We start from the raw sequence: 57671 nt of genomic DNA, 5'->3' as shown, positions 1-57671 counted from the left end.
CGGCGGCGAGGAGCGGGGTGCCGTCGGGGGCGGCGAAGTCGGTGCCGGTGTGGAAGGAGTCCTGTCCGGTGATGGGATGCGCCCGCGGCCCGTACTCGCTGGTGAGCACCCAGGTGCCCTCCGGGACCGGGAATACCACCCGCGACGACTCCGGCCCGGCTGCCTGTGCGACCGGAACGACTCCGTCGTCACTCGCCTCGCTGGCGCCGGCTGTCGTGGTGGTGAGGGTGGCAAGGATGTTCTCGGCGACCGGCTCGTAGTTGCGGTACCGGTCCGGGTAGGCGGACACTTCGACGGCTTGGGCGGCCTCGCCCTTGTCCATCTGTTCCCAGCCGGGGATGTCCAACAGGCCCCGCGGGCTCGGGTGGTTGGGTCCGGTGGGGCCGCCGAAGAACGCCTGCGCCTGGTAGACGGGGTCCATCAGCTCGGCGACGGTGCCCCAGCCGGACTGGGGCCGCATCTGGAACAGGCCCAACGAGTCGTGGTCGGAGCCGTCGCCGTCGTTGGGGTAGTTCGCGCTCTCGGGGTAGGCGGAGGTGTTGGAGAGCATCCGCAGGGTGGATTCGGTGAGCGCGGCCATCAACGCGATGACGAGGCCGTCGCGGGTCACTCCGTCGATGCCGGAGCCGGTCTCGATGATCGTGGCGGCGTGGGTGAGCTGTTGCCGGTTGAGGGTGAACGTCTCGCCGTTGGCGGTGGTGACTTCCAGCTCGTCAGGGACGTCTCCGACCGTGACCCCTCCGTTGACGGTGCAGGTGACGGTCGCGGTGGCGGCGGGGTTCATCAGCACCCCGACCGACAGCAACGCCAGGGCGGGTCCGAAGAACACCAGGAACAGCGCGGCGACCGTGACCTTCTTCAACACGAGCGATCACCCCGTTATCGCAGGGGGTTGTCGAGCTGGGACAGCCGCAGCAGATGGCAGGTGTCGTACGTCGGGGCGCAGACGATGAAGACGGTGAACGCCACCGGATGCTCGGAGGTCACCTGCTCGTTGTTCCAGACGCCTTCGCGGTGGCGGGTGCCCTCGATCGTGTAGGCGGTGGTGCCTTCGGCGAGCTGGCTGGGTTGGGCCTGTTCCACCGCCGTGTCCCACGCCTCGGGGACGAAGGCGTCCTCGATGGTCAGGTGCTGGGCGGTGGCGTACTGGCGCAGCTCCAGCCAGGCTTCCCGCGAGGGGAGGTAGGCGGCGACATCGGAGGCGAGGCCGGCCTGCTCTGCGCCGGAGGGGTCACCCACAGCGAGGACCACCGAGCTGTAGTCCAGCGGCATCAAGCCCGAGGCGGTGTCCCACGCGAACAACGCCGTGGCGACGTTGCGGGCAAAGGTCTCCGGGTCGTCCGACGCCTCGACCTCCGGCAGGGCTGGGAGGGACGGGGTTCCGGTTGGGGCCGGGTCGCCAGGAGAGGTGACCACCGGTCCCGGCCGCGTGCCGCCGTCATGGTCAGGGTCGCGATCGCTCGTGGGGGGTCCGGTCAGGAGGCCGTAGACGCCGACCCCGGCCAGCACCACGATCACCACCAGTGCAGCGACCAGGGCGATGAACCGGCGACGGGAACGAGCATCGGACGAGGCCAAGGGAGTCTTCATACCCGACAGGTGCGCGCACCCTTTCCCTCGCGCTCAGCGCGACGGAGTCAGAGGGCGCGCAGGTGCCCTCGCGCCGATGGGGCGTCGTCGGCTGCTCGGCGGTCGCGTGCGGCGCGCAGTTCCTCGGCGAACCGGCTCGTGCCTTCGGCGGTGTTCAGGAAGGACTCGATCTGCTCGTCGCTCAGTTCGGCGGCGAGCTGGTCTGGGTCGTAGTGGGTCCACCACTCGGTCAGCTCGCCCCAGGTGTGGATGAAGGCCCGCACCGGATACCGCACCGGCTGCCCATCGGCGCCGATCAGCGGCACCGGACGTGGCGCCGGCTGCTTGCCTTTCTGCTTCTTGGCGGCGGTGGCGCGGGCGACGGCCTCGTCGGCCATCTGGTGCAGGTCGGCCTCCCGCTCGCTTTGAGCGGTGATCGCGGCGTCGCGGACGGCTTGGAAGATGGGGTGTACGGGGGCGCCGGCCTCGATCTGCTCCAGTCCCGCGGCGGCTTGCGCGCGCAGGGGTTCGGGTTGGGCGGGGTCGGCGGCGATTCGTTCGAGGTAGCCGATCCGCTCGAAGGTCTTGTAGGAGGCGCCACCTCCGATCATGGCGGCGGCCTGCTCGCGGGTCTTTCCGAGTTGCCCGGTTGACGGTGGTGGACATTGTCCACCACCGTTGCTCCCGGGTTGATGCTCGCTGGTGAACCGGGTCGCGGCCTGCCGGCGGGCGGCGTCTTGGGCCATCTCCTGTTTCAGTTCCCGGTACAGGCCGGCGGCTTCGAGCTGGGTCAGCGGCTTGTGCAGCATGTTGTCGTCCTGTTCGCCCAGCAACTGCCCGAGACGATCTGACAGGGCCGAGCGGACCCAGACGCTGACGGTGCGCCAGCGGAGCTGCTTGATCGCCGCCAACCGCCGCGCCCCGCATACCAGCACTCCGTCGATGGTGACCGTCAGCGGTTGCAGCAGGCCCTCGCGTTCGATGGAGGCGGCCAGGGCGTCGACGTCGCCCAGGTCGGCGCGGTGCCGTGTCCCGACGATGATGGAGTCCACCACCCGGTCGAGCTGGACTCCGCCGGCCTGCACCTCACTCACACCCCATCACCCCCGCCACGATCACGGTCGCGGTCATGGTGGGTGGGGGCGGCCAGGGACAGGGAGAGCACCAGGTCGTCGTCGCGCAGCAGCACCGGCAGCGTCTCGCCGATCAGCAGCCGCAGCAGCACCCCTTTGCCCGCATTCGTCGCGGTGTAGGCGGGGTGCGGGTTGCCCAGCAGCGCCCGCAGCAGCACGGTCCAGGATCGGCCGGGCAGGTCCAGTAGGACGCGGGCGTGCCGGTCCCGCCGCAGCCCCTCATACGCGGACTGCCGGGTGCCGGCTCGCATCAGCGCCCCGCACACGTGCTCCACCGAGGCCCGTGCCGTCTCCAGTGCCCAGCCCAGCAGGCACAGCAAGGCGATGGCATCCTCGCTCGCCGATTCGGCGGACATGCACGCCCGATCCGACCCCGAACCGCCGCCAGAACTGCCGCTGTCCGAGTCGGCGGCGGTCTCGCTGTCTCCAGGGGCGCGATCGTGGATGTGGAAGGCGGGATGGTAGTCGGTCAGCGGGTTGTCCCGGTCGCCGAACCGCTCCGGGTCGTGGAACGCCGACACGTGCGGACGCCTTGCTTGGTGGACCGAGCAGAGCAGTCCCTGGGCGCGTTCCTCGAAGATGCAGGTGATCCGCACCCCGTGCGTGACCATCGCCCACGGATCATCCGCGCGCCGGGTGGAGGCGTACTGCATCGCATCGAACGCGGCCGATGCTGCCTCCCACGGATCGAGACCGTGCTTGCGCGCCAGCGGGGTGTACTTCTCCGCCGTATAGGCCATCAGCTCCCGTGCGGCCGGATCGGACGCCCACGCGCTCTCGCCTGCCTCGTGCAGCCGGGTCAGCAGGGTCCGCAGACCCTCACCCGTGGTGAAGTCCTCGGCCCGCTCCCTGTGGTCGTCGTCGTGGTGTGTCGTGGTGGTCATGGCCGGTCACCTGTTCATCCCGACACCGGAGCGCACCGGCCCCGTGGGGCTGGTGGTGTTGTGGCCGAAGGCGGACAGCGGCGGCAATCGGCGCGCCCGGTCGGCGAGGTCGTGCATCCGGTTCGCGAGCGGGGCGCGGGCGCGGCGGGCCAGTTCGGCCTCGAAGTCGATACCCCGCCCCGACAGCGTCGCCCCATGCCGAGCGATCAGATCGGTGGGCCGCACCCACTCCACCCCCCGCGCCCGCCTCTCGTGTCCGGGCGTGCCCTGATCACCGTCACGGCGAACCTGGGCGGCTTCCACCGCATCCGGCGTGCCGGTCTCGTCATCCGACTCCCGCTCGCCTTCGGGCTCGGGGGTCGGCCGTCGCCGCTCGTGCTGTTCGTGTGGGTTCCCGTTCATCGGGTCGCCTCCTCACCATCGTTGCTGTCAGGAAGGTGCGCACTGGCGAACCAGCGCCCGACCGTGGACGGGTGCACGCCGAGTTCGCGGGCGATGCGCTTGTTCGACCAGCTCCGCCGGCGCAGCTCGGCCGCCCGGTCTTTCCGGTTCAGGGCGGCGGTCGCAGGCGTGTCAGGCGCGTTCGTGCGCGTGCCGTGTGCGGACTGCTCGGTGTCGTGTGGTGCTGTTAGCTCCTGCGGCGATGACCGGCCCAGAGCATCCAGGACCGCGGGGTCGGGCGCCGCGAGAACGGCGTCTGCGTCATCAGTGCTGGCGGTGCTCGGTGTGGGGCGGGTGAGGATGACGGTCAGGTGGGTGATCGCCAGCAGCACCACCGGCGGCACCGCCGCCACCGACGCGGCGAGCACGCCGGGCACGTCGGCATCGGCGGCGACCACGGCGTGGATCGCGTTGGCGGTCACCGATACCGCGGCGCCGCCGATCAGCAGCGCCCACGGATACCAGGCGGTCTTCTGGCCTGCGAGGGCGACGACGGCGACGGTGGCGACGACGATGATGCCGTCCACGATCAGCGGCCACGCCCACGCCTGCCCTGCACCGACACCGCTTCGGGCTGCGAGGTCTGCCAGCGCGGTGAAAGACAGCCAGAACGCGCCGGTGGCGATGAACACCGTCCCGGACACCGCCGTCACCACCGCCCAGCGGCGACTCGTCGCCCTGCTCGTGACCGTGCTGATGGTGATTGGGCTGGTCATCACAGCCCTCGCACCCTCGACGGCCCGGTTGACGGACGGGCGGGGTCACGGCTGAACCAGCCGTCCGCGGCCACCGGCGGCTCACCTCGCACCAGCGAAGACGATGGGCCGCGTCGGGCTGGTTCGCCGCGGACGGTGCGGTAGGCGGACCGGACCGTGGCGGTGATCTCTCGTGGCCCGAAGTCCGACTTCGCTGCCGCCAGCACGGCATCGAGGGCATCGGTGAGCGGGACGCCGCCCTCGGCGAGACGGCAGGACGCCCAGAACAGCTTCAAGTTCCGGTCGGTCTCCTGCCGGTCCAGCCATAACGCCAACCGCTGCGCATCCTTCCGCCCCACCGGCTGCCAGGTCTCGGTCCGTGGGCGAGGTGCGGGGCGGGGGTCAAGGAAATCCCGCAGCGCGTCGGAGTCCAACAGGCCGGCGGGGCCAGTGTTGATCGCCTCGACCCGGTATCCGACTGTGGTGCCCTCGATGGAGCGAAGCGAGGGTGGGACGATGATGTAGCCGCCGTCGCCGCGGAAGTCGATCCCAGCGCGCCCGGCCTGCCACGACCGCTGCTCCGTGTCGGGCGTCGCCGGGTAGTAGGCGTGCATCCCGCCCGTGGGAGTGCGCACCAACAGCTCCCACCCGTCCACCAGCCCGGCACGGGCGGCGCGGTCGAACCCGGCATGGCCGTCCACCGGGCCGTGGACATCCACATCGACCACGACCGCGCCCGAGGCGGCGCCGGTCGGGACACCGATGTTCGCTCCCGGCGACTGCCGCCACCACGCCTCGATCTGATCCAGGTTCGTGGTGGCGTCGTAGAAGCCGTGTCCGGTGGCCGGCCGCTTCCCATACGACACACAGGGGAAGACCGGCACCCCCGCGGACGCGAACTCCCGTGCGGCCGCCGACAACGGCCACGCCCCGCTCATCCGCAGCAGCAGGACCGAGGAGACCGCACCGTGCTCGGCCATCACAGCCCCCGTCCCTCGAGCGCCGGCACCGGGACGGGGCGTACACCTGGCTCAGGCAACGACGACGCCTGCCGCGACGGCGCTGGCTCCGGTGCCGGTCGTACGTGCGCGGGTGTCTCGCGGTGGGTCACGTCCCGGTCCAAACCGGGCGGGGTGCCGTCACCGACCTGCGCGGTGTCGAGCTGGTCCAGGATCGCCCGGGCGGTCTTGCGGACCCGCTCCCCGGTGGCCTTGACGACTTCCACCGGCTCTTTCCCGTCGACGCGGGCTGCCCAGGTCGACACGTACGGGATCGTGTAACCGGACGTGTCCATCCCGTGAGCGGCACCGACCATCAGCGCGACGGACTCGGCTTCCACCTCACCGATGCCGCGATGCTGCCGCGCCTCGTCCTGATCGGGGCCGTGGAGCAGGACGTGGCCCAGCTCGTGGGCGAGGGTCTTGACCTGCGCTGCGGGGTCCATGTTCTCCCGCACCGCCACGGTGTTCGCGGTGTAGTCCGTCATGCCGTTGGCGCCGTGGATCATCCCCTCGTGCGGCACCCGCAGCACCGTGAACCCGCGCTCCTCGACCTGCGCTGCGAGGCCGTCCCACAACTCGGCGGGCGCTTCGCCTTCCAGCAGCCGCGGCGACGGTGGTTCGGGGATCGGGTCGCCGGTGGTCTGGCTCGCGTCCCACACGTAGGCCGGTCGGACGCCCACCATCTTGGAGCGCACCACCTCACCTGGCCGAGGCTTCTCGCCCTTCCCGAGGCGACGCCAGGAGTCCGCATCCGCCGGGTTCGCCGACGCGAACCGACCCGTCACCGGAGCGAGAATCTGGTAGCCGGGCTGCCCCTTCTCCACCTGCCGTCCCAACGCCTGCCACTGCTTGTAGCCGGCCACATACGACGGGAACGGCTCAGGCACCCGGCCCGCCTCATAGGCGGCCGCGTGCTGTGCCCAGATAAGGAGACTGTTTGAAAAGCTCCGTGTTCGGAACCGGGCCGCGAACGCCAACGCGCGTGCCCAATCCGGGCCGGACACGAGCTGTTCGACCGCGCCGGTCAGCTTCTCGTGCAGCTCGTCGAGCTTCGCTTCCCGCGCCCGGCGGGTCTCCTGCCTCGTTGCCATCTGCTCCGGCCTCCTCCCGGCGTAGACCGCGCGCCCAGGAGAGGGCGGCGGTGCACCAACGAGGTGCGCCGGGAGGATCAGGAGGACGAGACGGACGACGAAACGAGGTCGCGACCACCAGGCTCCGGGATGAACCCGACGAGTCCCATCCGGTCTACTCGCGCCAGAAGAAAGCCGGGTGCGAGGGGTCGGATGCGCGCATAATCGTCCGAGTTCATGCGCGAATCGTCCGAGTCAGCGGGCGCTCGGTTTCCGCTTGCGCAGCGCCCGGTACTGGCGAGGCGTGAGGCCGACGCTGCGGCGGAACTGCCGGGCTGCATATGTAGGATCGCTCCAGCCTGCCTCAGCGGCGATGAGGGTGATGGGCGCGTCCGTCGTGTGCAACAGGTGAGCCATACGCTCGGCGCGCACCATCGTCAGGTACGCGATCGGGGATTTACCGAATGCCGCTACGAAGACCCGACTGAACTGCGAGGGAGAGAGGTGGACAGCGCGCGCGAGGTCCGGGACGGTCCAGCGCCGTTCTGGCGTGTCGCGCAACAGCTCTGCCGCGTGCCGCGCTTCAATGCGCAGCGGGAGGAAGGCGCGATGACGGGGAAGGGTCGGATAGGTGGTCACTCGTTGTGTCGAGGTGACACGCTCCCCGGTTACCGTCATATAAGGGACGACTACGTCGAGAACTGCAAAGAGCAGTGACTGCGCTCGGTAGAACCTGGCAGGGTCGAGCCCGTCGATGCTCAATGCCGCGAACTCGTCCAGCCAGGGCATCAGTAATCCTGCTCGTGCCTCGCCGATCCGGAGTATCTGCGCGGGCTCGGCGTAGCGAGTCTCGACAAACCGTTGCGCATCGAGCCTGTCCGTGAACTGGGCGGCATGCTGCCAGAACACCTGATCGATCAGATAGTCACGGTCGAGGTAGAGCGTTGTGGTCGTGACCTTCCCCTCCGGTTCGGCTCCGCAGAGGGTGTTCGCCGCGAGCACAACGACATCGCCGACATTTACGTGCCCGGTGCCGAACTCACTGAACAGGATTGCCGACCCGGAGCGGACGACGATCAGTTTCACGCAGTCGTAGGCGATAGGGGATGTCGGGCCGTGTGCGGTATGCGTGCGAGCAGCAACCGGGCTGTACTTAGTCTCTGCTTCTCGTATCTGCGGTACCGGCGTGGGGAGGGCCTTCATCATCACGCGACGCCGAGATACTCAAGTCCGCATGGGCTGGTTCTTCTTGGGTCGGCGGAAGGATGCGAACTGGTCTGAGTCGGACAAGGCTGGCGATCCAAGCAACGAGAACGCAGATCGACGCCGTGACGATGAAGTGGATCAGTCCAGCGCTGAGGCTGTCGGTGCTGTGCTCTTGGATGGCGTAGGCAGACAGTTCCCTGGTCGACCACAGCGGTAGCAGTTTCGCCAATGACCCGTCCGGGTCCACGAGGAGCTGGAGGGCCATGATGGAGAGCAAGGCAAGTGCGCCTTCGAGTTCTCGGGTGATGACAAGGCTGACGAGCGTGCCCAGCGGCACGCCGATCAGGACGGTCGTCACCAGCAGCAGTGCGATTCCGCCGGGGCGAGGCAAATCGTCCTGAGTCAGGGCAACGAGACAGAAATAGGCTGCGGCGACCACCACGCCCACTGTGACGAGCGCGAGTTGTCTGCCGAAGAACAGCGCCGTGGGTGAGGCTCCGATCACGCTGAGCCGCCGGTCCAGGCGGCGGGAGCCGACGTGGCTGAAAAGCGACAGGGTGGCCACAGCCCACCCGACGCCGATAGCAAGGAAGCGGATCGCCTGCCAATGCACGTCGATGCGCACCAGGTAGAAGACCAGCGGTAAGAGGAAGACGAACAGCAGAGCTACCCGACGGCGGCTCATCTCCCGCAAAGCGGTCGAAGTGACAGTGAGTAGCATCAGGAATCCTCGACTGGATGCAGTTCGAGCACATGGTCAACCCGGTCGAGATCGTGGAGCAAGTGCGTGACGACCAGCACTCCCGCACCGCCATCTCGCCAGCGGAAGACTTGATCCCAGAAGTCGACGTAGGAGTCCTGGTCGAAGCCTTGGTAGGGCTCATCGAGCAGGATGAGGTCTGGGCGGTTCAGCTCACTGAGGACGACGTTAAGTTTCTGCTGCGTCCCGCCGGAGAGATGGGACGCGATGAGATCCTTACGAGGCCGCCAGCCGAGTTGCGACGCCAGATGCGTACCGACTGACACGGACTTCTTCGAGTTCATCTGGTAGACCGAGCCGAAGAGTCGGAAGTGCTCTGCTGGAGTCAACAGAGCAGCCACGCCATCGTGCTGCGGGGCGTATCCAATCCGTGGGGTGCGCTCGACCGTCCCAGATGACGCCCGGGCGAGGCCGGCGCAGATATTGAGCAAGGTCGACTTACCCGAGCCGTTGGCGCCCACGATCGCCGCGACCTCTCCTGCGCGTAGACTGAGGTCCACCTCACGCAGAACCTGATGGCGTCGATAACTCTTACTCACCCGGCGTAAGCGAAGTACGACCACTCCGCGATCGCGTGGCAACGGAGCGGCGATCGCGGTAGCCCGACGCACCGTCTGGGCGAGCCTATCGGCATAGGCCACCGCAGGCCCGTACATCGAGTCCGGGTCGAGACCAGCCGTTTCCGCCTCAGCCACCGCGTCACTGGCCAACTCACTTGCCTCGGCGGTTTCGATACCAGCCTCGGTCAAGTGCTTGAGCAGTTCGGCTTCCCAGTGCGTCGCTGTCATCGCAACCTTCCAGCCTGGCCGTTTGGTGCACAGCTCGACGTCTCCACAACCGTGCTCATCGCTGCGCGGAACTGCTGCCACGCCTCTTGCCGTTCGCGCATGGTCGCGTAGCCCAAGTCGGTGAGTTCGTAGTACTTCCGCGGCGGACCAGACGCCGACGCTTCTCGCTCCGTTCGCACCAGCGCCTGTTTCTCCAGACGGAGGAGTGCCGGATACAAGGTCCCACCAGGCACTTCGTCGAACCCCGCCTCCGCGAGCCGTTCCGCCAGCCCTCGACCGTAATCCCGACCATGGGCAAGCAGGCACACGTCCAAGAACCCGTGGAGCCAGTGCTGGCGCATGTTTCCGCTCACGATCAGTAGGCTAGCTGACTACCGGTAGAAAGTCTACCTACTGACCTAGTGGGCCGCTCTGGCTACGGTGAGAGTTGTTGAATCAAGCACCACTTGCGCGCGCGCCGGTGTCATGCGCCGCGACATACACGACTCGCTCATGCCGAGACTGTGGCTGTTCCCCCGAAGCGGGTCGCCTGGACCTACATCTGGCGGCTGCTGCCACGACCGTCTCGGTTTCCGTGCTCTGGGGTAACGGGATTGATGTGCCCGAGCACTGCCCGGCGTGCGGTGCCCTGACTTACGTCGAACCGTGCCCGCTCTCGGTGCTTACGCAGCGTCCAACTTGCCGACAGCCGCGACGCATCGGAACCGACCGCGGTGGAAGTGACCGCCGCAGTGGTGCTGTGCACACGGAAGTGCTCAGGCAGACCTCCGCATCGCCTTCGCGGACGTGCATCGCCACCGACTTGTCCACCTCAGCGGCGTCGAGACATCTGATCCAGCCAGTCGCGCCGAGGCGACGATAGGACGAGACTGCTGTCCGCACCCACGTTCAAGGTCGAGCCTCCGTCGAACAAGCCGGCCAGAACTCGTCCGAGATCGGCTCGTAGCCTTGGCCCACTCAGCTCGATCGAGCTACCTCATTGAGCTACCACGCGTCTTGCAGGTCGAGGTAGAAGGTCGCGAATCGCTCATGTCGGACTTACGAGCGGAGGCCGTAGCTCGCGATCAGATCCGGTCGTTGCGACAACTGCGTTTCGAGGCGGCTATCTGCCCAAAGCTCGATGAACGGCAGTTTCCCATCGACGTTGTGCTTCTCGACAATCGCCACCGCGTCGGTGGTGAAGCGACCGCTCGTCGCGATCACCAAAGTCCGAACGACCGGCGGCTCCCAGAGCGACAGCGCCGCCAGGGTATTCGTGATGTCGGTAGGTGCGACGGATTTCGACGTCCAGTGCTTGGCCTGCACGATGACCCGCTCGGTTCGCGTCGTCCCGCCGTCGTCCCTTATGACGCGTTCAGCGGACAGATCGCGGCCCCGATCGGGCGCGCGCGTCTTCATCAACCACTCGACGTTCTGGTAGCTGGGAAAGCCCCGTAGAAGGTCAAACAGCAGTCGCTCGAAGCCGTCGTCATCAAGGGCACTCCAATCGAGGCCGATGCTTGCGCCACCTGCGGGTTTCGCGGAAGCAGCTACGCCGAGGTCAACCGCTGGCACCGGCAAAGGGTCGGACTCGGAGAGGCTCGCGGCCTCAATGTCAGCCCGGACAGACGGCCAATCCATCTCGGCGATGTCGTGCCAATCGTGCCCCTGACTGAAACGGAGGTGCCGGTGAAGATCGCCCCATCGTCCCTTTCGGTCAGTGGTGTCGGCGAGCAACCGCTCGATCTCGCTGATCGACTCCTCCACCGCTTTCGTTCTGAGATCGTCCACGCGATCGGATGAGTCCCGCGCAACGGAATCAGTGATCTGACCAAGCGTCGCGTTGATCGTCGACACGAGATCGTCGAGGCGCTCGTGAATCGCCCGGCGACGCGCTTGAGCGAGTTTGAATCTGTACTCGTCGAGCTGTTGGCCCGGCTTCTCCAACTCGTTCATGAGAGCGAAAGCAGGCTCGCTGATCTCGAAGTAGTCGATGAAGGATTGCCCCGCCTCGTCAATGTCGGGCAGCTCCTCGGTGACTGTGAACCCGTCGATCGGAGGCAGCCCCGCCAACAGTGGCGTCCATGCCCGACGCAGATCCTCATACTCCCGATTCGTACCCCGCTGAGGACTCGACGGGATCATCGGCTCCGCACGGTCCCAGATCGCTTGGAGCTTGGCAAGGTTCGCCGAGGCGCGATCCATCACCGGTAGCAACTCGTCGAGATTCACCCCACCAGTCTCCCAGCACCCGGATGCCGGAGATGCACGTCAGCATCGACGTGGCGAACTGACGGAGCCAAGCAGTGGATGCCGGATGCCGCGGCCGGCCGCACCAGCGGCGGGCATTTCCGGGGCGGAGGTCACGGGCGTCTGCTGCTCACCTGACTGCCGAAAGGCGGTGGTCCGGTGACGGTTTCGATGCGGGTGATGAGCGCCGGCGACGGCTACAAGTACCTGCTGCGCACGGTGGCTGCCGCTGATGGGGACCGCTCACTGTCGACGCCGTTGACGAGGTACTACGCCGAGGCTGGCACCCCACCCGGGCAATGGCTCGGCTCTGGGGTCGCCTCACTCGGCAATGGGCAACTCGCGGTCGGGGATCGGGTGTCGGAGGCCCAGCTCCAGCTCGTGATGGGAATGGGCCGTGATCCGATCACCGGCGACCCGCTCGGCCTCGCGTTCCCGGCCTACAAGTCAGTCCCGGAGCGGATCGAGGCCCGGATCGCCGACCTCGACCCATCGCTGAGTCCGGGCGCGAAAGGCGAGGCGGTCGCTCGGATCGAGAGCGAGGAGGCCGAGCGTGGGAAGCGTCGTGGGGTGGCGGGGTTCGACTTCACGTTCTCGATCCCGAAGTCCGCCTCGGCGTTGTGGGCGGTGGCCGACGCAGGCACCCAGGCGTTGATCGGGGAGGCGCATCACGCGGCGGTTGCGGAGGTGGTTGCGTTCATGGAGCGAGAGGTTGCGGCCACCCGCACCGGTGCAACCGCGGGCGACGGTGCCGTTGCGCAGGTCGATGTCGCCGGGCTGGTAGCGACGGCGTTCGATCACTTCGACTCCCGCGCGGGCGATCCCCACCTCCACACCCATGTCGTGATCAGCAACAAGGTGCAGACCGTGCTTGATGGGAAGTGGCGGAGCTTGGATGGGCGGCCGATGCACGCCGCGGTGGTCGCGCTGTCGGAGCTGCACGAGGCGGTGTTCGCCGACCACATGACCCGCAGCTTCGGCGTCGAATGGGAGGCCCGCGACATGGGCCGGGACCGCAACCCCGCCTGGGCGATCAGCACCGTGCCGGAGGAGCTGGTGGCCGAGTTCTCCACCCGTGCCCGGCACATCGAGGTGGAGAAGGACCTGCTGATCGCCGAGTACGTCGCCCGGCACGGCCGCCAGCCCTCGACGGCGACGATCATCAAACTCCGCGCCCAAGCCACCCTGTCCACCCGGCCGGAGAAGGAGGTGCGGTCGCTGGCAGACCTCACCGCCGAGTGGCGCGCCCGCGCCGGCGGGGTGCTCGGAAAGGACGCGACGGCCTGGGCGCGCGAGGTGACTGACAACGACCAGCCGTTGCTGTTGCGCGCTGACGACGTGCCGTTGGAAGTGGTCGCTGATCTCGGCCAGAGCGTGGTGGCGGTGGTGGGTGAGAAGCGCTCGACGTGGCGGCGGTGGAACCTGATGGCCGAGGCTTCCCGGCAGACGATGGGTTGGCGCTTCGCGTCCATGCAGGACCGGGAGGCGATCGTCGCGATGGTCGCTGACGCAGCCGAAGCCGTGTCGTTGCGGCTGACGCCGCCGGACCTGGCGACCAGCCCGGCCGTGTTCCGCCGCGTGGACGGCACCTCGGTGTTCCGGCCGAAGCACTCGACCGTGTTCTCCTCCGAGGAACTCCTCGCCAGCGAGGACCGGCTGCTCGACCGCACCCGCACCATGACCGCCCCGACCGTTCCGGTGGCGACTGTCGAGAAGATCACCACCAAGCCCGACCACCAGGGACGGATGCTCGGTGCCGACCAGGCGGACGCGCTGACACGCATCGCGGTCTCCGGGCGGATGCTCGACGTGCTGGTCGGTCCGGCCGGCGCCGGGAAGACCACAGCGATGTTCGGGTTGCGGCAAGCCTGGGAGACCGAGCACGGCACAGGGTCCGTGGTCGGGCTGGCAGCGTCCGCGGTCGCCGCCCAGGTGCTCGCCGACGATCTCGGGGTCGCCACGGAGAACACGGCGAAGTGGTGGACCAACCACCTCACCCACGGCACCACGTTCGAGGCGGGGCAGCTCGTCATCATCGACGAGGCCTCCCTGGCCGGCACCCTCTCGCTGGACCGCATCACCCACCTGGCCGAGCAGGCGAGCGCGAAGGTGCTGCTGGTCGGCGATATCGCGCAGCTCCAGTCCGTCGACGCCGGCGGCGCCTTCGGCCTCCTCGTGGGCGACCGTGATGACGCCCCCGAGCTGGTCGACGTGCACCGGTTCAGCCACGAGTGGGAGAAGACCGCCTCCCTCAGCCTGCGGCACGGCCGGACCGAGGTGATCGACACCTACCTCGAACACGACCGCATCCACGAGGGCAACGCCGAGGCAATGACCGAAGCCGCCTACACCGCCTGGCGCGCCGATCGCCAAACCGGTCTCGCGTCGGTGCTGATCGCCGAGGCACGCGAGGACGTCACCGCCCTGAACACCCGTGCCCGCGCGGACCTGATCCTCGACGGCACCCTCACACCGGGCCGCGAGGTCGCCCTGACCGATGGCACCACGGCCGGGGCGGGGGACACGGTCATCACCCGCCGCAACGACCGGCGCCTGCGCAACGGACGGGACTGGGTCCGCAACGGCGACACCTGGACCATCACCAAGGTCCGCGACGACGGCTCTGTCACGATCCGCCCGACCGGGCGTCGGTTCGGCGGCTCGATCGTGCTGCCAGCCAACTATGTGGCCGAGCACCTCGACCTCGGCTACGCGATCACCGCCCACCGTGCGCAAGGCGTCACCGTCGATACCGCCCACGTCCTGGTCGAGCCGACGAGCACGCGGGAGAACTTCTACGTCGCGATGACCCGCGGCAAGCACACCAACCGCGCCTACGTGATCCTCGACCGGCCCGACGAGCACGCCCACCCGCATCCCAGCGACAACCCCGACGCCACCGGCCGGTCAGTCCTCTACGGGGTGTTCCAGCACGTCGGTGCGGAGCTGTCCGCACACGAGACCATCACCGCCGAACAGGAGCAGTGGGGCTCGATCGCCCAGCTCGCCGCCGAGTACGAGACCATCGCCGCAGCAGCCCAACACGACCGCTGGGCCACCCTCATCCGCGGCTCCGGCCTGACTGCCGAGCAAGCCGATGCTGTGGTGGAGTCCGAGGCGTTCGGGGCGCTCACCGCCGAGCTGCGGAGGGCGGAGGCCAACCACCACGACCTGGACCGGTTGTTCCCGCGCCTGGTCGCCGCGCGCGACCTCGCCGATGCTGACGACCTCGCGTCGGTCCTGCACCACCGGCTCGCCCGCGCCACCGCTCGCCCGGCCGGGTCCGGGCGCACCCGCAAGAGCCCCAGGCTGATCGCGGGGCTCATCCCGCATGCCCAGGGCGAGATGAGCGACGACATGCGCCACGCCCTCGATGAGCGGCGCGAGCTGATCGAGCACCGAGCCGATGCCGTCCTCGACACCGCTCTCGACCAGGGCGCCGCCTGGACCGCACCCCTTGGGACACCGCCGCGGACGGCGGCACAGCGGCGGGCATGGCGCCAGCAGGGCAGGACGGTCGCGGCCTACCGCGACCGATATGGCATCACTGACGACACACCCTTGGGTGCCCCGGCGGCGTCGACCGCGCAGAAGGTCGACGCCGCCCGCGCGAAGACCGCCCTCGACCACGTCAGCCGAATCATCAACAACTCGGATGAGCCCACAACGCATCGCACGCAGGAGCGGGACCCACTCAGTCTCTAATCACACGAACCTGGAGCGCTCTCATCACACGAACCTGGAGCGGACTGAGCCGATCCGCAAGACCCGCACCGCGCAAGTCCGTTCTCTGAGGACCCGTCTCGATCACAGGCCCGTCACGGTGCCGTCGATCGAGATGGGTGCTGGGTCGGGTTCGTTCACGTAGACCTGCGGCGGGGTCCAGGTGGCCCGTAGACGTCGCGCGCCCTGATGGGAGGGGCCGAGCGCGAAGGAGTCGATCATGGACGCGGCCTGGTCTGTGATCAGGCGTTCAGTGAACAGCAGTCGCGCCACTGGACGCAGGACGCTGTCGTCCAGGCCCAGTCCCCGAAGTGGTGCCAGAGGATCGATCGGCCGTGCCATCCACCCCATCTGCTGGCCGAGCAGCGAGGTGCCGAAGAGCCCGTCGGACAGCGCCCGCTGGCTGACCTCGTCAGCCGATATTCCGTTGATGGATGCGCGCATGTTCGAGCCCCGCTGCTCCTGGGTGACCAACGTCAGCCGCTCCTCATGACCGATCGTCGAGACGGTCCTGGTGGACAGCTCCACGATCTGCACTGGCAGCGCGGTATGAGGGGAGGCGAACGGGACACCGCCGGCACGGTTGTCCCGAAGCCGCACCAGCTCGGCATGGACCGCGTCGCTGCGCACCGCCGCGGTGAGCGAGATCGTCTTCCCGTCGTTGGTGATCTCGCGCGCACGAAACAGAGTCCGGCCCACCCGCACCCACGGCGCCAGCTCCTCCGCCGCCAGCTCCTCCAGACGACGTCGCACCCGCCGACCGAGGTCTTCCGGGTCACTCCACGGGCTCGTCGTGTACAGGTTGCGGGCACCCTGGATCAGATCGCGCTGCGCACCGTCCATCTCCCCGCCGGTCTCGCCGTGCACGAACAGGCACAGCCGCAGTCCGTTGCGCTCGGCCTCCAAGAACTCCGCATGCGTGGCTGAGTACCCGTCGGGCATCCGCACGCCGTAACGCGAACCCCACATGCCCACGTAGACCTCGGAGCTGCGAACGCCGGAGAGGTAGGCCTGCTCGGCCGAGATGTCCTGCGCTCCGAGATCCTCGAACATCACCGCCGTCGCCCCGACCGACTCGATCGCTGCCCGTACCGCGGCCCGCTCGTCGGGCATGTCGGTGATCAGGCTGGATACGAACACCCGCCGCCCGCTCGCCCACGCCCGCACATCCTCCCCGGCGGCAGCCAGGGAGGCCGAGCGCTGGTCGATCAGCAACGACGCATCATCCATGCCTCAAGTCCACCACGGACACGCCCAGACGCGGAGCGCACACGCGAGCTGCACACCCCAGCGAGGGCGGGCGCCCGGTCACCTTCGCCTCTTCCGGGTGTCTGCGCGGCGTCGTAAAGTAGTTCCTGAGGCGGCCTCTTATGCGGCGCTGTCGCTCCTTACGACGGTATGACCTTCCCGGGGACGGGCGGTCCTTTCAGGTTCTTGTCGCCGAACCTTTGAAGAGGTCTGTCCATGCTCCGACTCATCTGGGCTCTCAGCGTCCACACCCGCTACTTCCTGCGCCGCTACATGCCCACCAACATCCTGCTCGACGCCATCCGGACCCGCCGTGGACTGCGCTGGGGCCTGCCGGCGATGCTGCTGGCCATCCCGTACCTGTACGCCGCGGACCTCTGCATGCAGCTCATCGAGGGCGGCGGTCCCGGCTGGCTGCACCTGCTCGTGCTGCTGTTCATCTACAACGCGATGAAGTTCGCCATCATGGGACCGGTCAGCCTCGTCCTCCTGCTCCGTGCACGCCTCCGCGAGCACGCCGCACGCCGCCGCGAGCAGCGTGCCGACCACCGGCCCATGGTCGCCGCGTAGGGGGTGCGTGATGGGCACGTACGTGAAGAAGACCGCCCGGCGCCGCTACGACGAACGACAGTTCACCCTCCGCGCAGCGCACCGTGACCCGCCCGACCTGCACAAGCTCTGCGAAGCCCCGATCCGGCTCACCCTGCAGGAGGTCGGCCAGTCACGGGCACACCGCCGCGCCGAGGAGGCCCCCGAGACCTACCGGAGCCCAGTACGGCCGGACTCAGCACGGGAGAATGACTGAGCCCCGGCGACATGACCGAGGTCAGAGGTCCACCGGGGCTTTCTGTCATCCATGCTACGCGATACTGAGGGGATCATGCCAGCCGAATCCACCAACGACGACGTTGGAGAGTGGGTCGAGCGCTGGCTGAGCTCACCACGGTTCGCCGTTTACCTCAACGCCGCAGGAAACGACCGGGATGCTGCTCTGGCACTCTACGAGCGGAACGCACGTCTCGGCTCCGCGCTCAGCCACGACCTCGCCCACCTGGAAGTCGGACTGCGCAACGCCTACGACGGCGCACTGACCGAACATCTGGAACTGCCACGACACTGGACAGCATGCGGGGACCAAGTCTTCGCCCCGGTCCTGCGCACCCGTAAGCGCGGGAGCAGCGGCAAGGTCACGGTGGACATCAACGCCAGGCCGCGCGCCAGCTTGGAGCGCGCGATCCGCGAGGCCGGTGGACGCAAGGCCCCACCAGGGAAGGTGATCGCCCAACTCACCTTCGGCTTCTGGCGCTACCTGACATCAGCAGCTCACGAGGTCACCTTGTGGCGCCCGGCACTGCACCATGCCTACCCTGCCGGCACCAGCCGTTCTGACGTCGACGCCCGCATCGGACGACTCCACGAGCTTCGCAATCGCGTCGCTCATCATGAGCCCTTGCTCGGGCTCGATACACCGAGTCTCCACGTAGACCTTCTGGAGATCGCGACCCTGCTCTCCCCACAGCTCGGAAGCTACGTCGCAGAAAACTCAACAGTCCCAGGCCTACTGACCGCCCGAGAGTGAACCGCCGGGTCGCGTCCGTCCGCACCCACCCGACCCGGATGAGCGGCGTAGTTCCAGGGCATAGGCACGGACGGGTGAGATCATGAGGCATGACGATCGAGAGCGACATCATCGCGTGGGCGTTGGACCGCCCTGGCTGGCAGCAAGACGTGCTGGTCGCTCTCGCGAACGGTGAAACATACGGACCGGCCCAGATCACGGCCGTTGTCGATGAGGTTCTGGAGGACACCAACAGCGCGCCGAGCCAGGAGGCCAAGAGCATTCAGGTGAAGTCCGCGGTGGTCGAGCAGGTAGACCTTTTGGCGGTCGCCGACCTTCGCGGAGTGAACGCTCTCGTGGACGGACAGCGCCTCAACTTCGCCACAACCGGCATCACAGTCATCTATGGCGACAACGGCAGCGGCAAGTCTGGATATGCACGCTTGATCAAAGCGATGGTCAAGGCCCGCCACCGCGCCGACATCCTCCCCAACGTGTTCCACGATTCACCGGACGAGCCCTCCGGGGCACTGCATTACCGCGTCGGAGGCCAGGACCAAACGCTGACATTCCCTTCAGCGCCGCCGCCGGAACTGCTGAAGATGAGCTTCTACGACGAGCACTGTGGCGATGAGTACCTCACCAAAGAATCGACGATCTCGTACCGCCCCTCGGCATTGACTCTCCTCGACGGTCTCATCCGGGTGTGCGACGAGGCTCGGAGCGACATCGCCGCACGGATCAAGAGCAATGAGGTCAAGGCACTCGACCTGGACTTGCCCCCAACAACAACGGCGGGAGCCTTCCTGGCTACCCTGACCGCCGCTACCACCGAGACGCAGATCGAAGCCGCGACCACCCTGGCGGCAGGTACCAACGAGCGACTGGCCGACGTGCTGCAGGAGCAGGCGAGGCTCGCGGCGACAGACCCGCAGAAGGAACGGTCTCGACTCACGACGCTCGCGAACCAAGTCAAGACCCTGGGCGACGATCTGGCCCGCTTGCTCGAAGCCTTGGGAGCGGAGAAGACAGATGCGCGCCACGAACTTCGATCCATAGCTGCTAATGCGCGGGCGGCAGCATCGATCGCGGCCGCCTCCTCGTTCGATGATGAGCCACTGCCAGGGGTGGGTTCGGAGACCTGGCGCCTGCTGTGGAGCGCAGCACGTAACTACTCAGTCGCCGAGGCGTATCACGCCCACCAATTCCCCGTCACAGGGGAAGGGGCGGTCTGCGTCCTGTGCCAGCAGGTGCTCGACGATGAAGCCAAGACTCGCCTTCGCCGCTTTGACCAGTACATGACCGACACCACCGAACGCGACGCCCTTACCGCCGAGCAGAACTTCGCCGCGACTCTCAGCGAGCTGCGAACGCTGGACTTCGCGACACCTGCCCGGACCGCCGCTCTCACTGCCTTGGAGGCGCACGACGCTCAGCTCGGTGGCACAGCCACGGCGCTGCTCACCAAGCTTGAGGATCAACGCGATGCCGTCGTGCAGCACTTGACCAGTGAAGACCCCGCTCCGACGGCACTCGCCGCAATGGATACCCCCAGCAAGCTAGCCGCGCTTGCTTCGCAGCTCCAGGAACGCGCCTCTGCTACAGACGTGACGCAGTTCCAAACTGCGGTGACCGACCTGAGAACCGAAAAGGCCGAGTTGCAAGCACGTGTCCGACTCTCGGAGGCGGCAGACAAGGTCAAAGCCGAGGTCCAGCGCTTGCGCCAGTTGAGCGCGTTGAAGGTGGCACGCACCGCTGCGGACACCAACAGCATCACCCAGAAGGCCTCGGCGCTGACTCGCGAGTACGCCACCGATCGCATCCTGGATCGCTTCACCCGAGAAACCGAACGCCTGCGACTTCAGAAGGTGACATTGCAGGATCTTGGCGGACGTAAAGGACAGTTGAACCAAAAGCCTGGCCTGCTCGGGGCCGCCAAGAGCGTGGCTGCGCACACCGTGCTCAGTGAGGGCGAGCAGACCGCTCTCGGACTTGCCGGGTTCTTCACCGAGGCAGTCTTCGATCAGTCGAAGTCCGCACTCATCTTTGATGACCCAGTCACGTCGCTGGACCACGTTCGACGAGACAAAGTCGCCGAGCGACTGGCGCAACTCGCTCAAGACCGGCAGGTCGTTGTATTCACTCACGATGTCGCGTTCACCGGCGATCTTGCCGCGGCAGCAGAGCGAGAAGGCGTTGCTCTCACTGAGCGCGCTGTGGAGCGGCGCGGGGCCGAGCCCGGCATCTGCATCGAGAGCTTCCCCTGGAAAGCAAAAGACTTCGGCTCACGCGTCACCCACCTCACCAGCGAACTCGCGAGGCTCAAGAAGGAGCGCTCGGGGCTCGTTCAAGACCAGTGGGAAGAACGCGTGGCGACATGGGCGGGGTACCTCTCCGAGACATGGGAACGCAGCGTCACGACCGAGGTCATGAACCAAGTGTTCGACCGCGGAAGCTCACAAGTACGGATGATGAAGTTCCGCCTGCTGGCAGAGATCACCGACGCGGACAACCAAGACGTGCAGGACGGCTATGGCGCTACGTCACTCTGGGGAAGACGCCATGACAAGTCCGCCGAGACCAACTACGTCGCACCGGAACCCGCAGACCTCGAACGCGAACTGACACGCCTGACCGACTGGCAGAAGCGCGTCCGAAAGTACCTGTCGAAGTGATAACCCCGTGGTGAGCGAAAGTTTCCGCTCACGGACTGAGCAAGGAGCGGCCGCATGTCATCGACGGAGTACCCCTTCCCGGTTGCAGTGTCGCAACTGGGCGAGCAAGACTCGCGTGAGTCTCAAAACGCCCGCGCCGTCCAGTGGCTTCTGGAACAGCGTGGCGGTTCCATCGTTGTCGTAACGCCGCAGAAGCAGTTCGACAGCGACATCCTCAGGCGCGTTGCTGCCCGTCCAGGAGTCACACACCTCACCTGGCGCGGCTTGTTTACGGGCTCGCTCGCGAATCACCGTGTGCTCTATGCCTGGCCGGACCGGAAGCACCTCAACGATCTTTGGGGCGCCGACGCAGATGCGCTTGTCGTCATCGAGTGGGGGCGGGCCGAGACTGCGACGTGGATCGAGGACGCGAACCCAGTGCGACTTCTGCCCGGTCAGACCGTGCAGCCCGCACCTCAGCCGGCACCCGTGGAAGCGGCCGAGCCGTTGCCGAACGGCGTCGGGGAGATCTTGGAGCACATCGCCGCTTGGGCAGCTGGATACGACTCGGGTCTTAAGTGGAACGAAGAAGACAAGCTCAAGGCGGACATGATGAACTGCCCGGAACGATGGGCCCCCATCACCGTTGAGCAAGTTCGAGCCAAGTGCCGTGAGCTGAAGATGCGGCCCAACGATATCGAGACGATCACGGGCTTCCTGGAACGCAGGAAGCAAGGACGCCGCTTCAACGTGAGAAGCACCTATCGGGACTTCAGATTCGCGCAGTAGACGCGCCTCGACCCGTCATCACCGACGCAAAGACAGAATCTCATGGCAGATCAAGACGCTCACTTCCGCGTCATGGATGAGGCACTGAAACATCCAGATGGCCGAGCCAAGGGCGGAGAGCCCTGCGTCATCTGTGGCAAGCCGGTGCCGGCGAGCGCCCACTGGGTGCAACGAGACCGACATGTGTGCTCCGGACGGTGCAACAACCTCCTGCGTCGCCGCTACGGTCGGGGAAGCGCGAGCATCAACGCCGAACGAGTGGCGGCGGCGGTCGAAGCCACCGGGCCGCGACCGAATCCACGCACCAGCGGCCCTCGTGTCTTCCGCACCCTCCCGGATGCACGCTCGCTTGAATTGCCTATCGAGTGGGAAGGGTACGGGCCGCATCCAGGTGATGTGGTCGAGCGCTACGGCATCTTGACCCAGTACCTCGTCCAGGACATGCCCGACGGCTACTTCACCTCGCGCATCGTTGTAGCCGTTGCCGAGAGCGGTGACATGTTCGTAGCAGGGGCGACTGATGATGGCTACTACTCATCCCTGGTGATCGGACCGCACGGTCCAGGAGGCGGACGCCTTGAGGGTCAGCTATTCAGCCACACCTTCGACATCAACGGCGTCCTGTGTCAATGGCGCCGCGAGCGGATCACGGATCTACAGCCCGACGGTGCGGACTACTTCTTCTGGGAGTGCTACGCCGCCGTCCCCGTTGACGCACCGGCCTACCCCGAGCCGATGCACTCGCCGCGCTACCGAGCGGAGATGGATCGTCGCCGCCGAGTTAGCAGCAATTCGGCAAAGCACGAGCGACGGGCCCGTTCAGAAGCCACCATCGAGCGGTTTGATCCAGCGGAGGTGTACGAACGAGACGCTTGGACTTGCGGCATCTGTGGAGGGAAGGTCGATCCACAAGTGCTACACCCCGATGCCATGAGCGCGAGCTTGGACCACGTCGTTCCCCTGTCGAGGGGTGGGGACCACACTCGCAGCAACTCGGTCCTCGCGCACCTGATCTGCAACATCCGAAAGGCAGCAAGTTGAGAGTGCGCCGACGTCGGCGTGACGCAGACAACCGAAGTGGACCAATCAAGTGACCAACAGCCTGCAAACGCTGCAAAACGAGATGCCCAGAGCAAGCGGCTGAAACAGAAAACCCCAGGTCAGGGGCGGTAGAGTCGTCGATTCCGGCACCTGGGGGTCAAGGGGTCGTGGGTTCAAATCCCGCCAGCCCGACCATGTGGTGTCGCAGGACATCGGAATGGCCCGAGCCCACGGATTGTGGGTTCGGGCCATTTCTGTGTGCGGGTGGGGCAGGTGGGTGGCCAGCCGGTTGGGCGACCACCGGGGACGAGGACCTCAGCGCGCGCCCCGCACCAGGGTGACCATCATCCCCCCGACGAGGACGAGGACACCCGAGCCGAGGAAGACCGCGGCGTACCCGGACAGGGCGATCCCCGCCGCGGCGACGAAGGGCCCCAGACCGATCGCCAGCAGCGTGGCCACGTTGATGATGCTCAGGTCCCGCCCCCGTCGCTCGTCGTCGGGGAGGAGGTGGATCGCCATGGCCATGCTCACCTCCTCGTAGGCGCCGTAGCCGATGCCGGTGAGGGCGGCGAGCGCCAGGACCCCGCCCCAGCTCCCCGTCACCGCACCCAGCACGGCACCCGTGCCGAACAGCAGCGTGGCACCGATGATGTAGACCCTGAAGCGACGGGTGCGGTCCGACAGCGCGCCCACGACCACCGCGGCCGCCATGACGCAGGGCGCGTAGACCGCGGTGAGCAGCAGGACGCCGTCGTCCGTGGTCCTGCCGGGGTTCAGTCCCTCGTAGTCGATGACGTCCTGGAGGTAGTAGAAGAGGTAGGCCAGCGCCGCGTTCTGCCCCAGCGCGAAGAGCAATCGGTGCACCCACACGATCCAGAAGTCGCGGTCGTGGGGGAGGAGGGCACGGGATCCCCTGCCGGTGGCACGGGGGAGGACCCGGGGACGAGGGCGGGGCTGCACGTCGTCACCACGCAGGGTCGACACGAAGACGGCCTGTGACACGGCGATGAGGGCGGCGAGGGCCGGATACGTGAGCGCGGGGGAGGTGAGCACCGCCTGGACGGCCGTCCCGAGCACGGGTGCGCAGGCACCCGCGATTCCCAGGCATGCCGTGGCCCGACCCCTCCTGCCCTCGGGGACGAGGTCCGGCACGGTCGCCGCCAGTGGCGCCATCATCATGTTCACGCCCACCTGGAGGAGGCTCCACCACAGGGTCAGTGCGGGGACGGAGTCGGCGCTCCCAGCGGCCACGGAGAGGGCCAGGACCACGGGGACACCGGCCAGGAGCCACGGGCGGCGTCGCCCCAGGCGGCTCCGGGTGGTGTCACTGAGATGACCGATCACGGGGTTGGTGACGATGCCCACCAGCCCCCGATCCCTGTCACCAGGGCCAGTGCGAGGACCTTGTCGTCGGGGGCGAGCCGGTCCACCTGCGCCGGGATCGTCGTCAGGACCGGTCCGAGCAGGAGGGCCCACAGTGTCGTGCTCGCGGCGAAGAGTGCGGGGAAGTAGCCCGCTCCGGCGGTCGACGTCCCGCTCCGGGTCCCGGTCGTGGCCTCCTCCGTCGTCACGCGTCCATTCGTCATGTCACTCCTCACAGCGGGTCGACCACCGGGCGCTTCCGTTGGCCAGATGGCCAATATAAAAGGCATTCCCGCGCCCGTCACCCCTCCGTCCACTGGCCGGGCGGTCAGTCGCCTGCGGGACCCCCGAATCCGAAGGAGACCAGCGTCGCATCGAGGACGGCCCGCATCCGCTCCGCCGTCATGTGGTCGGGGTAGAGGGCCACCTGCACGCCCAGGCCGTCGATCAGGGCGATCAGCGTGTCCACGACCACCGCCGGATCGGCGACATGCGTCCCCTGCTCCGCCTGCGCATCCCGCACCAGCGACTCGAGCACCCCGCGGGTCTCCTCGTAGGAGAGACGGCGTTCCTCCGCCACCCGGGCGTCACCCAGTGCGTACCCCCAGAAGGCGAGCTCGATCTGTTCACCGGTCCGGTCCTCCTCGTCGACGGGGAGGGCCTCGTGGACCGCGCGTCGCAGCGCCTCCACACCCGAGAGTCCTGCGAGGTCGACGCCGATGCGTTCGGCGAGCAGTTCGTAGGACCGCTGGAGGGCGGCTCGCAGGATCTCGTCCTTGCCCGTGAAGTAGTGGGCGATGATCCCGTGCGAGACGCCCGCCTCGTTCGCGATCTCCCGGGTCGTGGCCCCGGCGAGCCCCGCACGTGACACCACGCGCAGGCAGGCGTCCACGATCTCCCGACGACGCTCCGCATGGTCGACGATCTTCGGCATGATCGCAAGCCTAGCGGTCAGGATCGGCCCGACGGTGCGCCCTGCCCTTGACGGCACCGGCGACCTGCCTTAACTTGGCCATATGGCCAATAACAAGACACCTCTCGTCCAGATCTCGAACCCGAGCGACATCGCCCCTCTCCGGGAGGTGGTGGTGGGGCCGTACAAGCCGTTCACCTGGTGGAACCTGATCTGGGGTTCCGTGAGGTACCCCGACCTCGCCAGCCTGCGGTACGTGAGCAACAACAGGGTCCAGGTGCCCGACCACGACATCGCCCGACGCCAGCACGAGGCGTTCGTCCAGACGATCCTCGACTCGGGGGTACAGGTCCACACCCTCCACTCCCTTCCCGACGTCGACATCCAGCTCTACCCGCGTGACCTCGCCTTCGCAGTGGACGGGACGCTCTTCCTCTCGCGCTCACGCGACCCGATCCGCCGCAAGGAGCAGCGCGCGCTGGACGCACTCCTCCCCGAGCTGTCCCGGGTGGAGCGCCTCGGCGGCGGGTACATCGAGGGTGGCGACGTGATGGTCACCGATGACGTGGTGCTCGTCGGACTGGGGGAGGCCACCAACCTGGCCGGTGTCACCGCCCTGCGCGAGGCCTTCGCGCGCGTCGGCATCGAGCGGGAGGTGCTCCCGATCGAGTTCTCCCGCAGGGGAGTGGTGCACCTCGACACGAAGTTCACGATGGTGGGCCCGGGACTCGGGTACATCCACTCCGCGTCCCTCACGCCCTACTCGCGCAGCCTCCTGGCCGAGCGCTTCGAGCTCATCGAGGCCACCGACGAGGAGGCACGTGACCTCATGGTCAACACGGTCGCCCTCGCACCCGACCGGATCATCATCGACCGGCGCGCCCACCGACTCGCCGAGGCACTGCGCGCGCACGACGTGGAGCCGGTGGCCCTCGACTTCTCGGAGGTCACGAAGTTCCCCGGCGGCTTCCGCTGCGCCACGCTGCCCCTGCGCCGGGTGGACGAGGGCGACTGAGCCCCGCCGGACGGGGCCCGACGGGGCCCACCCGAGCACGGCCCGCCGGGGGCCTGCGAGCGCCACTGCGCCCGCAGGCCCCCGGTCGGCTCAGAGCACGGTCCCATCCGCGATCCGCTCCGGCGTGTCCGAGACCAGCTCGACGTCGCCACGCACCACGACACCACGTCCGAAGGTGAAGTCCCCCTCCACCCTCAGCGAGTCCGCCTCCTCCAGGGAGGGAGGGCCGGCGGGGAAACGGGCCTCGAAGTCGTCGATGAGCTTGTAGAAGTCGGGGTCCAGCCGGACCACGGGGCTGATCTCGCGTCCCACCAGTCGCGCATCCTCGGTGAACTCGTAGATGTCACTGCGCAGCACCAGCAGGTCCGCGGTGGACTTCACCGGCAGGAACCGGCTGCGCGGGACCCCGATGGCCTCGGCGCCGTCGAAGATCTCCACGGCCGCCCCGATGGCACCCTCCAGCTGGACGACGGCGGGGGAGTCGCCGTCGGCGGGGTCCAGGGTCTTCCGATTGATGATCAGCGGCAGCGAGAGCGTGCCCTCGTTGCCCTCCAGCACCCGTTCGACCTGGGCCAGGTCCAGCCAGATGTTGTTCGTGTGGGCCCAGGGATGGCGGTGGATGTCGATGAAGGAATCCATCTCGTCGGGACTGACCTGGGCGGTGTCGCGCAGCACGAGGCGTCCGTCCGCGATGCGGTGGGCGAGGTGGCCACCCTTGCGGTCCATGTCCGTGCGCTCGGTGACCTCCGCTGCGTAGGGGGCACCGGTGGCCGCGAACCAGCCGGCCAGACGCGGGTCCGGGACGGCCCCGAGGTTGTCGATGTTCGCGACGAACAGGTAGCGGAACCCTTCCGCCAGGAGCTTCCCCACCAGCCCCGAGGCGTAGAGGGAGGGGTAGAAGTCCCCGTGGCCCGGCGGGCACCACTCCAGGTCGGGGTTGGCGGGCCAGGTCGCCGGCATGTGCGTGTCCGCCAGGAGCTTGGGCTCCCGGCTCTGCACGAACTCCAGGGGCAGGTCACCCACGGGGAGGTCGGGATAGGCCCCGAGGGCCTCCAGGGAGGCCTCCGAGGTGTTGTAGCTGTTCATCAGGAGCAGGGGCAGCTCCACGCCGTGCGCCTCCCGCAGTGCCAGCACCTGACGCACCACGATGTCCAGGAAGCTCAGACCGTCGCGCACGGGGATCAGGCACTTCGGCCCCGCCAGCCCCATGGACGTCCCCAGACCACCGTTGAGCCTGATGACGGCCGTCTGGGCCAGGGCTCGTGTCGCGGCCTCGTCCAGCGCCTGGTCGGCCAGCACCGGCGGATCGGTGAGCGGTTCCAGGTCGGCCTCGTGGACGTAGCCCGTCTCACCGCTGTCCAGTCGTTGGTAGCGGTCGATGAAGGCCGCAACCACCGAGGGGGCGGCGCCGTCCGCGCGGAGCTTGTCCACCGAGGCGTCGAGGGCGGAATCTGTCATGTCGTCACTCCCATGTGGTCGCGGGAACAGTGGGTCTCCGCTCACAGAGTCTAGGACACTCCTGGTGGGTGCTCCCCGCTTCCACGACCCTCCTGCGAGTTCCCGAGCGGTCCGGCGCACCCCACCCCGGGCAGCCCGGAGGCGAGGACGGTCGGCCGCCCCTGGTCCCGCAACGCCTGTGCCCTCCCCTGAGATGCTCCCTCCACGTCCACCTCCACGACCTCCGGGAACACACGGTCGACAGGGACACCGAAGAGCGCCCCCTCCATCCCTTCCCCGGCCAGTTGCCCGGCGGCACGGCGGGCCCCGGCACCTCCTGCGCGGACATCGACCACGAGGGCGGGCGCCAGGTCCAGGAGGGCGCTCAGCCCGGGCCAGGACGCGGCGAACCCCGGGTGCAGGGGCAGGTCGCGCACCCGGTCCACGGGGACCCACGCCAGCGCCAGGCTCTCGGCGTCGGAGATCGCCGGTTCGAAGGGTCTGGTCACCCGGGCGACGAGGGTCGAGTAGCTCCACACGCCGCGGTCGGCGACGCTGAGGAAGAGGGGACGCACAGCGTCCTGCGGGACTCCCGCCTCTTCGTGGGCCTCACGGAGTGCGCCCTCCCGGGCGGACTCACCGCGGTGGAGTGCCCCGCCGGGCAGCGCCCAGGTCCCTCCGTGGTGGCTCCACCCGACGCGGTGCTGCATGAGGACCCCGCGGGAGGGGTCGTGTGCGAGCAGTCCCGCGGCCCCGTAGCGACCCCAGAACCTCTCCCCGTCGGGGGCGACCACGAAGGCGTCTCCGGGGTCGAGGGGACCGTGGGGCCGACGGGGGTCGCCGGGGAGGGGGGACTCGATGCTCACGGAGGCAGCCTGCCACCCGGACCATCCGTGCGCGAGCCGGGGTCAGGACGCGGCCGCTCCCGTCAGGACGCGGGCGCCGAGCCGGTCGGGTCCCGGTCGGGCAGGGCTCCGTGCCCGCCCCCGTCGGCGGGTGCCGAACTGCCCACCGCCGACACCGCCCCCGACGCTGCTGCGGCCGACGCGAGGATGTCCAGGCCCAACTTCTCGGACAGCCACTGCGCCGCCAGGGTCCCGCGCACGCTGTTCCCGTGGGCGTCCAGGAGCGGGGAGTAGCTCCCCAGTGCGCCCTTCCCGGGGGAGACGGTGACGATCCCGCCGCCGATCCCGCTCTTCCCGGGCAGCCCGACGTCGACGAGCCACGACCCGGAGGACTCATACATCCCGGCCACCGTCATGACGGCCAGGGCAACCCGCGCGGCCTCCTCACCGACCACACGTTCCCCCGTCCACGGGTTGACGCCCCCCGCAGCCAGGCAGGCGCCCATGTGGGCCAGGTCCACCGCGGTGACCTCCAGGGCACTCTGGCGCGTGTAGAGCTCGGTGGCCTCCATGGCATCCCCCCGGATCGCCCCGGCACCGGCGAGCAGCAGGGCGAGGGCCCTGTTCTGGGTGTTCGTCCGGCGCGAGGTCTCCAGGGTCTCGGCGTCCGGGAGGAGTTCACGCCCGGCGAACCGTGACAGGCCCGCGCGCAGGTGCTCCCAGCGCGACTCCAGGTCGGCACCGGGTGTCAGGCTCGTCGTCGCGATGGCACCAGCGTTCACCATGGGGTTCGTCCGTCCTCCCGGCGAGCGTTCCACGGCGCTCGCCGAGTTGAAGGGCAGGCCGGTGGCGTCCACACCCACGAGGTCGCGCACGGGTGTGGTGCCGTGCTCCTGGCAGGCCAACGCGAAGACGAAGGGCTTGGCGACACTCATGATCGGGAAGGGGACACGCGAGTCACCCATCTCGTGCACCTGTCCGTCGGCCCGTGCCAGCGCGAGGCCGAAACAGCGCGGGTCCGCCCTCGTGAGCGTCGGGTAGACGGGGGAGAGGTGTCCCTCCTCGACACCGGCGACCTCGTCGTGGCACCGCTGGAGGACCTCCTCGACGCGGGTGTCCTCGGGGAGGTGCCCGGTGGAGGTGAAGCGGTGGTCCCCGTCCGGGGACGGGGGTGCGGGTGTCATCGTGTCCCCTCCCCGAGCACACCGAGCGTGCTGCGGAGCCCGTCCCGCGCCCGCACGCCGTCGGAGGGCCGCTCTCCCGGCGCCTCGACAGCGGGGTCGGCGGTCGGGGAGGTCCCACCGACGAGGGCGACCGCGGCGGGCAGGTGCCGCCGGTGGCCTCCGCGGGAGCGGGGTGTGCGTGTCTCTGTGCTCATGGACGACCTCGGTCCTGACGGTGGCGGGCACCCCGGAACAGGGGCGCACTGCCATGGTAGGCAGGCATCCCCCGACGCCTCCATCCCCACGTGTGGGCAGGGGCGGGGGAGGGCGGAGCTCCCCGCACGGCGTGGTCGTGGGCTGCGGCGGTGACGGTGGGGGTGTGCACGAGGGCGGCCGCACGCACGGCGCGTCGGTCCGGACCGTGATCCCGCAGCCGCCACGGTCACCCTCACCCGAGCCTGCCGGCCTCCTTGTCCCGCTCGCCCTCCTCGTAGAGCGCGTCGACCTCGTCGGCGAGGTCCTGGAGCACCTTGTGGCGGCGCACCTTCAGGGAAGGGGTGAGGTACCCGTTCTCCACCGAGAACTCGGCGTCGACGATCCGGTAGCGCCGGATCGACTCCGCCCGGGACACCCGTTGGTCGGCACGGGCGATGGCGCGGTCCAGGGAGGCACGCACCTCCGGCATCTGCGCGGCGTGGGCGGGGTCGGTGGGCTCCAGTCCCTTCTTCCGCAACCACACGGGGAGCATCTCCGGGTCCAGGGTCACCAGTGCCCCGACGTAGGGGCGCGCGTCGCCGACCACGATGACATGCCCGATGAGGGGGTGGGAGGCCAGGGCGTCCTCCAGCACCTCCGGTGAGACGTTCTTCCCGCTCGCCGTCACGAGGAGTTCCTTCTTGCGTCCGGTGATGCCCAGGTGCCCCTCCTCATCGGCCGTGCCGAGGTCACCGGTGTGGAACCACCCGCCCCGGAGTGCTTCCTCGGTCGCCCCGGGCAGGTTGTGGTAACCCCTGAACAGCGAGGGGCCCCGCAGGAGGATCTCCCCGTCGGTCTCGATCCGCAGGGACGTGCCCGGAAGCGGGCGGCCCACGTTCGAGGGGTCGTTGTCGCCGATGCGCTGTCCCGTGGCGGGCCCGGTGGTCTCCGTGAGTCCGTACCCCTGGATGATGGTGATCCCCACGCCACCGAAGAAGTCTGCCAGGTCCTGGGACAGGGGAGCCCCTCCGCTGATGACGTACCGCAACTGGTTGCCCAGGGCCGCGCGCACCTGGGAGAGCACCAGCCGGTCCGCCACTGCCAGTGCCCCGCGCGCACCCGGACCGACGCCCTCGGACCCGGGACCGGCCTCGGCGACACGTCGCGCCTGGCGCGCCGACCAGGAGAAGACCTTGCCACGCACCCCGCCCCCGGCCTTCGCAGCGGCCGCGTTGTAGACCTTCTCCAGCACGCGGGGCACCACGAGCATGCCCGTGGGGCGGAAGGAGGAGATGTCGGACAGCAGGCTGCGGGTGTCGGGGGAGAATCCCACCGACCCCCGTCCGGCGATGAGCGTGTGGACGACGAAACGCGCGAAGACGTGGGCCAAGGGCAGGAACATCAGCACGCGGGTGTCGGGGCTGTCGAGGATCTCGGGGAGGATGTGCCTCACCCCGCGTGTCATCTCCACGAAATTCGCCTGGGTGAGCTCCACTCCCTTGGGCTCCCCGGTGGTGCCCGACGTGTACACGATGGACGCCAGGTCATCCGCCCCCGCCGACGCGCGTCTCCGCTCCGACTCGCCCCGGGGGGCACGCCCGGCCGCGGCTCGCAGGTCCTCCAACCCACCCCGCTCCAGGCAGAGGAGGTGACGGAGCGTGGGCCCGTGCGCGGAGCGCACCAGCTCCGCCTGCTCAGCGGTGTCCGTGATGACCACGGACACGTCGGCGTCGGTGAGGATGTGCCGGACCTGTGACAGGGAGTCCGTCTGGTAGATGGGCACGACGACCCCCCGGACGGCCTGGACGGCCAGGTCCAGCAGCATCCACTCGTAGCTGGTCGATCCCAGGACGGCGACCCCGTCACCGACCCCGACGCCCAGGGCGATGAGCCCACTGGCCACGGTGTCGACGTCCCGGGCCACCTCCGGTGCGGTCATGGGCTCCCAGGACCCGGTTCCGCTGCGCCGCTCCACGAGCACGTCCTCGGGGAACTCCCGGGCACGTCGACGCAGCAGTGCGGGGACGGTCAGTGCCGGGTCCAGGGGTGCCAGGGCGGGTTCACTCCACGTGCCGTCCGTGCCTCGTGTCATGTGCAGGCCTCCGTGCGGATGCTCGAACGCTGGACTGCCCGCAGTCTACGCGCGGGCGACGGCGTACCAGCGGGGCCCGGAACCCCCGGGGACGGGCCCGGCGCCCCCTGGGACGGGCCCGGTGCCCCCGGGAGCGCGAGCGGGTGCGGGGCCCGGCAGGTGCGAACACGGGTACGGCTACAGGTGCGGCTGCCCCGAGGAGGCGCTCGTGCCCCCGTCCACCGTCAGCACGGATCCGGTCACGTACCCGGCGTCGGCACTGGCGAGGAACAGCACGGGACCGACCACGTCCTCCGGTGCCCCCGGGCGCCCCAGGGCGATGCGGTTCGTGAAGGCGGACAGGTCCTTCCCGCCCTCCCACACCCCCGCCGTCATGTCCGTGATCGTGAAGGCCGGCGCGACCGCGTTGAAGCGGACGCCCCTCCCTCCGTAGTCGAGGGCGAGCGAGCGCACGAGACCGTTGATCGCGTGCTTGGTGGCGTTGTACGCGGCCTGCCCCCAGTCGCCGTACTCCCCGGAGACGGAGGACACTGCCACGACGTTCCCGCGCGAGGCGACCAGGTGCGGCGACGCAGCCACCACGAGGTTGCGCAGCCCACCGACGTTGACGTCGAAGAGTGCGCGCCACCTCTCCTCCGGCAGGTCCACGAGCTCCCCCGAGGCGTAGAGGGCGGCGTTGCTCACGACCACGTCGAGTGCGCCGAAGGCGTCCACGGTGGCCGCGACCAACGACGCGACGGCCTCCGGGTCCGAGACGTCCGCGGCCACGGCGAGGGCCCGGTCAGGCCCGTACCCCTCGATGGTGGAGCGCAGCGGCTCCGCGTGCCGTCCGGCCACGACCACGTGGGCCCCGTTGTCGAGGAAGCCCCGGGCGATCGCACGACCCATGCCCGACCCGGCACCCGTGACGATGACGACCTTCCCCTCCAGTGCGTAGTGGTTCGCGCTCATGCGTGCCGCGCCCCTCCCTCGACGTGGATGGTCTCCCCGCTGACGAAACCGGCCCCGAGCAGCCACAGCACCGCGGAGGCGATGTCCTCGTTCTCCCCGACACGCCCGACGAGGGTCTGCTGTGCCGCACCCCGGAGGAAGTCGCGCTTGGTCTCCTCACCCATCGTGTCCCAGCTGCCGGAGTCGATGATCCCCGGGGAGACGGCATTGACGCGGATCGGGGCGAGCTCGCGGGCGAGGTGCGTCGCGGCGAAGGCCACGGCGCCGTTCGTGATGCCCATGACCGCGTAGCCGGGGGCGGGGTTCCAGGCGGCGACGCCGGAGAACAGCACGATGGAGCCGGTGGGTGGCAGCACGGAGGCCGCGTGCTTGGCCAGCAGCATGGGGCCGATGACCTTGGCCTCGAAGGCGGCGACCGTGAGGTCGTGGTCGAGGTCGACGACCGGCACGTTGTGGTGGGCCGAGGCCGTGACCACGATGTGGTCGAGGGGACGGACCTGCTCCAGGGCCTCCACGACGCCCGCCTCGTCGGTGACGTCCACCCGGACCCACTCCGCACCCGGCACGTCGGCCGCGGCCCCGGCGGCCCGTCCGGCGTCCCGTGCGCCGATGACCGCAGTGGCCCCCGCTGCGGCGACCGCACGGGCGAGGGCGAGGCCGATGTCGCGTGCACCTCCGACGATGAGGACACGCTGGCCGGTCAGATCCGGTCCGACCTGGTGGGATGACATGCTGACTTCCTTCCGTGGGCGGCTCACGGGCGACCGCGGGCGACCACGGCCCCCATTGGTGGGGCCAGCGTATGTTCCGCCACGGGCTCCCGCACGCGCAGACCCGGAGGACCGCACGAGGTCGCCCACAGGTGCTGGACCTGCGTCGGACATGCGCGCACCATGGAGTCATGCAGAGCATCCCGGGTGCGGCACCCACACGCCAGCGCACCGACACGGCGCTGGCCACGGCGAGCCGCCAGGAACCGGAGGTCGTCCTCGCCGGCCTCCACTCACGCGAGGGCGGCCTCACCGCGGCCGAGGTCGAGGCCTCCCACACCGCGCACGGCCCGAACGTCGTCCAGGAGTCCCGCGCCCACCCAGCCTCGCGCGCACGGCTCTGTCCTCATTCCGCAATCCCTTCGTCCTGCTGCTCATCGTGCTGGCCCTCATCATGGCGGCCACCCAGGACCACATCGGGGCCGTCACGATCACGGTCATGGTGGCGATCTCCGTCGTCCTCAACACCTCCCAGGAGTACAAGGCCACGCGCGCGGCGCACGCCCTGCAGGCCATGGTCGTCTCCACGACGACGGTGGTGAGACAGGGTGCGACCTCCGAGGTCCCCGTCTCCCAGGTGGTCCCCGGGGACGTCATCGAGCTCAAGGCCGGCGACCTGGTCCCCGCAGACCTGCGGGTCATCCGGGCGAAGGACCTCACGCTGTCCCAGTCGTCCCTGACGGGGGAGTCACGACCCCAGGACAAGACCGCACACGCCCTCGACACCGCGGACGACGACCTCCTCCACGCGCGCAACGTGTGCTTCATGGGGACCTCCGTACTCTCCGGATCGGGCCTGGGGGTGGTGGTCTCCTCCGGACGGCAGACGTACTTCGGCGCCATGGCGCACGCGGTGGAGACGGTGCAGACCCACCCCGCCTACGACCTCGCGATACGCCGGGTGACGATGCTGCTCATCCGGATCATGCTCGTCATGGCCCCGGTCGTCTTCACCCTCAACTGGTGGCACACCGGCGACTGGCTGCAGGCCCTGCTCTTCGCCGTCGCCATCGCGGTGGGGCTGACACCCTCGATGCTCCCGACGATCATCTCCGCGAACCTGGCCCGGGGGACCAGTTTCATGGCCGGACGCAAGGTCATCGTCAAGGTCCCCGACGTCATCCAGGACCTGGGCTCCATGGACGTGCTGTGCACCGACAAGACCGGGACGCTCACCGAGGACCGCATCGTCCTGCAGCGCCACCTCGACATCGATGCCCGGCCCAGCCGGCTGGCGCTGGTCGCGGGCTACCTCAACTCCATGCATTCCACGGGCGTGCGCAACACCCTCGACGACGCCGTCATCGCCGCCGTCGACCAGGGGGACCGCCCGGCGCTGCCCACCTACCGGGTCGTGGACGAGATCCCCTTCGACTTCGAACGCCGCCGCCTCTCCGTCGTGCTGGACCGGGTGCCCGCCATCGACCAGTTGGCGGGCCCCGGCGAGGTCCGGGACGTCGGCCCGGAGGAACTGCGCCTGGCCGACGGGGAGGACCTCCTGGTCACCAAGGGCGCCGTGCCCGAGGTCATCCAGGTCTGCACCCGGGTCCTGGTGGGGGGACGCATCCAGGACCTCGACCAGGACGCCCTCGCACGCGCCACGGCGACCACCGACCGCCTGAACTCCCCGGGAATGCGTGTCCTGGCCGTGGCCACGCGCATCGTGCCCGGGGACGTGGCGCGCTCCCGCTACGTCAAGGACGACTGGGACTACACCCCCCGCCGACGAGACCGGCATGACCCTCATCGGACTCCTCGCCTTCCTGGACCCGCCCAAGGAGTCCGCCGGCGCGGCCGTCGAGGCCCTGCACGCGGCGGATGTCGACGTGAAGGTGATCTCGGGTGACTCCCACCTGGTCTGCGCCCACGTGGTGGATTCCCTGGGCATGTGGAAGGACACGCCACAGGCCGCCCGCTCCATGACGGGACGTGAGGTCGACGCACTGGAGGACGCAGCACTCGCGGCGCGCGTCGAGGACGTCCTGGTCTTCGCCGAGATGAGCCCGCTGCAGAAGGCCCGCGTCGTGGGAGCCCTGCAGTCCCGCGGACACGTCGTCGGTCACATGGGCGACGGCATCAACGACGCCCCGGCCCTGCGACGCGCCGATGTCGGGATCTCCGTCACGGACGGCGTCGAGATCGCCAAGGACACGGCCGACATCATCCTGCTGGAGCAGGACCTGCGGGTCCTCCACGACGGCATCACGGAGGGTCGCCGCACCTTCGGCAACATCCAGAAGTACCTGAAGATCACCGTCGCCTCGAACTTCGGCAATGTGTTCTCGGTGCTGGTCGCCTCCGTGTTCATCCCCTTCCTGCCGATGCTCGCCGTCCAGCTGCTCGTCCAGAACATGCTCTACGACATCAGCCAGACCTCCCTGCCCTGGGACCGCATGGACTCCTCCTTCCTCGCGCGGCCACGCCGCTGGACCGACGGCCACATCACCCGCTTCATGGTCGTCATGGGTCCTCTCTCCACCGTCTTCGACATCGTCGCCTTCCTCGTCATGTGGTTCGTCTTCGGCGCCACCGGGACGACGGCCTCGGGGGCGACGGACGTCTCCTCCCAACACCTCTTCCAGACCGGGTGGTTCCTGGTCGGGATCTGCACGCAGGTCATGGTCGTGCACATGATCCGCACCGAGAGGATCCCGTTCCTGCAGTCCCGGGCCGCTCCGCCCGTGATGTGGGCGAGTGCTGCGGCGATCGTGGTCGCACTGGTGCTGCCCCTCGTCCCGGTGACTGCGACGGCCTTCAGTTTCGTGGCCCCTCCGGGTGCCTTCTACCCGTGGCTGGTGGGCATCGTCCTCGCCTACTGCCTGGTCACCCAGTGGCGAAGGGCCTCTACATCCGCCACTGGCACGAGTGGCTCTGAGCCCGCCCCGGCCCCGTAGGTCGGCCGCTCCCCGCCGGGCCCACTGTGGTGGATGACTCGCCCCCGCGGGCCGGACTCGGGTTGCGGGCCGACGCCGTCTCCTGCAGGCTCGATGCCGACGGCACACCGCCCCGCCCTCGTCGACCCCCGGAGGACCCCGCCCATGCCGAGTCCCGCCCTCGCGGCCGCACTGCCCCTGGCCACCGCCACTGACGCCACCTCCGGCTACGACGGCTTCATCGGCTGGGTGCTCTCCCTGATGGACACCCTCGGTGAGGTCGGCGTGGGGGCAGCGCTCCTGGCCGAGACGTTCATCCCTCCCATCCCCTCGGAGGCGGTGCTCCCCGCTGCCGGGTTCCTCGCCTGGGAGGGGCGGATGAGCCCCGTGGGGGCCTGGCTCGCCGCCACCCTCGCGGCCCTGGTGGGCGCCTGGATCTGGTACGCGGTGGGGGCTGCACTGGGACCGGTGAGGACCCGTCGCCTCGTGGGTCGCCTCCCGTTGCTGGAGCACGAGGACTTCGACCGGGCCGAGCGCTTCTTCGCGCGCTGGGGTGGGACCGCTGTGCTGGTGGGACGTTGTGTCCCGCTGGTGAGGTCCTTCATCTCGATCCCCGCGGGCATCGAGCGCATGCCGTTGCCGGTCTTCAGCCTCTGGACGGTGCTGGGCTCCGGGGTCTGGAACGCCCTCTGGATCGGACTGGGGTACGCCTTCGGCCCCGCCATCCGACCCGTGCTGGAGGAGTGGAGTGCGGTCCTCTCCACCCTGGTCCTGGCGGCGGCCGGTCTGGCGGTCGGCGTGTTCCTCGTCCGCCGCGTCGTGGCGCGCACGAGGGCGACGCGTCGCAACCCTGCCCTGGACTGACGGCCCGCCTGGGGCATGATGGAGGGGAGCAGTCCCCGACACCTCGGGAGGAACCCATGGCCCCACGCACGACCACCGGCACCAGTCGCGGAGCCCGTCCCAGCGGTCCCGGGGAGCGGGCATGAGCGGACTGCTCGCCGTGCTCACCGCGACCTTCGCCGCCCTGCTGCCCATCACGAATCCCCTGGGTGCCGTGGCCACCTTCGCCGCGCTCACCGCCGGTCAGGAACCCGGGCGCGTGCGTCGCCAGGCCTGGCGCACCGCCGTCGACGTCGCGGCGGTCCTCGTGGTCTTCGCCCTGCTGGGGATGCTCCTGCTCAACGCGCTGGGGGTCTCCCTGGCGTCACTGCAGATCGCCGGCGCGATCGTCGTGGGGCACGCCGGCTTCCGGATGCTCGTCCCGAGCGAACAGATGAACTCCCCCGAACAGCAGCACGCCCGCTCCAAGCCCGACATCTCCTTCTCGCCGATGGCACTGCCACTCATCGCCGGCCCCGGCGCGATCGGTGTGGTCATCGCCCTGGCCGCACGCCACCCGGGAGCCGAGGCACGCGCCGGGATCGTCCTGGGCATCCTGGTGATCAGTGTCCTCATCGGTGTCACGCTGCGGTGGGGCACCCCGCTGGTGGACCGCATGGGACCCACGGGCACCGGTGCCATGACCCGTGTGATGGGCTTCCTGATCCTCGTCATCGGGGTGGAGCTGGGCGTCCACGGGATCCAGGCCCTCAAGCTCTGAGGCGGGTCCGCGACGGGACCCGGGTGGTGTCGGCGCGCGGGCCGCTGTCGCCTCAGCGGCGGCGGCGCTCCCGCACACGCACCGAGAGCTGGATGGGGGAGCCCACGAACCCGAAGTCCTCGCGCAGGCGTCGCTCGATGAAGCGGCGGTAGGCGGGGTCCAGGAACCCCGTCGTGAAGAGCACGAAGCGCGGTGGCCTGGTGGACACCTGGGTGGCGAAGAGGATCCGCGGTTGCTTCCCGCCGCGCAGGGGGTGCGGGTGGGCGGCGACGAGCTGGCCGAGGAACGCGTTGAGCTTCCCCGTGGGGATGCGGGTGCCCCACCCCTCCAGGGCGGTCTCCAGGGCGCGCGTGATGCGGTTCGTGTGCCAGGCGGTGAGTGCGGAGAGGTTGATGCGCGGCGCCCACTGGACCTGCACCAGGTCCCGCTCCTGCTCGGCGCGCAGCTCCGACTGGCGTTCCTCGTCGACGAGGTCCCACTTGTTGTTGACGATGACCAGTGCGCGGCCCGCGTCCACCACCTGCTGGACGACACGGACGTCCTGCTCGGTCATCGCCTCCGAGGCGTCGAGGAGCACGAGGGCCACCTCGGCCTTCTCGATGGCGGCCTGGGTGCGGATCGAGGCGTAGTAGTCGGCGCCCGTGGTGCGGTGCATCTTGCGCCGGACCCCGGCGGTGTCGACGAACCACCACTCCTTCCCGTCGAGCTCCACGAGCTCGTCGACCGGGTCGCGGGTCGTGCCCGCCAACTCGTTGACGACCACGCGCTCGGAGCCCGCCAGGGCGTTGAGCAGGGAGGACTTCCCGACATTGGGTCGGCCCACCAGTGCGACCCGTCGGGGTCCGCCGGCCGGGCGGGGGCGGGCCACCCGGGAGTGCTCCGGGAGCACCTCGAGGACCGCGTCGAGCAGGTCCCCGGTCCCGCGGCCGTGGAGGGCGGAGACCGGGTGGGGCTCACCGAGTCCGAGTGCCCACAGGTAGGTGGCGTCGGCCTCCTGGACGCGGGAGTCGACCTTGTTCGCGGCGAGCACCACCGGGCGACCGGAGCGCCGCAGCATCTCCACGATCCGCTCATCGGTGGCGGTCACCCCGACATTGGCATCGACGACCAGCAGGACGGCGTCGGCCATCTCCACCGCCACCTCGGCCTGGTCCGCGACGGAGCGGTCGAGGCCGCGCACGTCGACCTCCCACCCACCGGTGTCGACCAGGGTGAAGTCGCGCCCGGCCCACTCCGCAGGGTAGGAGACCCGGTCGCGGGTGACACCGGGGGTGTCCTGCACGACGGCCTCGCGCCGACCGAGGATCCTGTTGACCAACGTCGACTTCCCGACATTGGGGCGACCGACCACTGCGAGGACGGGCAGGCCGGCGGGTGCGGTCGGACCGACGGCCTCCACCTCACCGCCCTCGAGGAGGGCGAGGTCCTCCTCGTCGAGCTCGTAGGCATCCAACCCGGCCCGCATGGTGCGTGCGCGGGCCTCCGCCTCGGGGCCCTCCAGCGTCTCGCTCCGCGGGTCCGCCCCGGGGATGGTCCCGGTATCCGCCCCGGTGGGCGTGCCGTCTCCGTGCAGGAGGTTCGTCGTCTCGTCGTCAGTCACGGCCCAATCCTACGGGCGCGGTCGCCACCGGTGCCCGACCGTTGACCCCGGGGTGCCCAGTGTCACGCGGAAGGAGGGTCGTGACCTGCCGTCAGACGGCGTGCACGCGGGGGTCCTGCGCGAGCACCTCACGGGCGACGGGCACGTCGTTGTAGGCGTGTTCGATGCCCTGGATGATCTGGTAGGGCTCGGCCCCCTTGCCCGTCACCATGACGACGTCCTCCGGTCCCGCGTCGAGGATCGCCCTGCGCACCGCGTCGCGTCGGCAGGTGGTCACCTCGGTGACGTGCTCCATTCCCGGCCGGACCCGCCGGATGCCCGTCAGGAGCTGGTCCCGGATCGCCTGGGGGTCCTCGTCCCGAGGACTCTCATCCGTCACCCAGAGGGTGTCGGCGCAGCGTGCGGCGACGGAGCCCACGTCCTCCCGTTTCGAGGCGTCGCGATCCCCCTCGGAACCGAAGACCACGCACACGCGCCCGCCGACCAGCCCCCTGGCCGTCCCCAGGGACCATTCGAGGGCCTCGGGGGTGTAGGCGTAGTCGACGACCACCAGGGGTTGGCCCGGGTGGACGGGATTGACCTCCACCATGCGCCCCGGGACCGGCTCGCAGGCCTCCACCGCAGGGATGACGTCATCGACGTCCAGGCCCAGACGGACGGCGCTCACCACGGCGAGGGCGCAGTTCTGGACGTTCACCTCGCCGAGGAGTGGGCAGCGCACCTCGTGGCCGACCCCGTCCGGGTCCACCAGGGTGAAGGTGGTGCGGGCGGAGTCACCTTCCCGGTGGACGTCGCGGACGCTCCAGTCCGCAGGCGTGTCGGTCAGGGCGGAGACGGTCACCACGGGGACCTCGGCCTCCGTGGCCAGTCGACGTCCCCACTCGTCGTCGACGCAGACCACACCCTGGCGGCAGTGCGCCGGGGTGAAGAGGATCCTCTTCGCCTCGAAGTAGTGCTCCATGTCGCCGTAGTAGTCGAGGTGGTCGTGCTGCAGGTTGGTGAATGCCGCGACGTCGAAGACGATGCCGTCGACCCGGTTGAGGCTCAGTGCATGGGCGGAGGTCTCCACCACGGCGGCCCCCAGCCCTTCCTGCTGCGCCAGGGCGAGGACCCTCTCGATCACGGGGGCCTCTGCGGTGGTGCGCTCGGCGGCCACGTGCACGTCGCCGACCACCAGTTCGACGGAGTTGCACATGGCCGGGCGGGGATGCGCGGCCCACAGGGCCGCGCGCATGAGGTACGTGGTCGTGGTCTTGCCGTTCGTCCCCGTCACGGCCATGGTCGTCAGGTGCTCGGCGGGATGACCGTAGACCGTGGCCGCCACCAGTGGTGCGGCCGCGCGCGGATCCGCGACCACGGCCAGCGGCAGGTCCACCTGCAGCTCCCGGGACAGACGCGCCCCCTCGGGATCCGTGAGAACCGCGACGGCCCCGGCCCCGGCTGCTGCGGGGGCGAAGCGGATCCCGTGCTGGGTGAGGCCGGGGACGGCCACGAAGATCCATCCCTGTGCCAGGTCGCGGTTCGAGACGGTCACACCGCTGACGGGTGTCGACTGCGCGGCCGCCGCTGCGGTCCCCGCGGTAACCCACTCGAGCACTTCCACATCCTCCAGTGCGCGCGAGAACGGCATGGGCGTGACGTGGGGACGGATGTCGGCAACCGAGGTCATGGCGGACACTGTAGCCGCGCGCCGCGCGGGAGCGTGGAACCTCACCCGTGTGCGTCACGGGGTGGTCCGGGAGGCGCCCGGCGCACGACCTCATAGAATCGGGACATGTACTCCCTCACCCGCACGGATGCCGCCGCGCGCTCGGCACTGGTCGACCTGCAATCCGTCGACGTGCGCCTCGACCTGTCCGCGGCCGGTGACACGGGTTCCCCCACCTTCCCCGTGACCAGCGTCCTCACGCTCACGGTGTCGGGGGCCGAGACCTTCCTCGACGTCATCGGGAGGGTTGAGGAGCTGCTCGTCGACGGGGTGCCCCGGCGCGTCGAGCACGACGGAGCGCGCCTGTGGCTGCGGGACCTCCCCGTCGGGCGTCCCGTGGAGCTCGAGGTCCGGGCACGGTGTGAGTACTCACGCACGGGCGAGGGCCTCCACCGCTACGTCGACCCGGAGGACTCGCGTACCTACCTCTACACCCAGTTCGAGCCCGCCGACGCCCGGCGCGCGTGGCCCTGCTTCGACCAACCCGACCTCAAGGCGCGCTGGACGTTCCACGTCACCGCCCCCGAGGGGTGGGTCGTCGCCTCCAACGGGGAGGAGCTCACCGGGTCCCGGTCCCCCCTCCCGACCAGCGGTGCCGGCACCACCCGCACGGCGGACGCCGCGAAGCTGCATCCGGTGGACGCCGCGCTCACGCATCCGGCGGTTCCCGCGCAGTCGCCCTCGTCCACCCCCGACCCGGCGGTTCCCGCGCAGTCGCCCTCGTCCACCCCCGACCCGGCGGTTCCCGCGCAGTCGCCCTCGTCCACCCCCGACCGAGCGGGGGAAGGTCCGGGGGAGGGGCACCCGGCGACAGACAGCCCCTCAGACGGCGGGCCGGCGGTGCGCACCCACCACTTCGCACCCACCCCGCCCCTGTCCAGCTACATCACCGCAGTGGTGGCGGGGGAGTGGGCCGTCGTCGACGGCGGGACCTGGCGGGGCGGCGCGACCGGCCCGGGGTCCGACGGGCGCACGGTCGAGGTGCCCCTGCGCCTCATGTGCCGACGTGCCCTGGCCCCCCACATGGACTCCGAGGACGTCCTCGCCGTCACCCGGGCCGGCCTGGACTTCTACCACCACCGCTACGGCACCACCTACCCCTGGGGGACGTACGACCAGGTGTTCGTCCCGGAGTACAACCTCGGGGCCATGGAGAACCCCGGCTGCGTGACCTTCAACGAGCACTACCTCTCGCGTGACGTCCCGACCTTCGCCCAGCGCCAGGGGCGGGCCAACACGATCCTCCACGAGATGTGCCACATGTGGTTCGGGGACCTGGTCACCCCCGCCTGGTGGGGGGACCTGTGGCTCAAGGAGTCCTTGGCCGACCACCAGGGCACCCTCGCGGCGGCGACCGCCACCCCCTACACGGGGGAGTGGGCGGCCTTCGCGGTGGGCCGCAAGGCATGGGCCTACGAGCAGGACCAGTACCCCACGACCCATCCCATCGCCGCGGACGTGCCCGACCTGGACGCTGCGAGGAACAACTTCGACGGGATCACGTACGCCAAGGGGGCGGCCGTCCTCAAGCAATTGGTCGCCTGGGTGGGGGAGGAGGCCTTCTTCGCGGGGGCGCGCAGCTACTTCCGCGACCATGCCTTCTCCTCGGCGACCCTGGCCGACCTCCTGGCGGCGCTGGAGGGCTCCTCCGGGCTGGACCTCTCCGCCTGGGACCGCTCCTGGCTCCACACCACCGGACCCTCCGTGCTCGAGGCCCGGCTGCGGGCAGGTGAAGGGGGCGTGGTGGAGTCCCTCGACCTCGTCCAGACCCCGGCCGTCGGTGCCCAGGACGTGCTCCGCCCGCACAGCCTCGTGGTCTCCACCTGGGCGCTGCGCGACCGGACCCTGGAGCGCACCCACCGTTTCCCCGTGCGGACCGAGGCCCGCTCGACCCCCGTCGACACGGAGGGTGTGCTCGCGCGGGCGGGTGCGCTCGACGACCTCGACCTGGTGGTGGTCAATGACGAGGACCTCACCTATGCGGTCGCCCGTCTGGACGAACGCTCCACGGCGACGGCACTGGCCTCGATCGGGACCTGTCCGGACCCGTTGACACGTGCGGTGGTGTGGGCCAGCCTCTGGAACGGGGTGCGGGACGGACTGGTCCGGCCTGCTGACCTGGTCCGCTCCGTCCTGGCCCAGGCAGCGTCGGAGACCGCGGATGCCGTGGCCGAGCGACTCCTGGCGATGGCCGGTGCCGCGCTGGACACCTACACCCGGGGATCGCGGCGTGGCGGACTCCGCGGGGCGTCCGGGGCGACCGCCCGGGAGCAGATCGGGAGCACACTGCTCCCGGCCGACCGGGCTCGTGCCTGGGCCCGCTTCCTGGTGCTGACCGCCACCGGTGCCCCCGACCCGGCGCCTGCGGACGTCGAGGTCCTGGAGCGGATCGCCGGTGCCGCCCTCCCGGGAGTGGAGGTCGGTCCCGAACTCGCCTGGTCGGCACGCACAGCCCTCGCCTCCGTGGGCCGGGCGGACCGCGACCGTCTGGACTCCTGGCTGCAGGGGGCCGCGACGGGTGAGGCACGGACCTGGCACGCCCGCTCGGTCGCTGCCCTCCCCGACGCTGCATCGAGGGCCGCCGCCTGGGAGCGGGTCCTCTCGGGCGCGCTGTCCAACGAAGCACTCTCCGCGACCCTGTGGGGACTGACCCACTCCTCCTGGGAGGGAACGGAGCTCGACGGAGCCTTCTTCGAGGAGGTGCTGGGCTTCTGGACCACCCACTCGATCGGCATGGGGATCCGTTTCGTGCGTGGAGCGTTCCCCGGGCACGCCGACATCGACGTACCCGAACGGTCGACCAGGCTGTGGGAACGGGCCGAGTCCTGGCTGCAGGAGAACGCGTCGGCGCCGGGAGCACTGCGACGCCTCATGCTCGAGCACCTCGACGACCTCGGTCGCGCCCTGCGCGTGCAGGAGGCGTGGACGTGACGCGCCCCGGGGAGCGGGCGGGGAGCGGTCACCCGGGCGCCGACGGCACCGCGCCGCCCGAGGATCCCCGGGCACCGGACACCGCTGCGTCCCGGGGCGACGCGGGCGAGGAGCACGCAGGCGCACGGGAGGGGGGCACGAGGGCGGGCGAGGGGTACGTACCCACCCGGGACGGGGGCACGAGGGCGGGCGACGGACGCCTGCCCACCCCCGGTGACCCGGCGGCGTCCATGTCCCTGCTCAACCATCTCCTCCGCAACCCCCTCGACGCCGGATACCACGCCTACGAGTCCACGGACCCACACGGACAGGGCTCGGGCCCCTGGGCGAAGGTCCTGCTCCTGGTCCTGGCCGTCGTGCTCGGCATCGGCTCGACGGTGGCGGTGCGCACCCTGCGCACCCCCGCCCCGGAGAACACCAGCGCGATCCTCCTCAAGCAGGCCCAGGCCCAGCAGGCCACCGTCACCAGACTGGAGGGAGAGGTCGCCGAGACCTCCCGGAAGGTCAAGGAGCTCTCGGGCACGCCCGGTCAGTCAGGTGGCACCGACGACCCCGGCACCGACCTGCTCACATCGGTGACGGCCGTGACGGGTCCGGGGCTGACCGTGACGTTGCAGGACGCACGTGGCACCGCCCTGGACGGTCGCAGCAACACCGGGATGGTCCGGGACCAGGACATCCGACTGGTCCTGAACTCCCTGTGGGGATCCGGCGCGGAGGCCATCTCCGTCAACGGTCACCGCATCGGACCCGGGACCTTCGTGCGGACCGCGGGTTCCACGATCCTGGTCAATGTCACCGCCGTCCAGTCCCCCTACAGGATCGAGGCCATCGGGGATGCTGATGCGCTCTCCGTGGGCCTCGTGAGAGGCTCGACGGGGGACTACCTCTCGGCACTCCAGTCGGTCTCCGGCATCCGGATGTCCACCTCGTCCGCGAAGTCCCTGCACCTCGAGGCCCTCGACCCGGCCAAGACCACCTACTCCTTCCCCGTCGACCAGAACAGCTCAGGAGGCTGACGTGATCGCAGTCCTCGGACTCATCGCAGGAGTCGTCATCGGTTTCCTCGTGGACCCCACCGTCCCGGTGTGGCTCCAGCCCTTCCTCCCCGTCGCCGTGGTCGCCGGCCTCGACGCCCTCTTCGGGGCGGCCCGCGCCTGGCTGGAGGGCGTCTTCTCGGACCGAGTCTTCATCATGTCCTTCTTCTGGAACGTGGTGGTGGCCTGCCTGTTGGTGTTCCTCGGGGCCCAGCTGGGCGTCGGTTCGGCCATGACCACCGCCGTCGTGGTGGTCCTCGGGATCCGGATCTTCTCCAACACCGCCTCGATCCGCCGACTGATCTTCAAGGCGTGACCGGCATGGACGACGAGACCCCGACACGGGAACGGCCCTCCCTGCCGAGACGCGCCTGGCAGGCGATCTTCGCGGTGCCGCGCCCCCTCCATGCCCTGCTCCTGGTCATCTGCCTGATGCTGGGCGTCGCCCTGGTGACCCAGGTGCGTGCCCAGCAGGAGGATCCGCTCGAGACCATGGGGGAGCAGGACCTGGTGCTGCTCCTGGACGAGCTGACGACACGGGCCGACGACCTCCGCTCGGAGCGCAGCGACCTCAACGCCCAGCTCAACGAGCTCCAGGACTCCGCATCCCAACGCGAGGCGGCCGAGAAGGCTGCGGCGGACGCCCTCGTCCAGTCACGGATCAACGCCGGGACCGTCGCCGTCCACGGCGAGGGAGTGGTGGTGACGGTGCGCGATCCCCTGGGCAAGCTGTCGGCGACGCAGTTCATCATGACCCTGGGCGAGCTGCGCAATGCCGGCGCGGAGGCGGTCTCCCTCAACGGGGTGAGACTGACCGCACAGACCTGGTTCTCCTCCGACACCGGGTCCGTGGTGGTGGACGGGACGACGATCACCTCCCCGTACACCTGGCAGGTGATCGGGGACTCCACGACCATCGCCCCGGCGCTCGAGATCGCGGGAGGCTCCGCCTCCCAGATGCGTCTGCTCGGCGCGCAGGTCGCCGTCGAGCCGAGCGAGGACGTGGTCATCGACGCGGTGGTGACGCCCTCGTCGCCGCGCTTCGCGACCGTCGAGTGACACGGGAGGCAGTTTCGTGGCACCCCCGTCGCCCCGAGTCACTACACTGGTCACGTCTTGACACTTCCGAACACACGACACCCTGGGGAGGGACGAATGGAACCTCAGAAGGACATCGATCCCACGGCGACATCGATCCTGGGGGTGCCTGTCCCCGACGAGGTCGACGCATCGGTCCCCATGCCCCTGTCCGCGCGCGACCGTGACGCGGTGGATGCGCTGCCGGTCGGCTCGGCACTGCTCATCGTCCAGCGCGGCCCCAACTCTGGTGCCCGCTTCCTGCTCGACCCCGAGGTGACCAATGCGGGTCGCTCCCCGAAGTCGGACATCTTCCTCGACGACGTCACCGTGTCACGTCGCCACTGCCAGTTCATCGCCCACCAGGGCGGTTTCCTGGTCCGCGACTCCGGATCCCTCAACGGCACCTACGTCAACCGTGAGCGCGTGGACCAGGCGGAGCTCCACGCTGGCGACGAGGTGCAGATCGGCAAGTACCGCCTGACGTACCAGCCCTCCCCGCGCACGGCATGAGTTCCGCGGTACGCGCTCGTCACGAGCAGTCCGCACCGGAGCCCTGGCCACGGGGCGTGCCGCGCGACCCGGTGATGTCGATCGGGCAGGTCGTGGAGGCACTGGTGGGGGAGTTCCCCGCCATCACCGTCTCCAAGATCCGCTTCCTGGAGGAACAGGGGCTGGTCTCACCCACACGCAGCGGGTCCGGGTACCGCAAGTACTCCAGGGCGGACATCGAACGGATCCGTTTCGTCCTCATCCAGCAGCGCGACTCCTACGCGCCCCTGAAGATCATCGGTGACCAGCTGCGCGCGCTGGATGCCGGCCACGACGTCGACGTCGCACCGACTGCGCGGGTGGTGACATCGGAGGGGCACGTGGTGGTCCCCCCGAACCGGCCCTCCCTGCCGGCCAGGGACCTGGCGGACCTCACGGGGACCGATCTGGGCACGCTGGAGCGCTACGCCCGTTTCGGTCTGATCACGCCCGACCTCGCGGGGTACTTCCCCTCGAGGTGCGTGCAGGTGGTCCAGCTGCTCCTGACACTGGAGCAGGAGGGCCTCGATGCACGCAACCTGCGCCCGGTGCGTTCGGGTGCGGAGCGCAACGCCGACCTCATCGACCAGACCGTCTCCTCCCAACGCTCCCGTCAGCGGGCGGGGGACCTGGAGCGCGCCACCTCCCGCGCCACCGAGCTGGGTGAGTTGGTCGCCGACCTGCACCGGGAGATGCTGCGCGTGTCGTTGGCGCAGCTCAACGGGACCTCGCGACAACCCTCACGTTGAAGTTCAGATTGAGACTCGCCGTGCGTGTCGTTGACCCGCGACCCGCCACTGCCTAGCGTGGGTGCAGTCAAGGAAGTCCCGGCCTCGTCGAAGGAGCACCTGTGAGCGCCCGACCTGTGGATGCCGCCCTCGAACCGCGGCAGGGCATGCTCTTCGGCGACCCCCTCGAGGGGATCGACGAGGACGAGAGCGGTTACCGCGGGCCGGTGGCCTGCAGTGCTGCCGGGATCACCTACCGTCAGCTCGACTACTGGGCGCGCACCGGACTCCTCCAGCCCTCCGTGCGTGCCGCTCGTGGCTCCGGTTCCCAACGCCTGTACTCCTTCCGGGACATCCTGGTCCTCAAGGTCGTCAAGAAGCTGCTCGACGCAGGCGTCTCCCTGCAGCAGGTCCGCACCGCGGTTGCCCAGCTCCAGGACCGTGGTATCGACGACCTGGCCTCGATCACGCTGATGAGCGACGGCGCCTCGGTCTACGAGTGCACCTCCACCGACGAGGTCATCGACCTGCTCCAGGGCGGGCAGGGAGTGTTCGGCATCGCCGTGGGACGCGTCTGGCGTGAGGTCGAGGGTTCCCTGGCGGAGCTGCCCGTCGAACACACCGACGGGGAGCCCGTGGACGAGCTGGCGGAACGCCGCCGCCGCAGGCGCAGCGCCTCCTGAAGCACATCCTGGCCGCGCGAGCCGGGTCACGTGCGTTTACGCTGGTGGACACGGACATGAGACCGCGATGGAGGGGGAACGATGGCCGGACCACATGACAAGAGGGCCGTGGACGTGCGCGTGCACGGCGACGTCCAGGGCGTCGGTTACCGCTTCGGCGCCCTGCGGAAGGCGGACGAACTCGACCTGGCCGGGTGGGTGCGCAATGAGTCGGACGGGGACGTCACGGCCCACCTGGAGGGCCTCGGTCACCGGGTGGAGTCCATGCTGGACTGGATGCGCACCGGCACCAAGTGGTCCCACGTCTCCCGCGTCGACGTCGAGGACGTGGACGTCCAGGGTCTGGAGGGGTTCGAACTCGGCTGAGGTCCTCAGTCCTGGAGCTCTCCCAGGGAACGGGTGAGCGAGTACCCCGTCCCGAGGTCGGTGATGGAGACCTCCACGATGCCGTGGGGGTCAACCGTGTAGCGTTCGCGGACCATGGGACCGTCCTCGGTACGGCGCACCTCCACGTCCGCCAGGGGGACCGAGCTGCCGAGACCCTGCAGCAACGGGTCGAAGGGGAAGGCGATCTCCCCGTACGGCAGGACGTCGCCGCGCGGGACGCCCTCGTCGTCGGTGGTCGTGTACTCCACGAAGCGGAACCACCCGATGTTGTGGGCGGCGCGGTACGTACGTGAGACGCTCACGGCCTGCGAGGTGGACACACGCAGTTCGGGGGAGAGGAGGGTGTCGAAGGAGACGACCGCGCCGGACTCCCGCTCACGGAACACCCCGACCCCACGCGAGAGCTGGTCGCGCAGGGTGTAGCCCGCGTCCGGGTCCGCCGCGATCGCCAGACCGATGGCCGTGGAGGCCGCGGAGTGGGGGGAGCGGTGGACGCGACGCCCGAAGCGCAGGCGCAGCTGACGGGTGATCGCCGGCAGCTCGGACCCACCCCCCACCACGTAGAGTCCCGCGACGTCCGCAGCGAGCCCGTGCGTGCCGTCGTCCAGGCGCTGGGTCAGGGGCTCCATGGTGGTCACGGTCGAGGCGATCAGGGGCTCCACGGCCTCGTAGTAGTGGGCCACGTCCACCGTCACCGGTTCGCCCGCCACCTCCAGGGTGAGCCAGTGACTGCGCGGGTTCAGTGACTCCTTGGCCGAGCGTGCGGAGTCGACCAGGCTCTGCCGGGCGACCTCGCCGAGATCGGCGGGGGAGGTGCGGGCCTGTGCGGCGGCCAGACGCGCGAGGACCTCGTCGAAGTCGTCACCACCCAGGAGGTTGTTGCCACGGGAACCGAGGACCTCGTGGCTGGTCCCGTCCACCGACACCAGGGAGACGTCGAAGGTGCCCCCTCCCAGGTCGTAGACCAGGACACGGCGACGACGTGTGTTGATCGTGGCACCGTGACGGTGCGTGTACTCGAATCCCGCAGCGGAGGGCTCGTTCACCATGGCCAGGACCTCGAAGCCGGCGTCACGGAAGGCCTCAAGGGTGAGGAAACGCTGTGCGGAGTAGGCGTGCGCCGGGATACCGATGACTGCCTCGAGGGGTTCCTGGGCGGGGACCTCTGAGACGGAGGAACCGGTGCGGACGGACTGGGCGACATGTGCCAGGAATCCGGTGATCATCCTCAGGACCCCGATGTCACGGTTGCCCAGACGAACGGTGGTGGCCGGGGTGACCTCGGGATCTGCCAGGAGCCGCTTGAAGGAACGCAGGTGGGGGGCGCCCTCCAGGGCCAGGTGAAGGGCCCGGAAACCGTACACGAGGCGGTCACCGTCCAGGGCGGCGACGGAGGGGATGTACTCCTGCACATCGCCGTTGTCATCGTCGAAGGCGACGACCGGGTAGTTGCCGCGGTCCACCTGTGCGACGGTGGTCCGCGTGGTCCCGAAATCCACTCCGAGTCTCATGTCTTCGAGGGTAGCCGGTGGGCGGGTGGGAGCGGCCGAGCAACGCGGGCGGGCTTCCGACCAGCGCGACGCCAACACCTGCCGCTGATAGGTGGACCGGGCAGCGCGGGCGGGGATCCGACACCGACGTGCGCGCCGGGTGCGGCCAAGCGCTGAGGTGGAACGGCTCGACGAGTTCGCACGGTACGGGCCTGGCGGGGGAGTGGCGCGACCCGCCCCCGGAGGAGGAGCAGGCCCGGTCGGACTGGCCCGGGTGGCACTCGCCCGGGTCGGACTGGCCCGGGTGGGGCGATCACCCGAAGGAGACGGTCCCGTCCTCGTCGACGCGCCATGCGGGGTTGTGCGCGATCTCCCAGACGATCCCGTTGGTGTCCGCGGCGTGGCCGTGGAAGACACCTCCGAAGTCTCCCTCCCGGGCCGACTTCAGGATGGTGCCGCCGGCGGCCTCAAGGGCGGCGAGGGTCGTGACCACGTCCTCACGGTGGGCCACGTTGTGGGACAGTGTCAGGCCGGAAGCGCCTCGGTCCGCCGCAGCCGCTGGTCGGGAACCCTCAGCCCCCAGGTCCTGGTCGAACTTCGCGGCATCGAAGAACCCCAGGACGAGCCCGGGCGCGACCTGGAAGAAGAGGATCTCCCCGGGCTCGTCGTGCAGTGGTACCCATCCGAGGCCGTCACGGTAGAACCTCCGGGCGGCATCGAGATCGGGAGTGGCCAGGGTCAGGAAGTGCACGCCTTGGTCCATCGTCCCAGTCTGGGGCAGTGCGATGTCGGGGGCGCGGTGAGTGGGGGAGTCCGTCCGCCTCCCGTGGCATGGGGCGTGCACCCCGAAGGGATAAAGTGATCTCTGTCACATTTCGGACGGTTCTCCACAGTTCGAACGCCTGTTCGACTCCAGATGCACATGGGGGTGGGGAGACTTGGGCCATGGAAGCGGACCTGGATCACCCGACTCTCGCGGTCACCCCGGTGGGTGGCCGGAGGGGGGCTGCGTGCCCGGAGGTGCTCAGGGACCACGCCCCAGGGGTGGGCAGCACTGCCGACCCGGGAACTCCGGTTGCGGAGGTTGCCACCGCCGCCCTGGAGTGGCTGCGGCACCTGGCCGACGGGGACCGCCTGGCCGTCCTGGATGACGATGCCCTCCTGGCGGACCTGCGCGTCCTGGAGGAGGTCGGGCGATTGGTGGACGCGGGCCGCATGTTCGCTGCCGGGGTGGTGGCCCAACGATCCCGGACGGCCACCGGACAGGACCTGTGCACCCGGGAGGGCTTCACCAAACCCGAGGACATGATTGCCCAGGTCACCGGCACCTCCACCCGGCAGGTGCGTGAGCGCATCCGCCGGGCCGAACCGCTGCAGCACACCACGCCTCCCACCCCCGGATCCCGCAACGGGGAGGAGACCGGGATCCAGCACGACGGGGATGGTCCCGGCGCCGGGGGAGTGGTGACTCCCTTTCCCCTCCTGCGCCTCGCGCTGCGCGCTGGCCTCATCTCCCCCGAGACCACCGATGTGATCACCACTGCGCTCACCCCCACAGTGGAACTCGGTGTCCCACCGGCGAGGGTCAGGCAAGCGGAGTGCGTGCTCCTGGTCGCCGCTCTGGGTGCTGACGTGATCACCGCACACGAGTCCGTCTTCGGACAGCTGGCTCCCGATGTCCTCAGAGAGGCCCGACGCTCCCACACCCAGGCGAGGGGAGTGCCCCTGACCCAGCTGACGCGTCTGGCCCGCTCCTGGAACCGGGTCCTCACACTGGAGGCCAGCTCCGTGAGCGGACAGGTCGACGCACGCGAGGTACGGGGCCGTCAGGAGGCCAGACGCTTCCTCACCATCCATCCACCCAGGGACGGCACCAGGCGCATCGAGGGTGAACTCCTCCCCGATGCCGCAGCACAGCTGGAACGTCTCCTGGATGCCTACCTCAATCCCCGAACCGGCACCGCCTCTCCCGCCGGGACCGCCACCGGCAGTGGAACGTCCGAGGGAAGTGGGGTGGGCACGGACAGTCGACAGCTCCCCGGGGGCGGGACGAGGCCGGACCCCCGGAGTCCCCGACAAAAGCGTCACGACGCCCTGGCTGGGATCCTCACCCAGGCCGCCGGCATGCCCACCATGCCACTCATGGGAGGTGCCGCTCCGACGCTCGTCGTCACCACCACCCTCGACCAACTCGACCACCCCGGGGGCATTGCCTTCCTCCAGGGCAGCCACCACGAGGCCAACAGTGACGTCGACGTCTCCGTCGCCCAGCACACCGGCTGTGTCGGCGCCGTCCAGCGAATCGTCCTCGGTCCCCAGGGGCGCGTCGTGGAGCTGGGTGCACCCCAGAGGATCTTCACCACCCACCAGCGTCGCGCCATCGCCACCAGGGATGGTGGTTGCATCATCCCCGGATGCGAAGTGCCCGCCACCTGGTGCGAGATCCACCACGTCCACGAGTGGCGCCACGGCGGCCCCACCCACACCGACAACGGCGTGACCCTCTGCTGGCACCACCACCGAAACCTCGACCAACTCGGCTGGGACATCCGCATGCGTGACGGCACTCCCTGGGTGAGGCCACCCACCAGCGTCGACCCCCATCGCCGGTGGCACCCTGCCCAGACCAGCCTCCATCTCTCCTTCGACCAGGACGCACTCCGGCACCCGGGCACGGCCGAGGGCCCGCCCGGGGACACCGACGGGGCCACGGACACGGGATCGGGCAACGCCGCGCCGGATGTACCGAGGGACGACAACGGGACGGGACCGCCCGCGGGCAACCTTGTAGGGCCGCCCGGCGACAGAGGGACCGGTGCGCCTGCTGCCGATCCGGGACCTGCCTCTGCGACCGAGAGGAGAAGTGCGCACGGGCTCGGCCGGAGACCTGCTTCCGTCGCCAATGGGAGAAGTGCGCCCACATCCAGTGGGAGTCCCGTGCAGCGCTTGCGGATGACGGGTCCGCCCGCCACGGGAGACCCGTCACAGCGCTGGGGGAACGGCACACCCGAAGAAGCCGATGACAGCGAACTCCACGCGCCACCACTCATCGAAGGACAGCTCTTCGCGCTCAGCGGATGAACGTCCGGGGAGGAACGGCAAGGATGGACATGAGTGTCGGCGTCCCGACGACGTGGCTGAAGCGCACAGGACCAGGACCGTGGACCGAGCCGCCGCCCATGGGCATTCGTCGTGCCTGCACGGGCAGGCCGACGCAGGGGTCGGACTGAGAGCCAACGTCGTCTCCGGAGAAGACGCTCATCGTCCCTGAGGTGGTCACACTGGCACCGGAGGAGAACCGCGACACCGCACACGAAACACGACGGTGCTGTGAAGCGCGCTGACGGTGTGGAGCACGTCGGCGGTGGAACGGACCCGCAACGCGACGCCAGAGAACCACGTTGCCGCCGCTGAGTGAGCCCTGTTGCCTCTGAGGGAACCACGCAGACGCCGGAGGAGAACCGCGACACCTCAGGGGAACCACACCGCCTGCCATGGGGCCAGCTCACGGGTCCGGGGGAGTCGAGTCCTCTCGCCATTCTGACATAATGTACATTATCGGATCACGGATGAATTTGGGCGCTTCTGACTCTTCCGTGGGTCATGGTCGGCCGGGGAGGGTGGGGCGGTGGCCGCCGAGGGTGAGCATGGCCAGGGCGATGAGTGCGTCGGGTGAGCGGAACCCGTACGCGACGCGGGTGATGAGTCGGATCTTGGTGTTGACGGACTCGATGCGCCCGTTGGAGAGTCCGTGCTCGATCGCGGCGAGGATCCTCTCGCGGTGTTTGACGATCGAGCGTTGGAGTTTCACGAAGGCGGGGATACGACATCGCCTGGCCCAGGAGATCCACCGCTCCAGTGCGTCGATGGCTTGCTCGTAGGGCAGCTTGAAGACGACCCGTAGTCCTTCTTTGAGGAGGTAGGCGCGGTGCAACCTGGGGTCGGTCTGCGCGATCCAGGCGAGCTTCGCGGTCTGCCTCTCGGTGAGATCCTCAGGGTTCTTCCACAGCGCGTAGCGTGAGTTCTTCAACCTGCGGGCCGTGTCACTGGCGGGTCTGGTGGGTGCGTCTTTGCGAGGTCTGCCGACGTTGCGGCGCGGCTCACCCCGGGCGGCCTTGCGGGCATCGTTCCATGCCTGCCGGCGCACCTCATCCAGGGCGTCGGTGGCCCACTTGACGACGTGGAACGGGTCAGCGCAGCGCACTGCATGAGGGCACTTCTCCGCCACGACGTCGCCGATCCAGTCCGCCCCGTCCGCACTGACATGCGTNCGTAGTCCTTCTTTGAGGAGGTAGGCGCGGTGCAACCTGGGGTCGGTCTGCGCGATCCAGGCGAGCTTCTCGGTCTGCCTCTCGGTGAGATCCTCAGGGTTCTTCCACAGCGCGTAGCGTGAGTTCTTCAACCTGCGGGCTGTGTCGTTGGCGGGTCTGGCGGGTGCGTCTTTGCGAGGTCTGCCGACGTTGCGGCGCGGCTCACCCCGGGCGGCCTTGCGGGCATCGTTCCATGCCTGCCGGCGCACCTCATCCAGGGCGTCGGTGGCCCACTTGACGACGTGGAACGGGTCAGCGCAGCGCACTGCATGAGGGCACTTCTCCGCCACGACGTCGCCGATCCAGTCCGCCCCGTCCGCACTGACATGCGTGACCTGGGCGCACCTGCCCGCCCCGGTGGCCTCCAGGGCGTCAAAGAAGGCTCGCAGCGTCTTCTTGTCCCGCCCAGGCGCTGCCCACACGAGTCGGCCGGTGTCGTGACAGACGACGACGGTGAGGTACTTGTGGCCCTTCTTGTAGCTGATCTCATCGATCCCGATGCGCGTGAGCCCGGCGAACAGGTCGGTCTCGGCGGCGGTGTCGTCCCACACGCGGGCAACGATCGCTCCGACCGTGCGCCACGCGATGCGCATCAACTCCCTCACGGCAGACTTCGAGGACACTGTCGCCAACCACGCGACCTGATCGTCGAAGAACCTCGTGTGTCCGGCACCGTGACGCGCCCAGGGGACCTGGCCGACTGTCACCCCATGCTCGGGGCAGTGAACACGCGGCGCGTTGGCTTCCAGCCACACCGGGACAGGGCCCAGATCCAGCCCACGCCACCGACGCGGCCCCTCACCCCAGTCATACCTGGGAGCACGCTTCGCGCACTTGCCACACCGAGGCTTCAACTTGCCCGACGGGCGCACTGACGCGACCACGACCTCCTCGTCATCGTCGTACTCGACCCGCTCGATGATGGTGGTCTTCTCGACTCCCAGCAGCCCTCGCCATAGGGTGGTTTCCTGCACGCCGTTCTCCGCGTCTCGTGACTGACTCTAGACAAGCCAGAAACATAGACCAGAGAACGGCGTGCACCCCCACAGACCCGCTCAACCACCCACGGAAGAGTCACAAGAGCCTGAATTCCGTCCTCCCATGGGGAGGCTGCGGTGTGCGTCCGGTTCCGAGGAGGTCACCCCTTCGCCCGACGGGCGATCAGCTGATCGCGGCTGTCACCGGGTCGACCAGGGCCCGGACTGCCCACCAGGTCGTCGCAGCACCGATGACCGCGAAGGCAAGAATCCACAGAGCCGCAGGGATCCGCGTCATGGCTGCCAGCATGCCGGGGTCCTGACGGCGGTCCCCGTGGAGGGCGACGTTGACCAACTGCCTCCACGCACCCGCAAGCACCAGGACACCGGCTGAGGTCACCACGGCGGCGCCGAGGTCCGGTGCGCCCCACCACCACAACGCGACCGTCCCGACGAGCAGCGCCAGCATCACCACCACGGTGTACACGGACCGGGACCTGAGCAGCCCCACCAGCAGTGCCACGATCGCGAGGAGCAGGACGACGCCTGTGCGTCCCGCCCCGACGGCCACGACCAAGGCCGCTCCACAGACGAAGGGCGCGGGATAGCCCGCTGCCGACGTCGCCACCAGACCCGGGCCGTTGCCGCGCCCGCGGGTCACGGTGTGGCCGGACATGTCCGGGTTGATGACCAACCCCGTGAAGCGACGTCCGCACAGGACTCCCACCAGGGCATGCCCGAGCTCGTGGACGACCGTCACCGCCGTGCGCGTCAGACGCCACAGCGGCGTCAGCACGAGGAGCAGGCCGAGGACGACACCTGCGAGCACCCACACGTCATCGGCCGCCTGGCCGACGACCAGTGATCGCCCCAGGTGGTCCAGCAGCTGGTCCCAGAATCCGTCCACGTCCACGTCCACGTGCGCATTGTGCCAGAGCCCACCCGGAGGCGGGCACGAGGGGTGACGGATGGGAATATCCGCTAGAATCTGGACGTTTGGGACAGTGTCACCAATCCTGAGGAGGAACCCATGGCAGACCGCGCGCTTCGCGGCATGCAGATCGGCGCCAAGTCGATGGAGTCCGAGGAGGGTGTCGTCTTCGCCGACCGCTTCACGGCCAAGTACCTGTGCCCCAACGGCCACGAGTTCGAGATCCCCTTCGCGACTGAGGCCACGCCTCCCGCGACCTGGGAGTGCAAGTGCGGATCCGTCGCCGAGATCGTCGGCGACGTTCCCGAGGAGGAGGACGCGAAGGCGGCCAAGCCCGTGCGCACGCACTGGGACATGCTCCGGGAGCGTCGCTCCATCGAGGAGCTCGACCAGGTCCTCACCGAGCAGCTGACCCTCCTGCGTGAGGGGCGACTGCGTCCCGAGGGCTCCTACCGCAAGAGCTGAACACCCATTGCTGACGGGTCCACACCCGTCACACGAGGCAAGCGAGCCGACGTCACCGAGTCACGGTGGCGTCGGCTCCCCCGTTCCGGGGTGCGGTCCTCGACCATCGCGGTCCTGGCAGGTCAGGGCACTCATGACGTGCCCGCACCGGGACTTGCCCGCGCTGCAGCTCCCGCGGGCGCCCACCGCGGATTCGCGTCGCCGGACCGGAGCGGCGGAGCAGTTCCGCTTCACCGCGGACTCGCGTCGCCGGACCGGAGCGGCGGAGCAGTTCCGCTTCACCGCTGCCTCGCGTCGCCGGACCGGAGTCGCAGGGCAGGTGCGCCCCGCGGACCCCACCACCGGACCGTCATCGCTGGGCAGTTCGGGTGGTCCGGGACCGCTCCGCCCCCCATCTGCCCGTCCACCGCGCCACGCCCTCGCGCGTCACCAGTCGCAGTTCCTCCCAGAAGATGTCACCGGAGAGCTTGGAGACGCCGAAGCGCCGCTCGTCGAAGGAGATCGGCACCTCCGCCACCACCGCGCCTGAGCGAACGCTCGCCGAGGTCATCTCCACCTGGAACCCGTACCCCGTGGAACCGACCCGCGCCAGGACCCCCGAGCGCGACAGCCAGGAGGCACGGTGCGCGCGGAACCCGGCGGTCGCGTCGTGAACACCCAGGCCCAGCATCACGTGGATGTAGAGGTTGCCGGCGCGTGAGAGCAGCTCGCGGGAGCGCGACCACCCCACCACCTCTCCCCCGGTCACCCATCGTGAGCCGATGACCAGGTCCGGGTGGTCGGGGCCGTCCATGCGCGCGATCAG

Annotated in this window: 53 protein-coding genes and 1 pseudogene (2 of these 54 only partly in view); 23 read left to right on the top strand and 31 right to left on the bottom strand. The window is 69.3% G+C overall.

What is annotated here, in order from left to right; all coding sequences use genetic code 11:
• The 13 genes from BQ9890_RS04010 to BQ9890_RS03950 form a co-directional block, all read right to left on the bottom strand.
• A protein-coding gene (locus BQ9890_RS04010; protein WP_407638868.1) for a M23 family metallopeptidase crosses the window boundary here: on the bottom strand, positions 1-862 show its 5' portion. The gene continues 791 nt to the left of window position 1, outside the view; the window shows 862 of its 1653 coding nt (coding positions 1-862); the start codon lies at positions 860-862; its stop codon lies off the left edge, out of view.
• A gap of 17 nt (positions 863-879) precedes the next feature.
• On the bottom strand, positions 880-1590 hold the full coding sequence (locus BQ9890_RS04005) for a hypothetical protein (RefSeq protein WP_075889534.1): 711 nt from the start codon (positions 1588-1590) through the stop codon (positions 880-882).
• A 47-nt stretch (positions 1591-1637) separates the two neighbouring features.
• Entirely contained in the window at positions 1638-2663 is a 1026-nt protein-coding gene (locus tag BQ9890_RS04000) for a ParB N-terminal domain-containing protein (RefSeq protein ID WP_075889532.1), read from the bottom strand.
• Positions 2660-3586, bottom strand: a complete 927-nt coding sequence (locus BQ9890_RS03995) for a hypothetical protein (protein ID WP_075889530.1) — start codon at positions 3584-3586, stop codon at positions 2660-2662. The genes BQ9890_RS04000 and BQ9890_RS03995 overlap by 4 nt, the downstream gene beginning before the upstream one ends.
• Positions 3587-3592: 6 nt before the next feature.
• The gene (locus tag BQ9890_RS03990) at positions 3593-3988 is read right to left on the bottom strand and encodes a hypothetical protein (protein WP_075889528.1); all 396 of its coding nucleotides are present in this window, start codon (positions 3986-3988) and stop codon (positions 3593-3595) included.
• Entirely contained in the window at positions 3985-4743 is a 759-nt protein-coding gene (locus BQ9890_RS03985) for a DUF2637 domain-containing protein (RefSeq protein WP_195907623.1), read from the bottom strand. The genes BQ9890_RS03990 and BQ9890_RS03985 overlap by 4 nt, the downstream gene beginning before the upstream one ends.
• Complete coding sequence (locus BQ9890_RS03980; protein WP_195907622.1) at positions 4743-5702, bottom strand: bifunctional DNA primase/polymerase; 960 nt, start codon at positions 5700-5702, stop codon at positions 4743-4745. The genes BQ9890_RS03985 and BQ9890_RS03980 overlap by 1 nt, the downstream gene beginning before the upstream one ends.
• Positions 5702-6814 carry an ArdC-like ssDNA-binding domain-containing protein gene (locus BQ9890_RS03975; RefSeq protein ID WP_075889524.1) on the bottom strand — a complete coding sequence of 371 codons (1113 nt, stop codon included), beginning with the start codon at positions 6812-6814 and terminating at the stop codon, positions 5702-5704. Before BQ9890_RS03975 ends, BQ9890_RS03980 begins: the two co-directional genes overlap by 1 nt.
• Before the next feature lie 234 nt (positions 6815-7048).
• Positions 7049-7879 (bottom strand): AraC family transcriptional regulator, encoded by an 831-nt coding sequence (locus BQ9890_RS03970; RefSeq protein WP_230297810.1) that lies wholly within the window; start codon positions 7877-7879, stop codon positions 7049-7051.
• Between the two features lie 67 nt (positions 7880-7946).
• Positions 7947-8720 carry a hypothetical protein gene (locus BQ9890_RS03965; RefSeq protein ID WP_075889522.1) on the bottom strand — a complete coding sequence of 258 codons (774 nt, stop codon included), beginning with the start codon at positions 8718-8720 and terminating at the stop codon, positions 7947-7949.
• Complete coding sequence (locus tag BQ9890_RS03960) at positions 8720-9547, bottom strand: ATP-binding cassette domain-containing protein (RefSeq protein WP_075889520.1); 828 nt, start codon at positions 9545-9547, stop codon at positions 8720-8722. The genes BQ9890_RS03965 and BQ9890_RS03960 overlap by 1 nt, the downstream gene beginning before the upstream one ends.
• The gene (locus BQ9890_RS03955) at positions 9544-9900 is read right to left on the bottom strand and encodes a PadR family transcriptional regulator (protein WP_230297809.1); all 357 of its coding nucleotides are present in this window, start codon (positions 9898-9900) and stop codon (positions 9544-9546) included. Before BQ9890_RS03955 ends, BQ9890_RS03960 begins: the two co-directional genes overlap by 4 nt.
• A 685-nt stretch (positions 9901-10585) precedes the next feature.
• Positions 10586-11758, bottom strand: coding sequence for a restriction endonuclease (locus tag BQ9890_RS03950; RefSeq protein WP_230297808.1), 1173 nt, complete (start codon positions 11756-11758; stop codon positions 10586-10588).
• Between the two features lie 177 nt (positions 11759-11935).
• Here BQ9890_RS03950 and mobF point away from each other — a divergent pair, with 177 nt between their 5' ends.
• Positions 11936-15481 (top strand): MobF family relaxase, encoded by a 3546-nt coding sequence (mobF, locus tag BQ9890_RS03945; protein WP_230297807.1) that lies wholly within the window; start codon positions 11936-11938, stop codon positions 15479-15481.
• Between the two features lie 102 nt (positions 15482-15583).
• Here the strand turns inward: mobF and BQ9890_RS03940 are convergent, their stop codons facing one another.
• The gene (locus BQ9890_RS03940) at positions 15584-16714 is read right to left on the bottom strand and encodes a DUF4062 domain-containing protein (protein WP_195907621.1); all 1131 of its coding nucleotides are present in this window, start codon (positions 16712-16714) and stop codon (positions 15584-15586) included.
• Positions 16715-16963: 249 nt separating this feature from the next.
• Here BQ9890_RS03940 and BQ9890_RS03935 point away from each other — a divergent pair, with 249 nt between their 5' ends.
• The 6 genes from BQ9890_RS03935 (at position 16964) to BQ9890_RS16135 (ending at position 22789) form a co-directional block, all read left to right on the top strand.
• Positions 16964-17317 carry a sulfate permease gene (locus BQ9890_RS03935; protein WP_075889512.1) on the top strand — a complete coding sequence of 118 codons (354 nt, stop codon included), beginning with the start codon at positions 16964-16966 and terminating at the stop codon, positions 17315-17317.
• A gap of 10 nt (positions 17318-17327) precedes the next feature.
• Positions 17328-17552: a hypothetical protein gene (locus BQ9890_RS03930; protein ID WP_075889510.1), complete on the top strand. Its 225-nt coding sequence runs from the start codon at positions 17328-17330 to the stop codon at positions 17550-17552.
• A 75-nt stretch (positions 17553-17627) separates the two neighbouring features.
• Positions 17628-18326, top strand: coding sequence for a hypothetical protein (locus BQ9890_RS03925; RefSeq protein WP_075889508.1), 699 nt, complete (start codon positions 17628-17630; stop codon positions 18324-18326).
• An 89-nt stretch (positions 18327-18415) separates the two neighbouring features.
• Positions 18416-20980, top strand: a complete 2565-nt coding sequence (locus BQ9890_RS03920; protein WP_075889506.1) for an AAA family ATPase — start codon at positions 18416-18418, stop codon at positions 20978-20980.
• 54 nt (positions 20981-21034) lie between these two features.
• Positions 21035-21748: a hypothetical protein gene (locus tag BQ9890_RS03915; protein WP_075889504.1), complete on the top strand. Its 714-nt coding sequence runs from the start codon at positions 21035-21037 to the stop codon at positions 21746-21748.
• Between the two features lie 72 nt (positions 21749-21820).
• Positions 21821-22789, top strand: coding sequence for an HNH endonuclease (locus BQ9890_RS16135; protein WP_230297806.1), 969 nt, complete (start codon positions 21821-21823; stop codon positions 22787-22789).
• A gap of 315 nt (positions 22790-23104) precedes the next feature.
• Here BQ9890_RS16135 and BQ9890_RS03905 read toward each other — a convergent pair whose 3' ends face one another.
• The 3 genes from BQ9890_RS03905 to BQ9890_RS03900 all read right to left on the bottom strand — a co-directional run bounded on the left by BQ9890_RS03905 (position 23105) and on the right by BQ9890_RS03900 (position 25088).
• Positions 23105-24157, bottom strand: coding sequence for an MFS transporter (locus tag BQ9890_RS03905; RefSeq protein ID WP_195907620.1), 1053 nt, complete (start codon positions 24155-24157; stop codon positions 23105-23107).
• On the bottom strand, positions 24133-24378 hold the full coding sequence (locus BQ9890_RS15800; protein WP_195907619.1) for a hypothetical protein: 246 nt from the start codon (positions 24376-24378) through the stop codon (positions 24133-24135). The genes BQ9890_RS03905 and BQ9890_RS15800 overlap by 25 nt, the downstream gene beginning before the upstream one ends.
• Before the next feature lie 104 nt (positions 24379-24482).
• On the bottom strand, positions 24483-25088 hold the full coding sequence (locus BQ9890_RS03900; RefSeq protein WP_075889499.1) for a TetR/AcrR family transcriptional regulator: 606 nt from the start codon (positions 25086-25088) through the stop codon (positions 24483-24485).
• A gap of 82 nt (positions 25089-25170) precedes the next feature.
• Between BQ9890_RS03900 and BQ9890_RS03895 the strand changes: the two genes are divergently transcribed.
• Entirely contained in the window at positions 25171-26082 is a 912-nt protein-coding gene (locus BQ9890_RS03895; RefSeq protein WP_075889497.1) for a dimethylarginine dimethylaminohydrolase family protein, read from the top strand.
• A gap of 90 nt (positions 26083-26172) precedes the next feature.
• Here BQ9890_RS03895 and BQ9890_RS03890 read toward each other — a convergent pair whose 3' ends face one another.
• The 7 genes from BQ9890_RS03890 to BQ9890_RS03860 all read right to left on the bottom strand — a co-directional run bounded on the left by BQ9890_RS03890 (position 26173) and on the right by BQ9890_RS03860 (position 33496).
• Complete coding sequence (locus BQ9890_RS03890) at positions 26173-27540, bottom strand: UTP--glucose-1-phosphate uridylyltransferase (protein WP_075889495.1); 1368 nt, start codon at positions 27538-27540, stop codon at positions 26173-26175.
• A 50-nt stretch (positions 27541-27590) separates the two neighbouring features.
• The gene (locus BQ9890_RS03885) at positions 27591-28385 is read right to left on the bottom strand and encodes an NUDIX domain-containing protein (RefSeq protein ID WP_075889493.1); all 795 of its coding nucleotides are present in this window, start codon (positions 28383-28385) and stop codon (positions 27591-27593) included.
• 62 nt (positions 28386-28447) lie between these two features.
• Positions 28448-29548: a glutaminase A gene (gene glsA / locus BQ9890_RS03880; protein WP_075889491.1), complete on the bottom strand. Its 1101-nt coding sequence runs from the start codon at positions 29546-29548 to the stop codon at positions 28448-28450.
• Positions 29545-29742 carry a hypothetical protein gene (locus BQ9890_RS03875; protein WP_075889489.1) on the bottom strand — a complete coding sequence of 66 codons (198 nt, stop codon included), beginning with the start codon at positions 29740-29742 and terminating at the stop codon, positions 29545-29547. Before BQ9890_RS03875 ends, glsA begins: the two co-directional genes overlap by 4 nt.
• A gap of 233 nt (positions 29743-29975) precedes the next feature.
• A complete protein-coding gene (locus BQ9890_RS03870; RefSeq protein WP_143226231.1) occupies positions 29976-31814 on the bottom strand; it encodes an AMP-dependent synthetase/ligase in 1839 nt (612 codons plus the stop codon).
• A 177-nt stretch (positions 31815-31991) separates the two neighbouring features.
• Positions 31992-32765, bottom strand: coding sequence for a meso-2,3-butanediol dehydrogenase (locus BQ9890_RS03865; protein ID WP_075889485.1), 774 nt, complete (start codon positions 32763-32765; stop codon positions 31992-31994).
• On the bottom strand, positions 32762-33496 hold the full coding sequence (locus BQ9890_RS03860) for an SDR family oxidoreductase (protein WP_075889483.1): 735 nt from the start codon (positions 33494-33496) through the stop codon (positions 32762-32764). Before BQ9890_RS03860 ends, BQ9890_RS03865 begins: the two co-directional genes overlap by 4 nt.
• Before the next feature lie 71 nt (positions 33497-33567).
• On the opposite strand from BQ9890_RS03860, the pseudogene BQ9890_RS16825 reads away from it, so the two are divergent.
• The 5 genes and pseudogenes from BQ9890_RS16825 to BQ9890_RS03845 all read left to right on the top strand — a co-directional run.
• Positions 33568-33801, top strand: a pseudogene (locus BQ9890_RS16825) (hypothetical protein); the annotation flags it as partial.
• A 113-nt stretch (positions 33802-33914) separates the two neighbouring features.
• Positions 33915-35381, top strand: coding sequence for an HAD-IC family P-type ATPase (locus BQ9890_RS15175; RefSeq protein ID WP_230297805.1), 1467 nt, complete (start codon positions 33915-33917; stop codon positions 35379-35381).
• Positions 35272-36429: an HAD-IC family P-type ATPase gene (locus tag BQ9890_RS15170; RefSeq protein ID WP_143226229.1), complete on the top strand. Its 1158-nt coding sequence runs from the start codon at positions 35272-35274 to the stop codon at positions 36427-36429. The genes BQ9890_RS15175 and BQ9890_RS15170 overlap by 110 nt, the downstream gene beginning before the upstream one ends.
• A 144-nt stretch (positions 36430-36573) precedes the next feature.
• Positions 36574-37272, top strand: coding sequence for a DedA family protein (locus tag BQ9890_RS03850; RefSeq protein ID WP_075889481.1), 699 nt, complete (start codon positions 36574-36576; stop codon positions 37270-37272).
• Between the two features lie 121 nt (positions 37273-37393).
• A complete protein-coding gene (locus BQ9890_RS03845; protein ID WP_075889479.1) occupies positions 37394-38011 on the top strand; it encodes a MarC family protein in 618 nt (205 codons plus the stop codon).
• Between the two features lie 52 nt (positions 38012-38063).
• On the opposite strand, the gene der is transcribed toward BQ9890_RS03845, so the two are convergent.
• The gene (gene der, locus BQ9890_RS03840; protein ID WP_075892687.1) at positions 38064-39542 is read right to left on the bottom strand and encodes a ribosome biogenesis GTPase Der; all 1479 of its coding nucleotides are present in this window, start codon (positions 39540-39542) and stop codon (positions 38064-38066) included.
• A 160-nt stretch (positions 39543-39702) separates the two neighbouring features.
• The gene (locus tag BQ9890_RS03835) at positions 39703-41280 is read right to left on the bottom strand and encodes a Mur ligase family protein (protein ID WP_075889477.1); all 1578 of its coding nucleotides are present in this window, start codon (positions 41278-41280) and stop codon (positions 39703-39705) included.
• A 105-nt stretch (positions 41281-41385) separates the two neighbouring features.
• Here BQ9890_RS03835 and pepN point away from each other — a divergent pair, with 105 nt between their 5' ends.
• From pepN to BQ9890_RS03795, 8 genes are all read left to right on the top strand, one after another.
• Complete coding sequence (gene pepN, locus BQ9890_RS03830; protein WP_075889475.1) at positions 41386-44250, top strand: aminopeptidase N; 2865 nt, start codon at positions 41386-41388, stop codon at positions 44248-44250.
• Positions 44241-45269 carry a DUF881 domain-containing protein gene (locus BQ9890_RS03825; protein WP_230297804.1) on the top strand — a complete coding sequence of 343 codons (1029 nt, stop codon included), beginning with the start codon at positions 44241-44243 and terminating at the stop codon, positions 45267-45269. Before pepN ends, BQ9890_RS03825 begins: the two co-directional genes overlap by 10 nt.
• A gap of 1 nt (position 45270) precedes the next feature.
• Positions 45271-45603 carry a small basic family protein gene (locus BQ9890_RS03820; protein WP_075889473.1) on the top strand — a complete coding sequence of 111 codons (333 nt, stop codon included), beginning with the start codon at positions 45271-45273 and terminating at the stop codon, positions 45601-45603.
• Positions 45604-45608: 5 nt separating this feature from the next.
• Positions 45609-46346 (top strand): DUF881 domain-containing protein, encoded by a 738-nt coding sequence (locus tag BQ9890_RS03815; protein WP_075892685.1) that lies wholly within the window; start codon positions 45609-45611, stop codon positions 46344-46346.
• A gap of 96 nt (positions 46347-46442) precedes the next feature.
• Positions 46443-46877, top strand: coding sequence for an FHA domain-containing protein (locus BQ9890_RS03810; protein ID WP_075889471.1), 435 nt, complete (start codon positions 46443-46445; stop codon positions 46875-46877).
• Positions 46874-47644, top strand: a complete 771-nt coding sequence (gene ftsR / locus BQ9890_RS03805) for a transcriptional regulator FtsR (RefSeq protein WP_075889469.1) — start codon at positions 46874-46876, stop codon at positions 47642-47644. Before BQ9890_RS03810 ends, ftsR begins: the two co-directional genes overlap by 4 nt.
• A 146-nt stretch (positions 47645-47790) precedes the next feature.
• Positions 47791-48306: a MerR family transcriptional regulator gene (locus BQ9890_RS03800; RefSeq protein ID WP_075892681.1), complete on the top strand. Its 516-nt coding sequence runs from the start codon at positions 47791-47793 to the stop codon at positions 48304-48306.
• A gap of 81 nt (positions 48307-48387) precedes the next feature.
• Positions 48388-48672: an acylphosphatase gene (locus tag BQ9890_RS03795; RefSeq protein ID WP_075889467.1), complete on the top strand. Its 285-nt coding sequence runs from the start codon at positions 48388-48390 to the stop codon at positions 48670-48672.
• A 5-nt stretch (positions 48673-48677) separates the two neighbouring features.
• Here the strand turns inward: BQ9890_RS03795 and BQ9890_RS03790 are convergent, their stop codons facing one another.
• Together BQ9890_RS03790 and BQ9890_RS03785 are read right to left on the bottom strand one after the other, a co-directional pair.
• Positions 48678-50204, bottom strand: coding sequence for an Hsp70 family protein (locus BQ9890_RS03790; protein ID WP_075889465.1), 1527 nt, complete (start codon positions 50202-50204; stop codon positions 48678-48680).
• Between the two features lie 292 nt (positions 50205-50496).
• Positions 50497-50946 (bottom strand): VOC family protein, encoded by a 450-nt coding sequence (locus BQ9890_RS03785; RefSeq protein ID WP_075889463.1) that lies wholly within the window; start codon positions 50944-50946, stop codon positions 50497-50499.
• A gap of 182 nt (positions 50947-51128) precedes the next feature.
• Here BQ9890_RS03785 and BQ9890_RS03780 point away from each other — a divergent pair, with 182 nt between their 5' ends.
• The gene (locus BQ9890_RS03780; RefSeq protein ID WP_075889461.1) at positions 51129-53264 is read left to right on the top strand and encodes an HNH endonuclease signature motif containing protein; all 2136 of its coding nucleotides are present in this window, start codon (positions 51129-51131) and stop codon (positions 53262-53264) included.
• A 520-nt stretch (positions 53265-53784) separates the two neighbouring features.
• Here the strand turns inward: BQ9890_RS03780 and BQ9890_RS17030 are convergent.
• Complete coding sequence (locus BQ9890_RS17030) at positions 53785-55467, bottom strand: ISL3 family transposase (protein ID WP_078062216.1); 1683 nt, start codon at positions 55465-55467, stop codon at positions 53785-53787.
• Between the two features lie 187 nt (positions 55468-55654).
• A complete protein-coding gene (locus tag BQ9890_RS03755) occupies positions 55655-56389 on the bottom strand; it encodes a M50 family metallopeptidase (RefSeq protein WP_230297803.1) in 735 nt (244 codons plus the stop codon).
• A gap of 111 nt (positions 56390-56500) precedes the next feature.
• On the opposite strand from BQ9890_RS03755, the gene BQ9890_RS03750 reads away from it, so the two are divergent.
• Complete coding sequence (locus BQ9890_RS03750; protein ID WP_075889459.1) at positions 56501-56866, top strand: RNA polymerase-binding protein RbpA; 366 nt, start codon at positions 56501-56503, stop codon at positions 56864-56866.
• Between the two features lie 349 nt (positions 56867-57215).
• Here BQ9890_RS03750 and BQ9890_RS03745 read toward each other — a convergent pair whose 3' ends face one another.
• Positions 57216-57671, bottom strand: partial view of a polyprenol monophosphomannose synthase gene (locus BQ9890_RS03745; RefSeq protein ID WP_075889457.1) — the 3' portion only. The gene runs 324 nt beyond the window's last position; only the last 456 of its 780 coding nucleotides appear in the window; its start codon lies off the right edge, out of view; the stop codon is at positions 57216-57218.

The sequence above is a fragment of the Actinomyces provencensis genome (assembly GCF_900155435.1).
GTDB lineage: Bacteria > Actinomycetota > Actinomycetes > Actinomycetales > Actinomycetaceae > Pauljensenia > Pauljensenia provencensis.
The sequence above is the reverse complement of the archived record's forward strand: the minus strand, read 5'-3'. Positions and strand labels throughout refer to the sequence as shown.

Coding starts and splice junctions, on each gene's coding strand:
- BQ9890_RS16135 (WP_230297806.1), top strand. CDS start 21,821: ATGGATGAGGCACTGAAACATCCAGATGGCCGAGCCAAGGGCGGAGAG.
- BQ9890_RS03995 (WP_075889530.1), bottom strand. CDS start 3,586: ATGACCACCACGACACACCACGACGACGACCACAGGGAGCGGGCCGAG.
- BQ9890_RS03925 (WP_075889508.1), top strand. CDS start 17,628: ATGCCAGCCGAATCCACCAACGACGACGTTGGAGAGTGGGTCGAGCGC.
- BQ9890_RS04005 (WP_075889534.1), bottom strand. CDS start 1,590: ATGAAGACTCCCTTGGCCTCGTCCGATGCTCGTTCCCGTCGCCGGTTC.
- BQ9890_RS03895 (WP_075889497.1), top strand. CDS start 25,171: ATGGCCAATAACAAGACACCTCTCGTCCAGATCTCGAACCCGAGCGAC.
- BQ9890_RS03790 (WP_075889465.1), bottom strand. CDS start 50,204: ATGAGACTCGGAGTGGATTTCGGGACCACGCGGACCACCGTCGCACAG.
- BQ9890_RS03990 (WP_075889528.1), bottom strand. CDS start 3,988: ATGAACGGGAACCCACACGAACAGCACGAGCGGCGACGGCCGACCCCC.
- BQ9890_RS03860 (WP_075889483.1), bottom strand. CDS start 33,496: ATGTCATCCCACCAGGTCGGACCGGATCTGACCGGCCAGCGTGTCCTC.
- BQ9890_RS03935 (WP_075889512.1), top strand. CDS start 16,964: ATGCTCCGACTCATCTGGGCTCTCAGCGTCCACACCCGCTACTTCCTG.
- BQ9890_RS03795 (WP_075889467.1), top strand. CDS start 48,388: ATGGCCGGACCACATGACAAGAGGGCCGTGGACGTGCGCGTGCACGGC.
- BQ9890_RS03985 (WP_195907623.1), bottom strand. CDS start 4,743: ATGACCAGCCCAATCACCATCAGCACGGTCACGAGCAGGGCGACGAGT.
- BQ9890_RS03890 (WP_075889495.1), bottom strand. CDS start 27,540: ATGACAGATTCCGCCCTCGACGCCTCGGTGGACAAGCTCCGCGCGGAC.
- BQ9890_RS15170 (WP_143226229.1), top strand. CDS start 35,272: ATGACCCTCATCGGACTCCTCGCCTTCCTGGACCCGCCCAAGGAGTCC.
- glsA (WP_075889491.1), bottom strand. CDS start 29,548: ATGACACCCGCACCCCCGTCCCCGGACGGGGACCACCGCTTCACCTCC.
- BQ9890_RS15800 (WP_195907619.1), bottom strand. CDS start 24,378: ATGACGAATGGACGCGTGACGACGGAGGAGGCCACGACCGGGACCCGG.
- pepN (WP_075889475.1), top strand. CDS start 41,386: ATGTACTCCCTCACCCGCACGGATGCCGCCGCGCGCTCGGCACTGGTC.
- BQ9890_RS03810 (WP_075889471.1), top strand. CDS start 46,443: ATGGAACCTCAGAAGGACATCGATCCCACGGCGACATCGATCCTGGGG.
- BQ9890_RS03865 (WP_075889485.1), bottom strand. CDS start 32,765: ATGAGCGCGAACCACTACGCACTGGAGGGGAAGGTCGTCATCGTCACG.
- BQ9890_RS03785 (WP_075889463.1), bottom strand. CDS start 50,946: ATGGACCAAGGCGTGCACTTCCTGACCCTGGCCACTCCCGATCTCGAT.
- BQ9890_RS03750 (WP_075889459.1), top strand. CDS start 56,501: ATGGCAGACCGCGCGCTTCGCGGCATGCAGATCGGCGCCAAGTCGATG.
- BQ9890_RS03900 (WP_075889499.1), bottom strand. CDS start 25,088: ATGCCGAAGATCGTCGACCATGCGGAGCGTCGTCGGGAGATCGTGGAC.
- BQ9890_RS03870 (WP_143226231.1), bottom strand. CDS start 31,814: ATGACACGAGGCACGGACGGCACGTGGAGTGAACCCGCCCTGGCACCC.
- BQ9890_RS03975 (WP_075889524.1), bottom strand. CDS start 6,814: ATGGCAACGAGGCAGGAGACCCGCCGGGCGCGGGAAGCGAAGCTCGAC.
- BQ9890_RS03930 (WP_075889510.1), top strand. CDS start 17,328: ATGGGCACGTACGTGAAGAAGACCGCCCGGCGCCGCTACGACGAACGA.
- BQ9890_RS03800 (WP_075892681.1), top strand. CDS start 47,791: ATGCTCTTCGGCGACCCCCTCGAGGGGATCGACGAGGACGAGAGCGGT.
- BQ9890_RS03850 (WP_075889481.1), top strand. CDS start 36,574: ATGCCGAGTCCCGCCCTCGCGGCCGCACTGCCCCTGGCCACCGCCACT.
- BQ9890_RS03960 (WP_075889520.1), bottom strand. CDS start 9,547: ATGACAGCGACGCACTGGGAAGCCGAACTGCTCAAGCACTTGACCGAG.
- BQ9890_RS03815 (WP_075892685.1), top strand. CDS start 45,609: ATGGACGACGAGACCCCGACACGGGAACGGCCCTCCCTGCCGAGACGC.
- ftsR (WP_075889469.1), top strand. CDS start 46,874: ATGAGTTCCGCGGTACGCGCTCGTCACGAGCAGTCCGCACCGGAGCCC.
- BQ9890_RS03915 (WP_075889504.1), top strand. CDS start 21,035: ATGTCATCGACGGAGTACCCCTTCCCGGTTGCAGTGTCGCAACTGGGC.
- BQ9890_RS03965 (WP_075889522.1), bottom strand. CDS start 8,720: ATGCTACTCACTGTCACTTCGACCGCTTTGCGGGAGATGAGCCGCCGT.
- BQ9890_RS03845 (WP_075889479.1), top strand. CDS start 37,394: ATGAGCGGACTGCTCGCCGTGCTCACCGCGACCTTCGCCGCCCTGCTG.
- BQ9890_RS03875 (WP_075889489.1), bottom strand. CDS start 29,742: ATGAGCACAGAGACACGCACACCCCGCTCCCGCGGAGGCCACCGGCGG.
- BQ9890_RS03980 (WP_195907622.1), bottom strand. CDS start 5,702: ATGGCCGAGCACGGTGCGGTCTCCTCGGTCCTGCTGCTGCGGATGAGC.
- BQ9890_RS03835 (WP_075889477.1), bottom strand. CDS start 41,280: ATGACCTCGGTTGCCGACATCCGTCCCCACGTCACGCCCATGCCGTTC.
- BQ9890_RS03920 (WP_075889506.1), top strand. CDS start 18,416: ATGACGATCGAGAGCGACATCATCGCGTGGGCGTTGGACCGCCCTGGC.
- BQ9890_RS03780 (WP_075889461.1), top strand. CDS start 51,129: ATGGAAGCGGACCTGGATCACCCGACTCTCGCGGTCACCCCGGTGGGT.